The 56,748-nt window shown below is 65.8% G+C and carries 51 protein-coding genes and 1 pseudogene (1 of these 52 only partly in view); 17 read left to right on the top strand and 35 right to left on the bottom strand.

The window, feature by feature from the left end; all coding sequences use genetic code 11:
• Positions 1-395: 395 nt before the first annotated feature.
• Positions 396-3,326 (bottom strand): autotransporter domain-containing protein, encoded by a 2,931-nt coding sequence (locus tag QX135_RS06085; RefSeq protein ID WP_316176869.1) that lies wholly within the window; start codon positions 3,324-3,326, stop codon positions 396-398.
• A 1-nt stretch (position 3,327) separates the two neighbouring features.
• On the opposite strand from QX135_RS06085, the gene QX135_RS06080 reads away from it, so the two are divergent.
• Positions 3,328-3,480 carry a hypothetical protein gene (locus tag QX135_RS06080; RefSeq protein WP_315738385.1) on the top strand — a complete coding sequence of 51 codons (153 nt, stop codon included), beginning with the start codon at positions 3,328-3,330 and terminating at the stop codon, positions 3,478-3,480.
• 393 nt (positions 3,481-3,873) lie between these two features.
• On the opposite strand, the gene QX135_RS06075 is transcribed toward QX135_RS06080, so the two are convergent.
• Positions 3,874-6,267, bottom strand: coding sequence for a TonB-dependent receptor (locus QX135_RS06075; protein WP_316176870.1), 2,394 nt, complete (start codon positions 6,265-6,267; stop codon positions 3,874-3,876).
• A gap of 360 nt (positions 6,268-6,627) precedes the next feature.
• Between QX135_RS06075 and QX135_RS06070 the strand changes: the two genes are divergently transcribed.
• The gene (locus QX135_RS06070; protein ID WP_316176871.1) at positions 6,628-7,263 is read left to right on the top strand and encodes a response regulator transcription factor; all 636 of its coding nucleotides are present in this window, start codon (positions 6,628-6,630) and stop codon (positions 7,261-7,263) included.
• Between the two features lie 193 nt (positions 7,264-7,456).
• Here the strand turns inward: QX135_RS06070 and QX135_RS06065 are convergent, their stop codons facing one another.
• A complete protein-coding gene (locus tag QX135_RS06065) occupies positions 7,457-7,813 on the bottom strand; it encodes an EF-hand domain-containing protein (protein ID WP_316177278.1) in 357 nt (118 codons plus the stop codon).
• A gap of 700 nt (positions 7,814-8,513) precedes the next feature.
• Between QX135_RS06065 and QX135_RS06060 the strand changes: the two genes are divergently transcribed.
• The 3 genes from QX135_RS06060 (at position 8,514) to QX135_RS06050 (ending at position 10,101) form a co-directional block, all read left to right on the top strand.
• Positions 8,514-8,708: a hypothetical protein gene (locus QX135_RS06060; RefSeq protein ID WP_316176872.1), complete on the top strand. Its 195-nt coding sequence runs from the start codon at positions 8,514-8,516 to the stop codon at positions 8,706-8,708.
• Between the two features lie 94 nt (positions 8,709-8,802).
• Positions 8,803-9,702, top strand: a complete 900-nt coding sequence (locus tag QX135_RS06055; protein WP_316176874.1) for a hypothetical protein — start codon at positions 8,803-8,805, stop codon at positions 9,700-9,702.
• A 57-nt stretch (positions 9,703-9,759) separates the two neighbouring features.
• Entirely contained in the window at positions 9,760-10,101 is a 342-nt protein-coding gene (locus tag QX135_RS06050) for a hypothetical protein (protein WP_316176876.1), read from the top strand.
• Positions 10,102-10,121: 20 nt separating this feature from the next.
• On the opposite strand, the gene QX135_RS06045 is transcribed toward QX135_RS06050, so the two are convergent.
• From QX135_RS06045 to QX135_RS05935, 23 genes are all read right to left on the bottom strand, one after another.
• Positions 10,122-11,036 carry a TonB family protein gene (locus tag QX135_RS06045; protein WP_316176877.1) on the bottom strand — a complete coding sequence of 305 codons (915 nt, stop codon included), beginning with the start codon at positions 11,034-11,036 and terminating at the stop codon, positions 10,122-10,124.
• Positions 11,033-11,458 carry a TonB system transport protein ExbD gene (gene exbD / locus QX135_RS06040; RefSeq protein WP_316176879.1) on the bottom strand — a complete coding sequence of 142 codons (426 nt, stop codon included), beginning with the start codon at positions 11,456-11,458 and terminating at the stop codon, positions 11,033-11,035. Before exbD ends, QX135_RS06045 begins: the two co-directional genes overlap by 4 nt.
• Positions 11,459-11,461: 3 nt before the next feature.
• Positions 11,462-12,238 carry a tonB-system energizer ExbB gene (gene exbB, locus QX135_RS06035; protein ID WP_316176880.1) on the bottom strand — a complete coding sequence of 259 codons (777 nt, stop codon included), beginning with the start codon at positions 12,236-12,238 and terminating at the stop codon, positions 11,462-11,464.
• A gap of 468 nt (positions 12,239-12,706) precedes the next feature.
• Positions 12,707-14,449, bottom strand: coding sequence for an ABC transporter substrate-binding protein (locus QX135_RS06030; protein ID WP_316177280.1), 1,743 nt, complete (start codon positions 14,447-14,449; stop codon positions 12,707-12,709).
• 119 nt (positions 14,450-14,568) lie between these two features.
• Positions 14,569-14,898, bottom strand: coding sequence for a DUF2160 domain-containing protein (locus QX135_RS06025; RefSeq protein ID WP_315738392.1), 330 nt, complete (start codon positions 14,896-14,898; stop codon positions 14,569-14,571).
• 187 nt (positions 14,899-15,085) lie between these two features.
• Complete coding sequence (locus tag QX135_RS06020) at positions 15,086-15,892, bottom strand: carbohydrate ABC transporter permease (RefSeq protein ID WP_315773415.1); 807 nt, start codon at positions 15,890-15,892, stop codon at positions 15,086-15,088.
• Entirely contained in the window at positions 15,892-16,794 is a 903-nt protein-coding gene (locus tag QX135_RS06015; protein WP_316176883.1) for a sugar ABC transporter permease, read from the bottom strand. Before QX135_RS06015 ends, QX135_RS06020 begins: the two co-directional genes overlap by 1 nt.
• Before the next feature lie 3 nt (positions 16,795-16,797).
• Positions 16,798-17,880, bottom strand: a complete 1,083-nt coding sequence (locus QX135_RS06010) for an ABC transporter ATP-binding protein (RefSeq protein ID WP_316176885.1) — start codon at positions 17,878-17,880, stop codon at positions 16,798-16,800.
• 12 nt (positions 17,881-17,892) lie between these two features.
• Positions 17,893-18,975 carry an ABC transporter ATP-binding protein gene (locus tag QX135_RS06005; protein ID WP_316176887.1) on the bottom strand — a complete coding sequence of 361 codons (1,083 nt, stop codon included), beginning with the start codon at positions 18,973-18,975 and terminating at the stop codon, positions 17,893-17,895.
• A complete protein-coding gene (glpD, locus tag QX135_RS06000; RefSeq protein ID WP_316176889.1) occupies positions 18,972-20,525 on the bottom strand; it encodes a glycerol-3-phosphate dehydrogenase in 1,554 nt (517 codons plus the stop codon). The genes QX135_RS06005 and glpD overlap by 4 nt, the downstream gene beginning before the upstream one ends.
• A gap of 153 nt (positions 20,526-20,678) precedes the next feature.
• Positions 20,679-21,512, bottom strand: a complete 834-nt coding sequence (locus tag QX135_RS05995) for a DeoR/GlpR family DNA-binding transcription regulator (RefSeq protein WP_315773407.1) — start codon at positions 21,510-21,512, stop codon at positions 20,679-20,681.
• A 158-nt stretch (positions 21,513-21,670) separates the two neighbouring features.
• Positions 21,671-21,862, bottom strand: a complete 192-nt coding sequence (locus QX135_RS05990) for a hypothetical protein (protein WP_315738399.1) — start codon at positions 21,860-21,862, stop codon at positions 21,671-21,673.
• 160 nt (positions 21,863-22,022) lie between these two features.
• Entirely contained in the window at positions 22,023-22,265 is a 243-nt protein-coding gene (locus tag QX135_RS05985) for a hypothetical protein (protein WP_315738400.1), read from the bottom strand.
• Between the two features lie 369 nt (positions 22,266-22,634).
• A complete protein-coding gene (locus tag QX135_RS05980) occupies positions 22,635-23,063 on the bottom strand; it encodes an acyl-CoA thioesterase (RefSeq protein ID WP_315773405.1) in 429 nt (142 codons plus the stop codon).
• A gap of 51 nt (positions 23,064-23,114) precedes the next feature.
• Complete coding sequence (locus QX135_RS05975) at positions 23,115-23,738, bottom strand: flavin reductase family protein (protein WP_315776111.1); 624 nt, start codon at positions 23,736-23,738, stop codon at positions 23,115-23,117.
• Between the two features lie 65 nt (positions 23,739-23,803).
• Positions 23,804-24,412 carry a TetR/AcrR family transcriptional regulator gene (locus QX135_RS05970; RefSeq protein ID WP_315773451.1) on the bottom strand — a complete coding sequence of 203 codons (609 nt, stop codon included), beginning with the start codon at positions 24,410-24,412 and terminating at the stop codon, positions 23,804-23,806.
• 24 nt (positions 24,413-24,436) lie between these two features.
• Complete coding sequence (locus QX135_RS05965) at positions 24,437-27,577, bottom strand: efflux RND transporter permease subunit (RefSeq protein WP_316176892.1); 3,141 nt, start codon at positions 27,575-27,577, stop codon at positions 24,437-24,439.
• 269 nt (positions 27,578-27,846) lie between these two features.
• On the bottom strand, positions 27,847-28,953 hold the full coding sequence (locus QX135_RS05960; RefSeq protein ID WP_315738404.1) for an efflux RND transporter periplasmic adaptor subunit: 1,107 nt from the start codon (positions 28,951-28,953) through the stop codon (positions 27,847-27,849).
• Positions 28,954-29,179: 226 nt separating this feature from the next.
• The gene (locus QX135_RS05955) at positions 29,180-30,511 is read right to left on the bottom strand and encodes an MFS transporter (protein WP_315773399.1); all 1,332 of its coding nucleotides are present in this window, start codon (positions 30,509-30,511) and stop codon (positions 29,180-29,182) included.
• A 248-nt stretch (positions 30,512-30,759) separates the two neighbouring features.
• A complete protein-coding gene (locus tag QX135_RS05950; RefSeq protein WP_316176894.1) occupies positions 30,760-31,722 on the bottom strand; it encodes an alpha/beta hydrolase in 963 nt (320 codons plus the stop codon).
• A 49-nt stretch (positions 31,723-31,771) separates the two neighbouring features.
• Entirely contained in the window at positions 31,772-32,329 is a 558-nt protein-coding gene (locus QX135_RS05945; protein WP_316176896.1) for a TetR/AcrR family transcriptional regulator, read from the bottom strand.
• Positions 32,330-32,456: 127 nt separating this feature from the next.
• Positions 32,457-33,629 carry a winged helix-turn-helix domain-containing protein gene (locus QX135_RS05940; protein ID WP_316176897.1) on the bottom strand — a complete coding sequence of 391 codons (1,173 nt, stop codon included), beginning with the start codon at positions 33,627-33,629 and terminating at the stop codon, positions 32,457-32,459.
• A 74-nt stretch (positions 33,630-33,703) separates the two neighbouring features.
• Positions 33,704-33,934, bottom strand: coding sequence for a hypothetical protein (locus QX135_RS05935; RefSeq protein ID WP_316176899.1), 231 nt, complete (start codon positions 33,932-33,934; stop codon positions 33,704-33,706).
• Positions 33,935-34,319: 385 nt separating this feature from the next.
• Between QX135_RS05935 and QX135_RS05930 the strand changes: the two genes are divergently transcribed.
• Positions 34,320-34,970 (top strand): OmpA family protein, encoded by a 651-nt coding sequence (locus QX135_RS05930; RefSeq protein WP_315738410.1) that lies wholly within the window; start codon positions 34,320-34,322, stop codon positions 34,968-34,970.
• A gap of 66 nt (positions 34,971-35,036) precedes the next feature.
• Here QX135_RS05930 and QX135_RS05925 read toward each other — a convergent pair whose 3' ends face one another.
• Positions 35,037-36,365 (bottom strand): phospholipid carrier-dependent glycosyltransferase, encoded by a 1,329-nt coding sequence (locus tag QX135_RS05925; RefSeq protein WP_316176901.1) that lies wholly within the window; start codon positions 36,363-36,365, stop codon positions 35,037-35,039.
• Positions 36,366-36,504: 139 nt separating this feature from the next.
• On the opposite strand from QX135_RS05925, the gene QX135_RS05920 reads away from it, so the two are divergent.
• The 5 genes and pseudogenes from QX135_RS05920 to QX135_RS05900 form a co-directional block, all read left to right on the top strand.
• Positions 36,505-37,206 (top strand): FecR domain-containing protein, encoded by a 702-nt coding sequence (locus tag QX135_RS05920; RefSeq protein WP_316233997.1) that lies wholly within the window; start codon positions 36,505-36,507, stop codon positions 37,204-37,206.
• A 2-nt stretch (positions 37,207-37,208) separates the two neighbouring features.
• The gene (locus QX135_RS05915) at positions 37,209-38,369 is read left to right on the top strand and encodes a hypothetical protein (protein WP_316233996.1); all 1,161 of its coding nucleotides are present in this window, start codon (positions 37,209-37,211) and stop codon (positions 38,367-38,369) included.
• Between the two features lie 152 nt (positions 38,370-38,521).
• On the top strand, positions 38,522-39,955 hold the full coding sequence (locus QX135_RS05910) for an MATE family efflux transporter (protein WP_316233995.1): 1,434 nt from the start codon (positions 38,522-38,524) through the stop codon (positions 39,953-39,955).
• A gap of 283 nt (positions 39,956-40,238) precedes the next feature.
• Entirely contained in the window at positions 40,239-41,468 is a 1,230-nt protein-coding gene (locus QX135_RS05905; RefSeq protein WP_315776100.1) for a Tad domain-containing protein, read from the top strand.
• Positions 41,469-41,900: 432 nt separating this feature from the next.
• Positions 41,901-42,002 (top strand): annotated as a pseudogene (locus QX135_RS05900) (GTP-binding protein); the annotation flags it as partial.
• A gap of 176 nt (positions 42,003-42,178) precedes the next feature.
• On the opposite strand, the gene QX135_RS05895 reads toward QX135_RS05900, so the two are convergent.
• On the bottom strand, positions 42,179-42,697 hold the full coding sequence (locus tag QX135_RS05895; protein ID WP_315717363.1) for a cupin domain-containing protein: 519 nt from the start codon (positions 42,695-42,697) through the stop codon (positions 42,179-42,181).
• A 149-nt stretch (positions 42,698-42,846) separates the two neighbouring features.
• On the opposite strand from QX135_RS05895, the gene QX135_RS05890 reads away from it, so the two are divergent.
• A complete protein-coding gene (locus QX135_RS05890) occupies positions 42,847-43,062 on the top strand; it encodes a CsbD family protein (protein WP_315738416.1) in 216 nt (71 codons plus the stop codon).
• A 360-nt stretch (positions 43,063-43,422) separates the two neighbouring features.
• On the opposite strand, the gene QX135_RS05885 is transcribed toward QX135_RS05890, so the two are convergent.
• Together QX135_RS05885 and ggt are read right to left on the bottom strand one after the other, a co-directional pair.
• On the bottom strand, positions 43,423-43,881 hold the full coding sequence (locus tag QX135_RS05885) for an FKBP-type peptidyl-prolyl cis-trans isomerase (RefSeq protein ID WP_409998083.1): 459 nt from the start codon (positions 43,879-43,881) through the stop codon (positions 43,423-43,425).
• An 870-nt stretch (positions 43,882-44,751) separates the two neighbouring features.
• Positions 44,752-46,338 (bottom strand): gamma-glutamyltransferase, encoded by a 1,587-nt coding sequence (gene ggt, locus QX135_RS05880; protein ID WP_315738417.1) that lies wholly within the window; start codon positions 46,336-46,338, stop codon positions 44,752-44,754.
• A gap of 132 nt (positions 46,339-46,470) precedes the next feature.
• Between ggt and QX135_RS05875 the strand changes: the two genes are divergently transcribed.
• Together QX135_RS05875 and QX135_RS05870 are read left to right on the top strand one after the other, a co-directional pair.
• Positions 46,471-47,250, top strand: coding sequence for a rhodanese-related sulfurtransferase (locus QX135_RS05875; RefSeq protein ID WP_316232553.1), 780 nt, complete (start codon positions 46,471-46,473; stop codon positions 47,248-47,250).
• Positions 47,237-47,464, top strand: a complete 228-nt coding sequence (locus QX135_RS05870) for a SlyX family protein (RefSeq protein WP_315738419.1) — start codon at positions 47,237-47,239, stop codon at positions 47,462-47,464. The genes QX135_RS05875 and QX135_RS05870 overlap by 14 nt, the downstream gene beginning before the upstream one ends.
• Before the next feature lie 13 nt (positions 47,465-47,477).
• Here QX135_RS05870 and QX135_RS05865 read toward each other — a convergent pair whose 3' ends face one another.
• Together QX135_RS05865 and QX135_RS05860 are read right to left on the bottom strand one after the other, a co-directional pair.
• Positions 47,478-49,388, bottom strand: a complete 1,911-nt coding sequence (locus tag QX135_RS05865) for a diguanylate cyclase (protein ID WP_316233994.1) — start codon at positions 49,386-49,388, stop codon at positions 47,478-47,480.
• A 170-nt stretch (positions 49,389-49,558) separates the two neighbouring features.
• A complete protein-coding gene (locus tag QX135_RS05860; protein ID WP_315738420.1) occupies positions 49,559-49,798 on the bottom strand; it encodes a hypothetical protein in 240 nt (79 codons plus the stop codon).
• A gap of 183 nt (positions 49,799-49,981) precedes the next feature.
• Here QX135_RS05860 and hemE point away from each other — a divergent pair, with 183 nt between their 5' ends.
• Complete coding sequence (hemE, locus tag QX135_RS05855; RefSeq protein WP_410053218.1) at positions 49,982-51,028, top strand: uroporphyrinogen decarboxylase; 1,047 nt, start codon at positions 49,982-49,984, stop codon at positions 51,026-51,028.
• Between the two features lie 4 nt (positions 51,029-51,032).
• On the opposite strand, the gene hemC is transcribed toward hemE, so the two are convergent.
• From hemC to QX135_RS05840, 3 genes are all read right to left on the bottom strand, one after another.
• Positions 51,033-52,010, bottom strand: a complete 978-nt coding sequence (hemC, locus tag QX135_RS05850) for a hydroxymethylbilane synthase (protein WP_315756959.1) — start codon at positions 52,008-52,010, stop codon at positions 51,033-51,035.
• Between the two features lie 15 nt (positions 52,011-52,025).
• Entirely contained in the window at positions 52,026-53,651 is a 1,626-nt protein-coding gene (locus tag QX135_RS05845) for a choline dehydrogenase (protein WP_316176916.1), read from the bottom strand.
• A gap of 95 nt (positions 53,652-53,746) precedes the next feature.
• Positions 53,747-54,925 (bottom strand): acetate/propionate family kinase, encoded by a 1,179-nt coding sequence (locus tag QX135_RS05840; protein WP_315786821.1) that lies wholly within the window; start codon positions 54,923-54,925, stop codon positions 53,747-53,749.
• Positions 54,926-55,095: 170 nt separating this feature from the next.
• On the opposite strand from QX135_RS05840, the gene QX135_RS05835 reads away from it, so the two are divergent.
• Both QX135_RS05835 and QX135_RS05830 read left to right on the top strand, forming a co-directional pair.
• The gene (locus QX135_RS05835) at positions 55,096-56,130 is read left to right on the top strand and encodes a uroporphyrinogen decarboxylase family protein (RefSeq protein WP_316177283.1); all 1,035 of its coding nucleotides are present in this window, start codon (positions 55,096-55,098) and stop codon (positions 56,128-56,130) included.
• Between the two features lie 138 nt (positions 56,131-56,268).
• A protein-coding gene (locus QX135_RS05830) for a hypothetical protein (RefSeq protein WP_316176919.1) crosses the window boundary here: on the top strand, positions 56,269-56,748 show its 5' portion. 168 nt of this gene lie beyond the right edge of the window; only the first 480 of its 648 coding nucleotides appear in the window; it begins with the start codon at positions 56,269-56,271; its stop codon lies beyond the right edge, outside the window.

The following is a 56,748-nucleotide window of genomic DNA, read 5'->3' as shown; positions in this document are numbered from 1 at the left end:
GGCGGAAGTTCGTAGTTGGCGGAGGCCGGCAGCAACTAATCGCGATGCTTCGCAAATTCCAGAAGCACGCAGCGATCTCGTTCACGAGGTCAGCGGGACAATTGCCCAAAATCCATCGTGAGCAGACTCATCGACGATTCATACCGGCTGCGTAAAGTGGGCAAAGCAGCCGCCCGCAGGGCGGTCGCGTGCCCACCGTGCATCCGCGCAAGCGGAAGGAATGGTGGGCACGGCGCGCGGTGGAGTTGAGCTCGTGGCATGCAGTGCCGCACGCGCGCCTTTGCCCACCCTACGGCAGCGGAGACACGTCACGCCTTTGGTCAAGCAACAACAAGGCCGGGATTGCTCCCGGCCTTCTACGTCGTGCTTCGCAGGTCCTGCCCGAGGCAGCCGCTTCAGAACTCCGCGCGCACCTTCAGCAGCGCCGACTGCTCGAGATACTGGCTGCCCACCACGGCGTTGTAGCCCAGCGAGATCGACTGACGCTCGCCGAACGCCACCAGCTTGAGCGCGGCGCCCAGCTCGGCCAGGTTGCGCTCGGGCGACGGTCCGGCGGCGAGGAAGGTCGCGCTGCCGCCGGCAAAGCTTGCGGTCACGTTCTGCGCGGTGTTGCCGAACTCGTGCCGCCACGCCGCCAGCGTCTCCAGGCCGAAGCCGTAGGTCGATGTCACCAGCAGCGGAACGGTCGAACGGAAGCCGAGGTTCGAACGCACCGAGTTGGTGGTCTGCCTGGCGATCGCGAGCGCGGCACCTGCGGTGCTGGTCTCGATATAGGCCTGCTGATCGAGACGGCCGTAGGTCACGCCGGCGAACGGCGTCAGCACGGCCTCGCCGAGCTTCACCGGGACACCGAACTCGCCACGCACCAGCGTAAGCCAGCCCTTGTGGCTGCCCGAGACGGGGTCGGTAAAGCCCGCGAAGTTGACGCGGCGTGTGGTGGTGTAGTCGACCAGCGCGATGCCTGCGGAGCCGTTGACGTACCAGGACGGCTGAACATAGGCGGCGTACGCCGTGCCCTGATAGTGCTGCATGCCGACCGCATCGCCGGCGGCGGTCCGATCGTCGATGCTGCTGGTGGCGTAGCCAAACGCAGCACCGACGCGGAACGCATTGTCGATCCGCTGATCGATGCCGGCGACGAGGCCCCCGGTGTTGCCGCTGTAGCCGGCAACACCCGCCACGTCACGCTGCGAGGCATTGGTGCCGATCAGGCTGCCCCAGACGGTGCGCTCCGGCTCGGGCGCGATGGCCGACACCAGCGGCGCCTTCACCGTCGGACGAGCCTTGGTCGGATGGAAGGCCATCAGCATCGAGGCGAGCGGATCGGCGTCGTCGGCGAACGCCGAGGCGACACGCGAATTGGGCGAGGCGGCCGCCGCCGTCAGCCGGTTGTCGATCTGGTTCTGGAACAGCGATGCGGTGCTGAGCGGCACCTGGACCTGGGCGCCGTTGACGAGCGGACGCAACTGATCGCCGGCGCCGCGCACCTCCCGGTCGGTGCTGAGGCTCTGCACCGCGCCGCCGAGCGCCTGCAGCTGCGCATTGCTGCCGTTGTAGCCAAGCAGGCCGTTGAGCGCGGCAAGGCTGCTGGGCGAGATGCCGGCAATGGTCGCGGGCGACCGCACGGACGCGTTCAGCAGCAGAGCCCCCGTCGAGGTATCGGCAGTGAAGCCGACCAGCGCGCTGGAGAAATCGACGTCGAGCGGCGTCGCCGACACCGCCGTCGCGACACGGTAGAAGTCGCCATTGCGCACGATGCCCTGAAGCGTCGGCGCAACCGTCCCCGCGCCGGCGAAGGTCACCGCGCCGGTGATGTTGCCGATCTTCGTCGACGGCGCTGCCGCGGTGCCGCCCGACCCGAAGATCGTCGTGCGCAACACCGCGCCATCGACGAGCTGCACGCCGGCCCCGCCGCTCATGGTGACCTGCGACTTCATCAGGTCGAGCATGCCGAAATTGACGATGCTGGCGAGGCTGGTCACGCCGTCGAGCGTCAGCGAATTGCTGCCGAGGCCGCTCTGCGCGACGACGTTGCCGCTGAAGCCGGTGCCCTTCAGCAGGATGGTATTGGTCGCACCATCCTGGTCGTTGATAATGATGTCGCCGCCGAGCGCGCCGGTGTTAGCCAGATTGAAGGTGCGCGCGCCGAAAAACGTCGCCGCCTGGGTGGTGCTGGCGGCGCAGAGCGGATCGGTCGTGTTCGCGCCCGCCGTCGGACAGGCATTGCCGTTGACGTCCGTGCCCGAGCCGGAGCTGCTATAGGTGCCCGCGACGGTGCCTGCGGTCGCCTTCGCAAACGAGCCGCGCGAGGCGCTCTGGTCGACCGAAATCGATCCCAAGATCGTGCCGCTGTTGGCGATGTCGTGCTCGCCCGAGCCCAGATAGAGGTTGCCCTGGATCAGGCCGGCATTGCTGATGACGCTGTCGCGCGGGCCCGAGTTCGAGCCGCTGCCGGTCAGCGGGAGGGTCGATCCCGCCGCAAGCCCCGCGGCCGTGGTCAGCGGATTGGTGTCGAGCGCCAGGATATCGCCCTTGATCACGCCGCCGGCAGTGTTGGTCAGCGTCAGCGCCTTGGTTTCGGTCACCGTCACGTTGCCGCCGGCGTCGAACTTGTAGAGCGGCGAATCCGGATTGCTGCCGGGGATCGTATCGAACTCGGCGCCGGCGAAGGCGCCGATGGCCCAGTGCCCATCATAGAAGCGGCTCGCCGCCGTCCAGCTGGTGTTGGCGATGGTGCCGGAGTTGGTGATCGTGGTGTCGGCCCGGCCGTAATAGGCGGCGGCATAGTTGCCGGTCGCCGAGATCGTGCCGCCGGCGCGGTTGTTCACCACGAAGCTGTTGGTGTTGTCGTCGGAATACAGCGCCGAGATGATGGCGAGGTTGGTGCCGTTGTAGCGGCCCGTCGCGGTCGCACCGACCGAAACGCTCAGCTTGGTGGGATCGAACGCGCCGAAGAAATTCTGGGTGGCGGCGAGCGTCCCGGTGTTGTTGACGGTGAACCTGTTGACCTGGCTGTCGGCGACGATGACGTGAAGCCGGCCAGCGCTGAGCTGGCTGGTGGTGAGGCTGAGCCAGCCGGCGTTGTTGATGACGACGTTGTTGACGGCCGGATCCTCGGCATTGGAAAAATTGGCCGCGATCATGCCGCGATCGGCCAGACCGGCCTGGGTGTTGGTGGTGAGATTGCGAACGGCCGTCGAATCCAGCGTGACAATCGTCGTCGGCGGATTGGGATTGTAGCCGGTCACCGGAAAGGCCGGGTTCGCCGGCGTATAGGAATTGCTGCCGCTCGAGGGCGTCGCCGTCGCCGCAGCGGCGTCGTACACGGTGATTGCCGTGCTGATGGTCCCGCTGCAGGCGACGGTGACGCCTGGCGTCGTACATTCGGCCCTTGCCTCGCCGGCAACCATCCACGTCGACAACAACACAAAACTTGCGGCAGCCGCCTCGCTGCGCTTTCTGTTCTTTGACTTCACCTGACGCCCCACGGTACGCAATACACGGCTTCTTGTTGATGACCGATTGCATCGAAACGTGGGCAGGAGCCAGCAAGGCGAAAGTTTCTAGGAGCGCCCAGGACATTTTCAAACTAACAACTGAATTAGTCCCATAACTCCCGGACTAATTATCATCATCCGCTTCATTTGAAACACCACTCTTCCGCCAGATCTGAAATTTTAACGACAAGGACGGCGGACCGCTCCACCGTGGAGGACAGCACAGAGATGAACTCGCGCTCCCGGTTCCGACACCTACTGGCTCCGATCAACAAATGAAAAGGCCGGGATTTCTCCCGGCCTTCTTGCCACGGTGGGGGGCTGCCGTGGCGCGGCGCGGATGCGCCTATGGTGGCTGGTCGTCCGCTCCTGAGGCTCAGAACTTCGCCCGGATGCCGGCATAGGCCGCGAGCGGCATCCCCGGAACCATGCTGCGCGGATCGTTCAGCGCGAACGCCGTTCCGCCGCCGGCGGTGTTGAAGCCGGCCGGGTCGAACACGGTACCTGCCGAGTAATAGCGCTGATTGAACAGGTTCTGGATCAGGCCGAACACCTCGACGTTCTTGGTCACCTGATAAGATGTGTTGACGTTCACGACCCAGTAGGCCGGGACCTTCGGGTAGACGTTGGTCTCGTCGTGCAGCAGGTACTGGCTGCCGACATAGTTGATGCTCGCCCCGACCTTCCAGGCATCGGTCACGGCATATTCCGCGCCGAGCTTCAGGCGATGCGCCGGAATGCCGGGAATGTGGTTGCCTGAGACGACACCGACCGGGGCCCCGAGGAACGGATCGTTGACGTCGAAGGCACTGCGGAAAGTGGCGTCGATAAAAGTATAGTTGGCGTATGCGGTCCAGCGATTCCAAGCGAGATCGAGCTTGGCCTCGACACCCTGGCGCAGGGTGGTGCCGGCGTTCTTGAAGTAGCCGCGCACCGGGTTGGCCGGGTCGACGACCTGGATGATGTCGTCGGAATTCTCGGTGCGGAACAGGCTGAGGCCCCAGCGCAGCCGCCAGCCGTCATCGACCGCCACCGACTTGATCGGCGCCTTGCGATAGGCCGGCAGATCGGCGGCGTAGGCCGAGCGGCCGCCGGAGATCTCGCCGCGCAGGCCGCCTTCGACGGTGCGCGACACCACCTGCTTGAGCGGCGGATCGGCGATCAGGAAGTTGTCGATCAGGCAGGGATTGGCCGGATCGGAGCAGCCGAGCTCGAGCGGCGTCGGCGCGCGGTTGGCCTCGGAGTAGCCGGCGTAAGCGGTCATATCAGGCGTGATCTTGTAGGTCAGGCCGACCACCGGGTTGAAGCGCTGGAAGTTGTTGTTGCTGTTCAAGAGCGGCGCGAAGCCGGTCTGGTCGCGCAGATTGATCTGCGCCCAGTTGAAGCGGCCGCCGGCCGTCAAGGCGAGCTGCGAGGTGATGTCGAAGGTGTTGGTCGCGTAGACGCCGAGATAGGTGTTCTTGGCGTTCAGGTTGACCGGCGCGAGGCCGGCATTGGGCTGATCGACGTAGACGCCGAGGCCGGTGACGAACAGATTGTTGTCGATGGTGCCGAGCTCGGAGGTGGCCTGGAAGTTGGTATTGCCGTGATCGACGCTGGCGCCGACGACGAAATGGTTGTCATGGCCGAAGAGCTGCGTCGTCGAGGTCGCCTGCAGCGAGCCGCCATAGCTGCCGGTCTTGACCGTGTTGCGGTCGATCTGGCCGAGCGCCGCATCGCCCGCCAGCGTGTTGACGGTCGGACCGTTGCGGTTCATCTGGAACTCGGTGCCGGCGGCATCGCTGAGACAGAATTCGCCGGGGAACGCGCCCGCAGGGTCGCAGGCCGCAACCTCGGTGCCGTTGCCGTCGATACGCGCGGACTTGTAATTGCGGTAATAGCCGTTGGCCTGGATCGAGAGCGTGTCGGTCGGCGCCCACTTCATGCTGGCCTGCACCATCTGCATCTGCAGGCGCAGCGACTGCGGCCAGGTGTAGACGCTGGACCAGCGCTGGTTCAGCATCTCGATCGGCGTCGCCGCGACCGAGCCGAGCTTGTTGTCGGCGCCGGTGAAGGAGAGATGGAATTCGGTGTTGTCGCCGCGCGCGCCGAAATCGGCATACATGCGCCGGATCTGCGAGGCCGACGAATAGTCGCGCCAGCCGCGGTCATAGGCGCCTTCCGCGGCAATGTATGTCGAATAGGTGCCATTGTTCCAGCCGTATTGCGCGCCCGACTGGATCCGGCCGAACGAGCCGCCGAACAACTGCGCTTCCCCGCCCTGGTAGTTGAAGCCGTTCTTCATCTCGATCGACAGCGCACCGCCGGTGGCGTTGAGGCCGAACAGCGGATTGTTCGGCATCAGGGTCATGCGTGCGATCGCCATTTCCGGGATCAGGTCCCAGTTCACGACGTCGCCGAAGGCCTCATTGATGCGAGTGCCGTTCTGGTAGACGGCGATGCCCTGCGGCGTCCCGAGCACGGGCGAGGCAGTCTGACCGCGATAATCGAGGTCACGCTGGAACGGGTTGCCGGTCTGGTCGCTAAGGGAGACACCGGGCATCGACTGCAGGATGCCGTCGAGCAGCGACGGCGTCCGGGTACGATCGAGATCCCTCGCCGTGATCGTCTGCACGTTGGATGGTATCTTGTCCTTGGCGATCTCGCTGCCCTGGACAGGCGAGACGCCGACCACCTCGATGGTCTGCAGTGTCTGCTGCGCGAGCGCAGCCGTAGGCAGTAACGCACACGTCGCGAGAAGCGCGCTCTTCAGCGCCGAGAGTCTGGTCAAGACGTCCCCCAGTTTCTTGTCGACCACTCCTGCGCAAGCCCACGCCCCTGAGCCGCAAACACGCCGAAGCCAGTCGATTTACCCGATTACGAACGTTAACATTCGTAAATAGCGACCCTCGTCGCCGCAACGGGTAATATTCTTTGCCCCTTAGGGACAATCTTCCCGAATCCGGAAACTGGCGATCATCTGGTCAACTTCTCTCCCTGGCTCGGCCGCACTGTTGCACCCGGTTCTGGTTTGCAAGGGAACTCGCATGGGAGAGGACCCCTGAGCGTCGATCGCACTCGTGGTCCGGCACCAAGGTTGATCGGTGTTTGCGCGTGCAGCATCGGCCGGAGAGAGCGAGACCTGAAGCGGATGTATCGCGTGCTGCTCGTCGATGACCACCCGGTCGTGATCACGGCCTGCCGCTGGCTTCTCAACGAGGCCGGTATCGCCTCGCTGTTCGAGGCCCATGACGCCGAGAGCGGCTACGCGGCCTATATCCGTGACCGGCCCGATGTCGCCGTCATCGACCTGCGCCTGCAGAGCCATGAGCTCGGCGGCATCGCCCTGATCGAGCGCATTCGCGCCCATGATGCCCGCGCCAAGATCCTGGTGTTCAGCATGCTTGGTGATGCGCGGACCGTCCGTTCCGCCATCGACGCCGGCGCCAGCGGCTATCTGCTGAAGGATGCCCCGCCTCACGAGTTGCCACGGGCGCTCGAGCAGGTTCGGGCTGGCGGCACCTATCTGGACCCGCAGCTCGCGACGCGGATTGCCATGTTGCGCTCGGACGCCGACGGATCTGCATCGGCCTCGCTCACCCCGCGCGAGCGGCAGGCGCTGGCGCTGCTGGCGCAAGCCAAATCCTATCAGGCGATCGCCGATCATCTCGGGATCAGCTACAAGACCGTTATCAACCTGACCTACCGGCTGCGGCAGAAGCTCGGGGCGCGCAGCCTGCCCGACCTCGTGCGCCTCGCCGTAGAGATGGCGCGCCCGCACGCCTGATCGGAGCAATCCCTGCCACGGCGGCCGCCATCGGCGACATGAAGCCCCCATCGGCCCGTGATCGTGCAGCCGATCAACGACAGCGGCCCGCAAAAGACAGAGGCCTGCAACGGTGTCCCGTCGCAGGCCTCGTGGTTCTTGCACCTCAGGGCCGACATGACCGAGCGCGGATGCGGCCCGGTCCGTCCGGGCCTCACTTCAGCAGCTTGGCGACCGTCTTCAGCTCCTTGGAATCGAGCGTGCCGTCGTTGTCCGGATCGGCCGCCTTGAAGCGACCGGCCACCAGGTCGAGATACTCGTCCTTCGTCAGCGTGCCGTCATTGTCCGGATCCGCCGCCTTGAGGTCCTTGGCCGAGACCCGGCCGCGCAGCTCCTTGGCGTCGAGCGTGCCGTCGTGATCGCGATCGAGACGATCGAACAGGGCACCGGCTGCAGCGCGGACCTCGTTCATGTCGGCCGTGCCGTCCTTGTCGGGGTCGATCGACTTCAAGAGGCTCGAGGCAGCCGGCGCGCTCGCAGCCATCGTCGAGGTGCCGACGATCGCGGCCATGCCGACAGCGGCCGCCGTCATCATCATCTTCCAATTCATCGAATTGATCCTTCGTCTCCGCCGTCCGACCCGGGGCGGCGATCAATGGTGCGGTAACAACGCGCGCGTGCGTCGCCGGTTTCGCGGTCGATCCGACGCGCTACGGTTTCACCTAGGTGAGACGCCGCGACTTCGCAAGTGCAATAACAACAACGTCGGGGATTTTACCGACAGAGTTATCGGGATCAGAACCGCGGTCCATGCAGGAAATACTTCCCGGGTCGGTCGCGGCGAGGCGCCGTGTCCGGGTCGGCACTGGCAGCTCGGCGCGCCTCGGCGTGGGCGTTGTCGGTGGCGTCACGCCGTTTCGCGACACGCCGCCTGGCCGGCTCGCCGACGACGCTCGCCTCCGCGGCTCCCTTCCGCGACCGCACGACCTTGTGCCCACTGCAGCTGGCTCCGGGCGCGGCACACGTCGACTTGGCGGCGCTCTTCCTCGTCGTTCCGCTGCCGGCCTGTGTTTGCTGCCACCAGGCATCCAAATCTTCCCGGAGCGACCGTTCCCGCGCAAACGCGCCACCATTCAGCAGCAACAGGACGGCCAGCGCGCATGTGACGATCACGCCAAGCCTCATCGGCTGGACGAACAAGCGGCAACGAGGGTCGATCGATTGAAGCACGGGCGCGCCCACTCTCTGGCTGATCCGGCGATCAGCAATGCATGTTGCAGCGCATGTTTTCCTCGCTCTGTGACGCCAATGTGTTTGCATCGCGCCACATTCATCGCGGCGCTGAGATTCATTCGCGAATTGGCCGCCACAATGTCTCGGTCAAAACTTCCCGCTCGGCTTGCCAAAACATCCCTATTGCCGCCGACGCAAGCCAGGAGCTGACAAATGGGGCGATGCGTGACTGATCGTTTCCCGATTGCGTCACCTTTCAGCCGAGACCGCCGCATGTTTTCGCCGTGCCGACTCGTTAGCTCATTCGACGAGGGGAGTGTGGGGACAATGCTGTCGACGGACCAGACACGGACGCGCCAGGCGAGACGATGGAGCTGCAGCGCAATTGCCGGCGCCGCCTTGCTATCTCCGCTCGCCGCGGCAGCCGAGGAGATCCAGGGCAACGATCCCGCCTCGCCCGGACACTTCCAGGTCGAGCAGCGCTTCGGCTATCTCACCACCTTCAATCCGCAGCAGCAGAACGGCGGCCGGCGCGTGCCGCAGCGCGCGGTGACCGGCGAGACCGAGATCGGCTACTCTCCGACCGAGTGGTACGAGATCGCGCTGACCTCGCCTTACGCCTTCGCGCGCGCCAACGTGCCGATGGCGATGGGCAACGTGATGGACAATGGCGTGCCCGGCTACTCATTCCAGTCCGGCGGCGTCACCATCCGCCAGACCTTCATCCAGGGCGACCGGCTCGAGCGCACCGTGTTCGTCGGCCTGGTCTCGCGCACGATCCTGGCGCCGCAGGGCGGGCTCACGCCGGATCTGTGGGTCGCCAACAAGGCCGGCGCCGGCCAGCCGGGTGCGCCGCGCTTCGTGCAGGAGGCCACGCCGCGCGTCGCGCAGATGTTCACGCCGATCATCGGCGTCAACCTGCCCAACGACTATCAGCTGATCTTCAACGCCAACATGACGTTCGGCATCGACGGCGCCGGCTCGGCCTTCGAGCCATCCGTGCGCTTCGTCAAGCGCCTCAGCGACCGCTGGACCGTCGGCATCGAGCATTTCTCCAATCTCGGGCCGTTCGGCTACGTCCTGCCCTGGCACCAGCAGATGCAGACGCTGTACGCGGTTGCCGATACGCGCTTCAAGGGCTTCGAGTTCAGCTTCGGCGTCGGCTACGGCCTGACCAACGCCTCGCGCGGCCTCGCGATCAAGACCAGCATCGGCAAGGATTTTTGATCCCGCGCACGCCGCCCTCTTCATCCCATGCTCAATAATAAGAAAAGGACACTCGTCATGCGTCGCCTCGTCACCGCCTGCGCCTTTCTCATGCTGGCCGGCTCTGCTGCATCGGCCGAGGACGGTCCGCGCTTCCTCAATCGCACCGGGCAGACGATCGTGAAGATGTATCTGGCGGCGGCCGGCACCAAGACCTGGGGCGCCGATCAGTGCAAGAACGACGACGAGGGCATGGTCGACCACAACGAGCGCATGACGCTGGTCGGCGTGAAATCGGGCCGCTACGACATCAAGCTGTCCGAACAAGGCGGCCGCACCTGCATCGCCAAGAACATCGAGTTGAAGGAAGGCGCGCAATTCGTCGTGCGCGACACCGACCTCACCGAATGCTCGAAATGAGCCTCACACGATGAGGTCGCTCAGCGCGGCCGCAGACTCAGCGGTACGTTGAGCGCCTCCTGCGCCTGCTTCATGACCGGCGGAAACCGCGGAAACGGCGCGGCGCGCTCGATCATCGACAGAGCCGCGCGATCCAACGCCGGCGAGCCCGAGCTGCGCGTGAGCCGGCGCGATACCAGCCGGCCGTTGCGGTCGATGACGACGCTCACTGTCGCCGTACCGCTCGCACCGTTGCCGTCGGACGGATAGGCCGCGGCGCGACTGATGTTGGCCCTGACCTGGCTACTCCAGTTTGCCTGTCCCTCGCGCGCACCCGCGCTGTCCTCGCCGGGATTGGGCGCAGAGGCGATGCGGGCCGGCCTGCTCGCCGGGGCCGCAGCCGGCTTCGGCGGCACAGGCTTCTTCTCGGCCTTTTCCTTCTCGACCGGCTTGCGCTCGACGCGCTCGGGCACAGCGACTGGCTTCGTCTCCGGCGGCTTGGCCTCGATTGGTTTCGGCGGCGGCGGAGGTGGCAGCACCAAGTCGTCCGCACGCGGCGGCTCGGGCGCGAGTGCGACCTGCGGGACAGGCGCGGGCTGCGGAATCACCTCCGGCGGCGCGGTGACCTGAGGCTCGGGATCGGGCGGCGGCGCTGGCTGCGGCAGCGGCTCGGCGACGGCCTCGCGGACGACGGGCTCGTCCTTCGGCGGCTCGGCCTGCGGGGACGGCTCGGCTGGCGCGTCTTGCGCGGCCGGTGCCGGCTCGCTCACGACAGCCGGCGTGAACACGACATCGAACGCGCTCGCCTCGGCCCGCCCCTGCGGCACCGGGCGCAACAACAGATAGCCCACGGCGAGCCCGACATGCAGCCCGGCCACCGCCAGCGCGGCGATGGTCCACAGCGTCCGCTCGCGGCGCTCCTCGTGGTCGAACGGATCGAGCGTCAGGACGCTCACGGCGCGCCCCGGTCTTCCAACGCGACCAGCGCGACCTTGACATAGCCGGCGCGGCGCAGCGTGTTCATCAGCGCCATCACCTCGCCATAGGGCAGGCTCTGGTCGGCGCGCAGCAGCACGCGCTGGCCATGATCGGACTTGGTCGCGGCATCCAGCGAGGCGGCGATGTCAGCCTGCGCGACGCTCTCGTCGCCGACGGCGAGCGAGCGGTCGGCCTTGAAGGTCACGAACACCGGCGTCTCCGCGCGCGGCTGCGGCTCCGCCGAGATCGCCGGCAGGTTGACCGGAATGTCGACGGTGGCGAGTGGAGCTGCGACCATGAAGATGATCAGCAGCACCAGCATGACGTCGATGAACGGCGTCACGTTGATGTCGTGCGTCTCCTCGAATTCGTCGGGGCGCCGGGCGAGCTTGACGGCCATGGCTCACTCCGCCGGATTGGCGATCGACAGCATCGGCGCCTCGACGGCGCGGATGGCGCTGCGCCGCGTTTCGGCGGGCCCGGCGTGCTGACGATCGAGATCGCGGCTGAGCAGGCGCATGACCGCCACCGACGCATCGGCGATGACGGCGCGATAGCCGCCGGTGGCGCGCGCGAACAGGTTGTAGATCACGACCGCGGGAATCGCGGCGGCGAGGCCGAAGGCGGTGGCGAGCAGCGCTTCCGCAATGCCCGGCGCCACCACCGCGAGGTTGGTCGTATGGGCATGCGAGATGCCGATGAAGCTGTTCATGATGCCCCAGACGGTGCCGAACAGGCCGACGAACGGGCCGACGGCGCCGACGGTGGCGAGAATGCCGATGCCGCGGCCGATCCGCGCCACAGCCGCCGCCTCGATCCGCTCGAACTGCCAGGAGACGCGCTCCTTGATGCCGTCGGCCGGCAGGCCGCGCGACTTGTCGATCTCGTCCTCGGCGACGGCCAGCAGGCGCCCCACCACACCGTCCTCGGCGGAGACGCGTCCCGTCGCATCGGACAATGACCGCGCAGCGACCGCGCCGCCCAGCGCGCTGCGGGCGGTGCGCAGCGCCGAGCGGAGCTGGATCGTCTTCACCACCAGCACGGTCCAGGTGGCGACCGAGGCCAGCGCGAGCCCGATCATGACCGCCTTCACCACGATGTCGGCCTGCATGAACATGGTCCAGGGCGACAACGCTTCCGGCAGCGTGCTCGCGAGACTGGCGATGTGTGCCTGGTCCATTGTCTACTCCCTCGATAGCCCCTGAGATTGGTGATCGCGATCCCGGCACCGCCTCGCGTGCCGCGCGTCAGGAAGGCTGAACGCGCGCGGCCGGATTGGATGACGCCGAGAGATCGTGTCGAGGCCTTGTTGTTTCGCGTCCTTGGGGCAAAGTCGCGGCGAAGATCGCGACGTTGCCGATCAATAAAGAGTGCCGCCTGTCGTCACCGGCTTCAAGGCACTTCGCTCATGGAATATGTCCCAGGCGCACCGGGAATAATTCCCGTATGGAACGGGTCCGTCACTCACCAGGCCGCCAAAAGAAAAAGGCCGGGATCGCTCCCGGCCTTTCGCACCACTCTGTCATCCCGCACCGCCGTCCTGCCCCGCACAGGCGGGGCATCCAGTCCATGCCGGCGGCCGTGCGAGAGCCGAGACGCCGCGGAGGACTGCATCGCCCGGTCAAGCCGGGCGATGCCGCATGTGGACTTACTTCGCCTCGGCGCGCTTCGGCGGGGTAGCCGGCCACGACTTGATCAGCGTGTCGTAGTCGACGGTCTCGCCCTTGGGCTTCTCGTTCGCGAGCTTGCGCTGCGGAGCGATGTTGCCGTCCTTCGCCGACTTGTTGAACCAGAACTCGGCCGATTCCTTCTTGTTCAGCTTCGGACCGCATTCGCCCTGAACCTTGGACTTCTCGAGACGCTCAAGGACGGAGTCCTGGGCGGCTGCGAGCGCATCCATCGCGGCCTGCGGCGTCTTCGCACCGGACGACGCATCGCCGATGTTCTGCCACCACAGTTGCGCCAGCTTCGGATAGTCGGGCACGTTGTTGCCGGTCGGGGTCCACTGCACGCGCGCTGGCGAGCGGTAGAACTCGACGAGGCCGCCGAGCTTCGGCGCACGCTCGGTGAACGACTTGTCCCAGATGTCGGATTCACGGATGAAGGTGAGACCGACATGGCTCTTCTTCAAGCTGACCGTCTTGGAGACGATGAACTGCAGGTACAGCCAGGCGGCCTTGCGGCGATCCGGCGGGGTCGACTTCAGCAGCGTGAGCGAGCCCGCGTCCTGATAGCCGAGCTTCATGCCTTCCTTCCAGTAGGCACCGTGCGGCGACGGAGCCATGCGCCACTTCGGCGTGCCGTCAGCGTTCACGACCGGCAGACCCGGCTTCACCATGTCGGCGGTGAAGGCGGTGTACCAGAAGATCTGCTGGGCGACGTTGCCCTGCGCGGGCACCGGGCCAGCCTCGGAGAAGGTCATGCCCTGCGCCTGCGGCGGCGCGTACTTCTTCATCCAGTCGAGATATTTGGTGATCGAGTAGACCGCCGCCGGACCGTTGGTGTCGCCACCGCGCTCGACCGAGGAGCCGACCGGACGGCAGCCTTCCATGCGGATGCCCCATTCGTCGACCGGCAGGCCGTTCGGGATGCCCTTGTCGCCGTTGCCGGCCATCGACAGCCAGGCGTCGGTGAAGCGCCAGCCGAGCGAGGGATCCTTCTTGCCATAGTCCATGTGGCCATAGACCTTGACGCCGTTGATCTCCTTGATGTCGTTGGTGAAGAACTCGGCGATGTCCTCATAGGCCGACCAGTTCACGGGCACGCCGAGGTCGTAGCCATACTTGGCCTTGAACTTGGCCTTGTAGTCCGGATTGGTGAACCAGTCGTAGCGGAACCAATACAGGTTGGCGAACTGCTGGTCGGGCAGCTGATAGAGCTTGCCGTCCGGAGCGGTCGTGAACGACTTGCCGATGAAGTCGTTGACGTCGAGATAGGGGTCGGTGACGTCCTTGCCCTCGCCCTTCATGTAGTCCGACAGCGCGATGGTCTGGCCGTAGCGGAAGTGGGTGCCGATCAGGTCGGAGTCGTTGATCCAGCCGTCATAGACGTTCTTGCCAGACTGCATCTGGGTCTGCAGCTTCTCGACGACGTCACCTTCCTGGATGATGTCGTGCTTGAGCTTGATGCCGGTGATCTCGCTAAACGCCTTGGCGAGCGTCTTGGCTTCGTACTCATGCGTGGTGATGGTCTCGGAGACGACGTTGATCTCCATGCCCTTGAAGGGCTCGGCGGCCTTGGCCAGCCACTGCAGCTCCTTCAGCTGCTCCTCTTTCGAGAGCGTCGAAGGCTGGAATTCGCTGTCGATCCACTTCTGGATCGTGGCGTCGTCGGCAAGCGCCGGCACGGACAGCGTCATGGTCGCGGCGAACAGCGCGGCAGCGCTGGTCATCGCGAGATAGCTTGCCTTGGTCAGGTGATGCTTCCTAGGTTTCAAGTGTCGCATGCTTTCCTCCTTGAGCGACGTATCCAGGTCCGGGTTGCCCCCGGATCTGCCCTTCCTCGCCTGCCTCAGACGGTGCGAAAGATCGCAACGGCGGATGCAAGCGAAATTGCGGTCGCGAGCCACAGGCTCGAAACCTCAAAACTGTCCTCGCCGACCGGCAGGGTCGCGATCGTGTCGGTGCCGACAAGCCCGATCCAGACGAGGTGAATGACGGCGGCCGAGATCAGCGAGATGAACAGGCGGTCGCCGCGCGTGGTCGGAATGCGCAGCACGCCGACGCGCTCGGCCTCGGGATAGCGCGCGGCGAGTAGCGTCATGACGCCAAGGGTGCAGGCCAGCGCGGCGAAGAAGATCGCCGTCGGCGCAGTCCAGGCCATCCATGCGATGCTGTCCATGGCTATCAGCTCCAGGCGACAATGGACCCCCTCCCCCGCTTGCGGGGGAGGGTTGGGGTGGGGGCGCCGCGAGTCGGACTGCCCAAGAGGAGAGATGCCCCCACCCGTATCGCATCTGGCGATGCGATACGGCCTCCCCCGCAAGCGGGGGACGCGGAACGGAGGCCGTCGCGGATCGTCTGCATCATCACACCCGCCCCAGCGCGAAGCCGCGCGCGATGTAGTTTCGGACGAACCAGATGACGAGTGCGCCCGGGATGATGGTCAGCACGCCGGCAGCCGCGAGCAGGCCCCAATCCATGCCGGACGCCGACACGGTCCGGGTCATCACCGCCGAGATCGGCTTGGCATAGACCGAGGTCAGCGTGCGCGCGAGCAGCAGCTCGACCCAGGAGAACATGAAGCAGAAGAAGGCGGCGACGCCGATGCCGCTGGCGATCAGCGGCACCAGGATCTTCACGAAGAAGCGCGGGAACGAATAGCCGTCGAGGAACGCGGTCTCGTCGATCTCACGCGGGACCGAGGACACGAAGCCCTCGAGGATCCAGACCGCGAGCGGGATGTTGAAGATGCAATGCGCGAGCGCGACCGCCCAGGGCGTATCGAACAGGCCGATCGCGGAATAGAGGTTGAAGAACGGCAGCGCGTAGACCGCGGCCGGCGCCATGCGGTTCGACAGCAGCCAAAAGAACAGGTGCTTGTCGCCGAGGAAGCGGTAGCGCGAGAACGCATAGGCCGCCGGCAGCGCCACGAGGATCGAGATCACCGTGTTGAGGATCACGTATTTCAGCGAGTTGATGTAGCCGGAATACCAGCTCTCGTCGGTGAAGATGCGCATGTAGTTGGCCAGCGTCGGCTGATGCGGCCAGAGCGTCATCGTTGTGACGATCTCGTTGTTGGTCTTGAAGCTCATGTTGACGAGCCAGTAGATCGGCAACAGCAGGAAGACCAGGAACAGCGAGATGATGATGCGACGGCCCGGAATGGTGTTCATCACGCGCCCCCCTTCACCGGCCGGCGCTCGGCGCCGGCATTGGTCATGATGGTGTAGAACACCCAGCACACGACGAGGATGATCAGATTGTAGACCAGCGATAGCGCCGCCGCCTTGCCGAGGTCGAACTGGCCGAGCGCGATCTTGACGAGCTCGATCGAGATGAAGGTCGTCGAATTGCCCGGTCCGCCGCCGGTGACGACGAACGGCTCGGTGTAGATCATGAAGCTGTCCATGAAGCGCAGCAGCACGGCGATCAGCAGCACGCGATGCATCTTTGGCAGCTGGATTGCGGTAAACACCGCCCAGCGCGAGGCGCCGTCGATCTGCGCAGCCTGATAATAGGCGTCGGGGATCGACTTCAGGCCGGCATAGCACAGCAGCGCCACCAGGCTGGTCCAGTGCCACACGTCCATCACGATGACGGTGGCCCAGGCATCGAGATCGTTGGACACGTAATTGTAGTCGATGCCTACGCTCGTCAACGCATAGCCAAGCAGGCCGATGTCGGGCCGGCCGAAAATCTGCCAGATGGTGCCGACCACGTTCCACGGAATCAAGAGCGGCAGCGCCAGCACGACGAGGCAGAAGGCCACGGTCCATCCGCCCCGCGGCATCGACAGCGCCACGACGATGCCGAGCGGCACCTCGATGGCTAGAATTGCGAGCGAGAAGATCAGGTTGCGCCCGAGCGAGGCGAGGAAGCGGCCGCCGAGATCGGTCGAGGGATCGAGCAGCTCCTTGAACCAGCCGACACCGTTCCAGAAGAACTGGTTGTTGCCGAACGTGTCCTGCATCGAATAGTTCACCACCGTCATCAGCGGCAGCACGGCGGAGAACGCGACCAGCAGGAACACCGGCAGCACCAGGAACCAGGCCTTGTTGTTGATGGTCTTGTCCATCACTCAGGCTCCCTCGACGAGACGGCTGTCGGCATAGACGTGGACATAGGCGGGATTGAACTTCAGCCCGATCGCCGAGCCCTGCGGCGAGAAGCCGGCCGGCAGTCGCGCGGCGAACTTGACGTCGCCGACACGGACGCGCGCGAAGCGGATGCGGCCGAGATCGTCGACGCGCTCGATATTGGCATCGAGCAGGCCGGGTCCGGGCTGAGCGACATCGACGAATTCCGGACGGACGCCGATCTCGATCTTGGCTCCGGCCGGCAACGCGTCGTAGCTGCGCGCCAGCGTCAGGGTGTGACCGTCGATGCGGGCTTCACGTCCCTTCACCTCGGCCGAGAGGATGTTCATGCCGGGCGAGCCGATGAAATAGCCCACGAACGTATGCGCGGGCTTGTCGAACAGCTCGGCCGGCGTGCCGCTCTGCACGACGCGGCCGTCATGCATCACGACGACGGTGTCGGCGAAGGTCAGCGCCTCGGTCTGATCGTGGGTGACGTAGATCATCGTCAGGTCGAGCTCGCGATGCAGCGCCTTCAGCTTCGAGCGCAACTGCCATTTCAGCTCGGGATCGATCACCGTCAGCGGCTCGTCGAACAACACCGCGGCGACGTCGGAGCGCACCAGGCCGCGGCCGAGCGAGATCTTCTGCTTGGCGTCGGCGGTCAAGCGCGTGGCCTTGCGGTTGAGGTCCGGCGTGAGATCGAGCAGACGTGCGATCTCTGCAACGCGCTTGTCGATCTCGGCCCTTGGCACGCCGCGGTTCTTCAGAGGAAACGCAAGATTTTCGCCCACCGTCATCGTGTCGTAGATGACCGGAAACTGGAACACCTGCGCGATGTTGCGTTCGCGGGTCGAGGCTTTGGTGATGTCGGTGCCGTCGAACAGGATCTTGCCGTGCGAGGGCGTCAGGATGCCGGAGATCAGGTTGAGCAGCGTGGTCTTTCCGCAGCCGGACGGGCCGAGCAGCGCATAGGCGCCGCCCTGGCGCCAGGTCATCGTGACCGGCTTCAGCGCGTAGCTTTCGATATCGCCGCTGTTACCGTTATAGGCGTGGGCGAGATCGACGAGGTCAATGCGGGCCATGCGGCATCTCCCTCAGATCGCCGGCGCCGCGACCAGACGGCCGCCGGCGTCGAACACGAACACATTGGCAGGATCGAGTACGGCGTCGAGGACCTCGCCGGGCTCGTATTCATGGACGCCGTGCAGCACCGCGACCCAGTTCATGCCGTCGCGCGTCAGATGCACGAAGCTCTCCGATCCCGTGATCTCGGTGACCGAGACGGTCGCGGGAAAGGCATGGCGGCCGTGGCTGCCGTCGCCTTTGCCAAGCCCGAGCTGATGCGGGCGAAAGCCGACGCGATAGGCGCCGTCCGGCAGAGCGGCATAGAGGCCGACCGCCGGCGCCTTGACCCCGCCGGCATACTCCACGCTCTCGCCGCGCTTCTGGATCTCGACCGTATTCATCGGCGGGTCCGAGAACACCTGGCCGACACGCAAGGTGTCGGGTCGGCGATACACGGCCGCGGTATCGCCGGCCTGCAGCGCCTGCCCTTCCCACATGCAGATGGTGCGGCCGCCGAGCAGCAGCGCCTCCGAGGGCTCGGTGGTGGCATAGACGAAGATTGCGCCGGATGCCTCGAAGATGCGCGGCAGCTCGGTCCGCAGCTCCTCGCGCAGCTTGTAGTCGAGATTGGCGAGCGGCTCGTCCAGCAGCACGAGGTCCGCCCCCTTCACCAGTGCGCGCGCAATCGCCGTGCGCTGCTGCTGGCCGCCGGAGAGCTGCAGCGGCGTGCGCTTCAGATAGGGCTCGAGCCGCAGCAGCCGGGCCGCTTCCGCCACGCGCTTCTCGATCTCCTGGCGCGACTTGCCTTGCACGCGCAGCGGCGAGGCGATGTTCTCATAGACCGAGAGCGAGGGATAGTTGATGAACTGCTGATAGACCATCGCGACCGAGCGCTGCCGCACGTCGGCGCCGGTGACGTCCTTGCCGTCGACCAGCACCCGCCCCGTGGTCGGCCGGTCGAGGCCGGCGAGCAGTCGCATGATCGAGGTCTTGCCGGACAGCGTCGGCCCGAGCAGCACGCTCAGCGTGCCGCGCTGCAACGTCAGCGAGACGTCGCGAATGGTGGTCACGCCGTCGACGATTCGGGAGACGTGATCGAGCGTGACGCTCATGCGCGCCCTCCCGCCTCACGCGCCGGCACGGCGGAGCGCTCGCGATTGGCTGTGATCCACGCATCGAGCGCGGCGATCTCAGCCGCCGACATCCGCAACCCCAGCTTCGATCGACGCCACACGATGTCCTCGGCCGTCAACGCCCACTCGTTCGTCATCAGGTACCTGACTTCACGCTCCGTCAAGGTGCCACCGAAATCCTGGCCGAGATCGGCCGAAGATGTCGCACCGGCGAGCATGGCCGCAGCCCGCGTGCCATAGGCATGGGCGATCCGCTTCGCATGTGCATCCGACAGGAACGGATAGGTCTTGCGGAGATCCGCAATCAACGGCGCAACGGCCGAAACCTTCATGTCGCCGCCGGGCAGCGGCGCCTTGCCGGTCCACCCCTCCTCCGCCTTGCCACCTTTCACATAGGGCGCGAGACGCTCCAGCGCCTCTTCCGACAGGCGCCGGTAGGTGGTGATCTTGCCGCCATAGATCGACAGCAGCGGCAAGCCGCCGGGCGTATCGAGCTCGAACACGTAGTCGCGGGTCGCCGCCTTGGCCTCGCTGGCGCCATCGTCATAGAGCGGACGCACGCCGGAATAGCTCCACACCACGTCGGCCGGCGTCACCGGCTTGGCGAGATATTCGCCGAGCGCGGCGCAGAGATAGGCGATCTCCTCGTCGGTCGCCTTCACCTTGGCCGGATCGCCCTGATAGTCGCGATCGGTGGTGCCGATCAGCGTGAAATCCTGCTGATAGGGAATGGCGAAGATGATGCGGCCGTCGGCGTTCTGGAAGATGTAGGCGCGGTCGTGGTCATAGAGCTTGCGCACCACGATGTGCGACCCCTGCACCAGCCGCACTTTCGCTTTCGCATTGACGCCGGCGCCGGTCGCCAGCACCTGCTCGACCCAGGGACCGGCGGCATTGACCAGCGCGCGCGCCTTGATGGTCTCGCGCTCGCCGGTCTGCGTGTTCTCGGTGGTGACCAGCCAATGGCTGCCATCCTGCCGGATTTCGATCGCGCGCGTGCGGGTGCGGATGACGGCGCCGCGATCGACGGCATCGCGCGCGGTCAGCACGACCAGACGCGCATCGTCGACGAAGCAGTCGGAATATTCGAAGCCCTTGCTGTAGCGCCCGGGGATCAAGGGGCGGCCGACCTCGTCGCTGCGCAGGTTCACCGACCGCGTCGGCGGCAGCAGCTTGCGGCCGCCGAGATGATCATAGAGGAACAGGCCGAGGCGCAGCAGCCAGGCCGGGCGCAGGCCCGAATGATGCGGCAGCACGAAACGCAACGGGCGGATGATGTGGGGCGCGATCTGCCACAGGATTTCGCGCTCGATCAGCGCCTCGCGGACCAGCCGGAACTCGTAATATTCGAGATAGCGCAGGCCGCCATGCACGAGCTTGGTGGACCAGGACGAGGTTCCGCTCGCCAGATCATTCATTTCACAAAGGAAAACGGAATTTCCGCGTCCGGCCGCATCGCGCGCGATGCCGCAACCGTTCACGCCGCCTCCGATAATGGCGAGGTCGTAGATCCGCTCCAACAGACGCATCCCCCGGCAATCGCCTTGACTGTGGCGATTTCACTTTCGGTTTCGAGTTAAACACAAACGAAAGTGAAAGCAAATCGAAATTCGCATGTTGGGCCCCGATTGGGCAAAACCTGCCCAAACCGGGATCAAGGAGCCTGCGAGAGTGGCGGAAAGTCAGGCGCGGCGGAGCACGGCGGACCCCGCCGTTTCGGTTGCCTCCGCGGCGTCGTCGGCGTCGGCGGCGGGCATCGCCGAGACCACCTCGATGCCACGGCTATGGCAGAGGCTGGCCAGTCCGTCCGGCAGTGGCCGGTCGGTGACGAAGGTCTGGATCTGGCTGAGATGGGCGATGCGCACCGGCGCGCTGCGATGAAGCTTGGTGGAATCGGCGACCAGCATCACGCTGCGGGCATTGGCGATGATGGCCTGGGCGACCTGCACCTCGCGATAGTCGAAGTCGAGCAGCGCGCCCTCCTCGTCGATCGCGGATGCGCCGATGATCGCGTAGTCGACCTTGAACTGGCCGATCAGCTGCGTCGCCGTCGATCCGATCACGCCGCCATCCGAGCGCCGCACCGTGCCGCCGGCCACGATCACCTCGATGCGCGGATGCGGATAGAGCAGCATCGCGACGTTGAGATTGTTGGTGATGACGAGCAGGTCCTGGTGCGACGACAGCGCGCTCGCCACCTCCTCCGTCGTGGTGCCAATGTTGATGAAGAGCGAGGAGCCGTTCGGAATCCGCGCGGCGGCGACCGCGCCGATCGCCTTCTTCTCGTCGGCAGCGACGAAGCGCCGCGCCTCGTAGGCGAGATTCTCGACGCCGGAGGCGATGATGGCGCCGCCATGGATGCGCGTCAGCGCGCGCTGCTCGCACAGATCATTGAGATCCTTGCGGATGGTCTGGGCCGAGACTTCGAAGCGGCGCGCGAGATCCTCCACCATGACGCGGCCGGAGGCGCGGGCGATGTTGAGGATGTCGGTCTGGCGTTGGGAAAGGACGGCCATGGCAAGCTTTCAGGACAAGCTGCACCATGGTGATGCTGATCGAGTCAAGCGTCAATCGGCGATGCATTGGGCGCATCGCAGCAATCGCCGGCTCGGAGCACGTCCGGCGCGGCACGGTCCGGCTGACGTGCGCCGGCGGCCGCGTGCGCCAAGCTCGCTCAGGCGGCTGCGCTCAGCTCGCCGGTCACGAGCCGAAGCGCGGCGCGTTCGGCTTCGCGGGCATTGCGAAACACCTGGCCCTCGAGGGCATTGAAGCGGTGGGACGCCGCGAAGAAGCGGAAGCCGCCACGATCGCGGACGACGATCCCCGCCGCCTGGGAGCTGACCTCGATGATATAGGTGTCGGACATTGCGAAATCCCGTCGTTCATTCCGGGGCGTATAACAGGGCTCTATGACGAACGTTCCGGTCCTGGAGCCCCCGGCTATCCGATCTGCATGCCAACAGGAAATTGTGTGGATGTTATGTTGGCTGCGCTGCACGCGCCTTCGCCGTCACGACACGGCCGAATCAGCGTGGATCATTCGGGACGAGCGTCGGCCTGCGCAGCGACGCATCGGCCCCGCCGATGCGATCGTGATGCTGACCGAGCAACTGATAGATGGTGCGCAGATCCTTCAACACCTCGACTTGATCTTCACGAAACGCACTGAGCTGATTCTCGTAGACACAAATCCTGCGCTCGGCGTGGAGAAGCCGCTGCTGCAGCTTCTTCAGGACCTGCAAGATCAGTTTCTCGTCGACGTCCGACATGGACTTCCTCCCACCCTGTTCGCGCACCGCGCCCCGCCATTTCCCTGTGCCGGCAATTTTTTCCGGCTGGCCCTTTTGGCCTTGTTGATCGGAAGCGGACTACCAACCTCGATGCCCGTCCGATGCGCCACTCGAAGCGCGCAATGAGGCAGAGACGCGGCATCGCACCTCCAAGCAACCAGAACTTGCAAATATCGTAAACACGCCTGCCCTGTGGACAAGACCTACATCGCGCGAGATTGATCGACACAGACGCCGCAAACGCGTGCTCGAATGAACGCGCACCGCCGGATCACGGTTCCTATGCCGAGCAAGTGGCATATGCCGGGCATTAACTGATGTTATTTTGGCGGGAGACCAAGATTGCGATCAGGCCGGGGTCGCCCCGTCGCGCCGGATCGGCTGCGGCCGGCCGTCGTCGTCGATCGAGACGTAGGTGAAGTTGCCGTCGGTGACGAGGATCGGCTGCTCCTCCTTTCGGCGCAGCACCCAGGCTTCGAGACGCACCGTCATCGAGGTGCGGCCGACGCGGACGAGATGCGCATAGACCGAAACGAGATCGCCGACATAGACCGCCTTGCGAAAGTTCATCGCCTCGATCGCGACCGTCACCGTGCGCGACTTCGCGACCTTGGCGGCGTACACGCCGCCGCCGACGTCCATCTGGCTGAGCAGCCAGCCGCCGAAGATGTCGCCATTGGCATTGGTGTCGGCCGGCATCGCCAGAGTGCGGATGCAGAGATCGCCGCGGGGCTCGGTCGGCGCGGACAGCGCGGCATGGACGGTCGCTTCGGTCACGTCGGATGGTCTCCAATTGCGGGAGCGTTCAAGAGGCGTCGAGCAAGGCTGTCAGTCTGGCCTCGCCATTTCGAACATCGCCTCCTGCATGATCTCGAAATAGTCGCCGCGACGGCCGGCGCGGACGATCGGATGCGCCAGCGCAGTCTGATAGACCCCGTCCTTGATCAGCGTCTTGTCGATATGCACGCCGACCACCTCGCCGAGCGTCAGCCAGGCCTGCGCCTTGGCACCATCGGCGCCCTGCAGCTGAATGATCTGCGTCACTTTGCACTCGAACGCCACGGGGCTTTCGCCGACCCGCGGCACGTTGACGAATTTGCACGGCACCGGCGTCACGCCCGCGAGCTTGAACTCGTCGACCTCGCGCGCGACATGCGCGGCGGTCGCATTCATCTGCGTGGCCAGGCCGCGCGTCACCAGGTTCCAGACGAACTCGCCGGTGTCCTGGATGTTGGCGACCGAGTCCTTCCACTGCGTCGAGGAGAAGCCGATGATCGGCGGGGTGTAGTTGAAGGCGTTGAAAAAGCTGTAGGGGGCGAGATTGACGTGACCGTCCGGATCGCGCGACGAGATCCAGCCGATCGGACGGGGGGCGACGATGGCATTGAAGGGATCGTGGCGGAGGCCGTGGCCGTTCTTCGGTTCGTAGAAATGCAGATCCCGTTCGGTCACGCCGTCGTCCCTTCCGTCATTGCGGGGAGCGCAAGCGACGAAGCTTCGCTCGAATGACGGCGAACTTAGCTTGCAGCGCCCCTGGAACCAAGCCCTGCCAGCACGAAATCGATCATCTCGTCGACCGTCGGGCCCGGCTTGGTCGCGCATTGCGCGATCATCTGCGGATGGAAGAAGCGCATCATCGCGGTCGTCGCACATTTTGCCGCCAGCGGCAGGTCGGTGACGGCGAATTCGCCGGAGGCCGCGCCCTGCCCGATCACGCGGCCGATGATCTCGGTGATCAGCAGCATGTGCGCCTCGCAGACGTCCCAGCTCTCCTCCATCGCCACCGCGACCATCTCGTGCAGCTTGTTGTCGCCGACATAGCGCTCGGTGTTCATGCGATGAATGGTGCCGAGCAGCTCGCGCAGCCGTGGCGCCGCAGGCCCCGCCCGCTCCGCGATCGCGATGGCAGCCGCCTCGACCTGCGCCATGAGCGTGCGGGCGACACCCCGGTGGATCGCCTTCTTGGAATCGAAGAACCGGTAGACATTCGCCGGGCTCATGCGGAGCTCCTTGGCGATGTCGGCGACGGTCGTCTTCTGGTAGCCGATCTGTCGAAACAGACGCTCAGCAACGACGAGAATGCGTTCGTGCGTATCGGATTCGATATGGTCGGAAACCAGGGTCATCATGCCTGCGATCTTGTTGGTCCTTCATTCGGCGGCCTCGGCCAAAGGAAGCGCGGGCTTCGGCACGTCAACGTGCTGCGTTGCGGAATGATCCGCGTCCTTCGCTCCGCGCTCGTCCAGGCTCTTGCGGAACCATAGGGCATACAATCCTGGCAAGTACAGCAGCGTGAGAAAGGTTGCAACGAACAACCCGCCCATGATGGTGATCGCCATTGGGCCCCAGAACGCCGAGCGCGACAGCGGGATCATGGCGAGGATCGCGGCCAGCGCGGTGAGCACCACGGGCCGGGCGCGGCGCACCGTGGCCTCGATGATCGCGTCCTTGCGGGTCAGACCATGGGCGACGTCGGTCTCGATCTGATCGACCAGGATCACCGCGTTGCGCATGATCATGCCGGCAAGCGCAATCAGGCCAAGCAGCGCCACGAAGCCGAACGGCGCGTTGGCGACATTGAGCCCGAGTGAGGCACCGACAATGCCGAGCGGCGCGGTCAGGAACACCAGGATCAGCCGCGAGAAGCTCTGCAGCTGGATCATCAGCAGGGTCAGCATCACGATGACCATCAGCGGAAACAGCACGAAGATCGAGGCATTGCCCTTGGCGGATTCCTCGAACGCGCCGCCGGCCTCGATCCGGTAGGCGGGCTCGAGGTGGTTGCGGATATCCTGTAGCTTCGGCGAGATCTGGTTGGTGACATCGGGCGCCTGGACCCCGTCCGCCACGTCGGCGCGCACCGTGATCGCCATGTCGCGGTTGCGCCGCCACAGGATCGGCTCCTCGTGGGAATACTCGATCCTGGCGATCTGCTGCAGCGGCACCGCGACGCCGTTCTTCGAGGTGATGGTGAGGTCGCCGACATGGGCGAGATCCAGCCGCTCGGACGGCGCCGCACGCGCGACGACGCCGACCTTCTCGATGCCGTCGCGGATGGTCGTGACCTGCACGCCGGAGATCAGCATCGCCAGCGACTGCGACACGTCCTGCGGGGTCAGGCCAAGTGCGCGGGCACGATCCTGGTCGACGACCAGCTTGAGGTAGGGCGACTGCTCGTTCCAGTCGAGCTGCGGATCCCTGACGTTCGGGTTCTGGCGCATGACGTCGCGCACCTGGTAGGCGATCTCGCGCACCTTGGCCGCATCGGGGCCGATGATGCGGAACTGGACGGGGAAGCCGACCGGCGGACCGAAATTGAAGCGATCGACCCGGACGCGCGCTTCGTTCAGCTCGCCATTCGCAGCCGCGGTCTCGATCTTGGCCTTGATGCGCTCGCGCGCGGCGACGTCCTTGGCGACGATCACGATCTCGGCGAAGGCTTCGTTCGGCAGTTGCGGGTTGAGACCGAGCCAGAAGCGCGGCGAGCCCTGCCCGACATAGGCGGTATAGGTCTCGATGTCCTTGTCGTCCTTCAAGAGCGCTTCGGCCTTGCGTGCCGCCTTCTCGGTGACGTTGAAGGCGGTGCCCTCCGGCAGCCGCAGCTGCAAGAACAGCTCGGGCCGCTCCGACAGCGGAAAGAACTGCTGCTGGACATGGCCGAAGGCCACGATCGATGCCGCGAAGACGCCGACCGTCGCGGCGACGGTGGTGATGCGATGCGTGACGCACCAGCGCACGATGGCGCGTAGGCCGCGATACATGCGCGTGTCGTAGACCGCGTGCTCGTCATGGCCGTGATGGGCCTTCATGTCGGGCAGCAGCTTGACACCGATATAGGGCGTGAAGATCACGGCGACGAACCAGGACGCGACCAGCGCGATGGCGACGATCCAGAAGATGCTGCCGGCATATTCGCCGACGGCCGAATTGGCGAAGCCGATCGGCAGGAAGCCGGCGGCCGTGACCAGGGTTCCGGTCAGCATCGGGAACGCGGTGGATTCCCAGGCAAAGGACGCGGCGCGCATCCGGTCCCAACCCTGCTCCATCTTCACCACCATCATCTCGACCGCGATGATGGCATCGTCCACCAGGAGGCCGAGCGCAATGATGAGGGCTCCGAGCGAGATGCGATGCAGGTTGAGCCCCATGATGTTCATGACGATGAAGACGAGCCCGAGCACCAGCGGCACCGACAATGCCACGACGATGCCGGTGCGCCAGCCGAGCGCCAGGAACGACACGAACAGCACGATCACCAGCGCTTCGACGAACGAGTGCACGAACTCGCTGACGGCGTGCTCGACCACCTTGGGCTGGTCGGCGATCTGCTCGATCTCGATGCCCTGCGGCACCGCCTTCATGAAATCCGCGGCGGCGGCGTGCACCTCCTTGCCGAGCTCCAGGATGTTGGCCTCCTTGGCCGTGACGACGCCGATGCCGAGCGCGGGCTTGCCCTCCTGCCGCACCTTGAAGCTCGGCGGATCGACGAAGCCGTGGCTGACGGTGGCGATATCGCCGAGCCGGAACACGCGTCCGTTGCTTTCGACCGGCGTCTCCGCGACCGCCTTGGCGCCGTCGAGCGCGCCGGTGACGCGCAGCGGCACGCGCTGCGACGAAGTTTCGACCGTGCCGGCCGGGGTCACATTGTTCTGCTTGGCAAGCGAATCGAACAGCGCCTGCGGCGTGATGCCGAGGGTGGCGAGCTTGGCATGGCTGAACTCGACATAGATGCGCTCGTCCTGGGTGCCGTAGAGATTGACCTTGGTAACGCCGGCGACCTTCAGCAGGCGCTGGCGCAGGCCTTCGGCGGTCTTCTTCAGCTGCGCATAGTCGGCGCCGTCGCCGGTCATCATGAACAGGATGGAATCGACGTCGGAGAACTCGTCATTGACGAACGGACCGATGATGCCCGACGGCAGCGACGACTGCACGTCGTCGAGCTTCTTGCGGATCAGATAGAACAGGTGCGGCACCTGGGCCGGCGGGGTCGAATCGCGGAAGGTCACCTGCATCGCGGTGAAGGCCGGCTTCGAATAGGTCTGCACCTTCTCGAAGTAAGGCAGCTCCTGCAGCTTCTTCTCGATGGGGTCGGCGACCTGGCTCTGCATCTCAGTCGCCGTGGCGCCGGGCCACATCACCGAGACGTTGACGACCTTGACGGTGAAGAACGGATCTTCGGCGCGGCCGAGCTTCTGATAGGAGAAGAAGCCGGCGACGCCGAGCGCGACGATCAGGAACAGCACCAGCGGCGGATGATTGACCGCCCAGGCCGACAGGTTGAACCGCTTCATGGGTGCTCTCCGAGATTCGATATCACTGGTCCGAGCCGTTGCTGTTAGTCACCGTCACCGCGAGCGAAGCGACCTGTCCGCCGTAGCCCAAAGGGCGACGGCGGAAGCAATCCAGAATCCGCCTGCAGAAAACAGTCTGGATTGCGCCGTCGCTTCACTCCTCGCGATGACGACCGTTACGTTCGTCATTCCGGGGCGATGCGAAGCATCGAACCCGGAATCTCGAGGTTCCGGGTTCGCACTACGTGCGCCCCGGAACGACGGCAGAGCTAGAACGTCAGCGCCGACACGACGCGCACCCTCTGGCTGGGATCGATCTTCTGCACGCCGAGCGCCACGACCTTGTCGCCTTCGTCAACGCCTGACGTGACGAGCACGTCCTTGCTGTCATAGGCCTTCACCTTCACCGGCTTCAGCGTCACCTCGCCCTTGTCGTTGACGACGTAGAGCGACGGATCGCGGCCATCGCTGAACAGCGCCGACAGCGGCAGCCGCGCGACGCGCGTGGTGGCGGGATCGGCGAGCGTCAACGTCGCGGTCATGCCGAGCGAGACGGCGTCGCCAGCGTCCGGCAGCGAGAACTTGGCGAGATAGGTGCGCGTCGCGGAATCGGCGGTGGGCGCGATCTCGCGCAGCTTCGCCGCATATTGCTTGTTTGCCTCCGACCACAATGTGACGTAGGCGCTGCCGGTCTTGGCGCGTTCGAGCAGGGTCTCCGGGATCGCGACCACGGCCTCCTTCTCGGCAAAGCGCGCGACACGGATCGCGGCCTGGCCGGCGGCAACGACCACGCCTGGTTCGATCATGCTCGCGGTGACGACGCCGCGCGCGTCGGCAACCAGCGTCGCATAGGACAGCGAGTTGCGTGTCAGTTCGACCGAGCGCTCGGCGCGATTGAGCCGCGCCCTCGCCTCGTCGGCGGACGCCCTGGCCTGGTCCATCTGGGCATCCGTGGTCCAGCCCTTGGCGCGCAGCTCCTTGGCGCGTGTCTCGGCGGCGGAGGCCTGCGCCAGCACGCCGGTGGCGGCGCGGAATTCGGCTTCGGCCTGCTCGGCCTGCAGCTTCAGGTCGACCTCGTCGAGCGTGGCGAGCGGCTGGCCGACCTCCACGGTCTGGCCGACCTCGACCAGGCGCTTGGCGACCTTGCCGGCGACGCGGAAGCCGATATCGGCCTCGATGCGCGGCCGGATGGTGCCGACGAAGCTGCGCTCGGGCGTCTCGGCCTCGTAGTGGACGGGCGCGACCAGAACCGGCCGGACCGGCTCGGCCTTCTGGGCGACGGTTTCATTGCACCCGGCCAGGGCGACGGCCATCGTGGCCAGCGCAAGGCCAGTCAACAGCTTGGAATAGCTCGCGAAAATCAGGCGGATCAACATGGGGCACCCTCGCTGCTCTTACGAGGAAGTGTCGAATGTCGAATGACGATTGTCAATATTCGTCAGCAATCATGACTTCGTGATCATCTGGACATGTTGCCGCAGGTGCTCAGTGGAGCGGCAGGCCGGTTCGGAACTCCGCCGTGCGCTCAACCGCCACCGATTCCGGGGCCGTCCGCCGCCGCGGTCGAGCCCGGCCCCGCAATCAGGGCATGCACCGTGCGCTTCACTCCGCGGGCGCCTGCCCGGCGAATTCGACCTTGCTCTCATGGCCGCCGAAGAACGCGAGCAGCCCGGCGATCAGCGGCAGCACCGACAGCGCGAGCAGGCCGTGGGTGGTGGAGCCGGTCGTGTCCTTGATCCAGCCGACCAGATAGGGGCCGCCGAAGCCGGCGAGATTGCCGATCGAGTTGATCAGCGCGATGGCGCCGGCCGCGGCCGTACCCGACAGCCATGCCGTCGGCAGCGTCCAGAACACGCCGAAGACACAGAACACGCCGATCGCCGCGACCGTGAGCGCAACCATGGTGAGCGTGGGATCGCCGATCATGCTCGATGCGGCCAGCGCCACCGCGATCAGGATCAGCGGCGCGCCGACATGCATCACGCGCTCGCGTGTCGCATCGGAATGCCGCGCCCACAGGATCATCGCGACGGTGCCGAACGCATAGGGGATCGCGGTGACGAAGCCTGTCTGCACATTGGTCAGTCCGAATGCCTTGACGATCTGCGGCAGCCAGAACTGCATGCCGTAGAGCGCGCCGACGAAGCCGAAATAGATCAGGCTGAGCACGATCACCTTCGGCGACGACAGCGCCTCGCCGAGCGTCATGTGGCCGGCGGCCTGCTTCGCCGCAGTCTCGGCCTCGAGCTTCGCCGCGAGCCAGGCCTTCTGCTCCGCGGACAGCCAGGTCGCATGCTCCGGCCGGTCGGTCAGGTAGAACCAGGTGACGACGCCGAGGATGACCGAGGGGATGCCCTCGATGATGAACAGCCACTGCCAGCCCTGCAGTCCCATCAGGCCGTGCATGCCGAGCAGCAGGCCGGAGACCGGCGCGCCGATCACGGTCGAAATCGGCACGGCAACCGCGAAGGCGGCGAGGAAGCGCGCGCGATACTGGGCGGGGTACCAATAAGTGAGATAGAGGATGATGCCGGGAAAGAATCCGGCCTCGGCGACGCCGAGCAGGAAGCGCAGCGTGTAAAAGCTCCACGGGCCCGAGACCACGGCCATCAGCGCCGAGATGATGCCCCAAGTCACCATGATGCGCGCGATCCAGCGGCTGGCGCCGAACTTCTCCAGCGCCAGATTGCTCGGCACCTCGAAGATGAAATAGCCGATGAAGAAGATGCCCGCACCCCAGGCGAACACCAGCGGCGAGAATTTCAGCTCCGCGTTCATGGTCAGCGCGGCGAAGCCGAGATTGACCCGGTCGAGATAGGAGAAGAAATAGGCCAGCACCAGGAACGGAATCAGGCGCCAGGAGATGGCGCGGATGGTCGCGGACTCGATATCGGAGCGGCCAAGCGCGGCCGGACTGGTGGCGGACGGACTCATCGATCTCCTCCCCGGAGCTTTCTGGACATTGATAGTTGAAGGCGGTGTTGAGCATCGGTCGTGGCAAGTCAATCGGAAAACCTGAAATCCCACAGCCCGTCGGCGCATCGCGGGGGCGCGGCCCGCGCATGACGCCCTCCTCGCCCGAGATGCTCATCCGCGTCGTCGGCATCTGGATCGACCGGATCGCGACGCGGCCTGCTTGGGCATAGGCCTGCCAACGGCAAGCCGCGATATCAACCGAAAGCTCAGATCGGCCCCGCGCCGGCGCGGCTGAAGAAGGCGTTGAGCTCCTCGGCCAGAACGGCAGGCTGCTCTTCCGGAATGTAGTGGCCGCACGAGGAGATGGTGATGCCCTCGACGTGATCGGCGACCTCCCTGAGCGGCGCGGCCATGTCCACGATCGATCCCTGGTCGGCACCGACGGCGAGCACCGGCGGCTTCAGCTTGCCCCTTTGTTTCAGCTCGCGGTTCTGACGCGCGGACAGTGCGGCGGCACGATAATAAGCGAGCCCGGCGCGCAAGCCGCCGGCCTTGGTCAGCACGCGGGCGTATTCGTCGAGATCGCGTTCGGAGAACGCTTCGGGATTGGCACCCTTCCGGCGCAGGAACCAAGCGAGATAGTCGCGTTCGCGGCCGTGGATCAGCATCTCCGGGAGATCCGCGACGGCGTGGAACGCGAAGTGCCAAGTGCGCCACGCGCGGTCTGGCGCGAAGGGCAGCGCCTCGGGCAGGGTGACGCCGGGAATTCCCGCATCGAGCAGCGCCAGGCTGCGCACCTCGGCTTCGAACAGCACCGCATAGGGATAAGCCACCCACGCACCGATATCGTGGGCCACCAGATGATAGCTGGTGACGCCGAGTTGCTGCAGCAGGCGATGCACCGCCGTGGCCAGGGTCTGAGTGTCGTAGCCGTCGGCTGGCCGGTCCGAGTCACCCTGCCCGGGGAGATCCGGCGCAATGACCCGATAGCGCGATGCGAGCAGCGGCATGACCTTGCGCCAGGCAAACCAGCTTTCGGGAAAGCCGGCGAGCAGCACCACGACCTCGCCAGCCGGCGGGCCACCGCTGACATAGTGCAGCCGAAGGCCATCGACGGTCTCGAAGCGGTGGGTAAAGCCCGGCAGCGACGCATCGGCGCGACCGAACGGCTCGGCCGCGACCAGCCGCGACGGACTTTCGGCAGAGATGGCACTCATCAACTTAGTCATGGATCATCCTCCTAATTATAGAACAATCGTTTCCTATTTAGACACGACATCACGCGAACAAGGCGGCAGCTTGGTCTGCCACGGCCATCATCTCGCTCCTCGTGCGCCCTGTCTTGCCGACCACCCGAAATCCCTGGATCACGCAGAACAAGGTTCGGGCCACGACTTCCGCGTCGAGATCCGGCCGGATCGATCCATCCGCCTGGCCCAGCCTGATCAGGTCGCGCAACAGGGTCTCGACCCGCCGTAACGCTCCGCGGACCTTGGCGGCGGCCTCCGCATCCAAGGTGGCGAGCTCGGCCGCGCTGGTCACGACGAGGCAGCCGCGCCGGCCTTCGCTGTCGCTGGCGGATTCCGCGTAGAACTGCAGCAAGGCCTCCAGCTTGTCGCGGCCGCTGGGCTGCGCATCGATGCGCTCGCGCACCTGCTGGTCGCGGCGCGCGATGTAATGATCCAGCGTCGCCAGGAAGATCGCGCGCTTGTCCGCGAAGGCCTTGTAGAGGCTGCCGGTGGCGAGCTTCATGGCCGCGCGCAGTTCGGCCAAGGACGCGGCGTGGTAGCCGCGCTCGCTGAAGACCACCAGGGCCTTGTTCAGGGCGGTGTCCATATCGAACTCGCGCGGCCGACCGGGCCCGCGGCGCTCGGATGAATCCTGTTGCGACCTCGTCATCCCTCCTTTTAGGAAACATTCGTTTCCAAATCAAGAGCACTGAGCGGATCTCCGACGACCAGGGTCAGTCTCCAAGCTGAAAGCGCTGGAACCGGTGCAGCTCGTCCTCGATGGTCCGCTTCAGCGCCTTGCGCTGGTCGCCACGCGCGGCCTTGCCCTGGCCGACCCAGCTCCATTTCTGCATCAGGAGCTTGCCGTTCTGGCGGTCGGTCTTGAGATCGAGCGCGGCGACGATCTCGTCGCCGACCAGCACCGGCAGCGCGAAATAGCCGAACAGGCGCTTGTCCTTCGGGACATAGGCCTCGAAGCGATGATCATAGTCGAAGATCGCCTGCGTCCGCTTGCGCTGGATGATGAGCGGATCGAACGGCGACAGGATGTGCACGCGCTCGGAGCTGATGTCGATCGGCTCCTCCAGCGCGGCCGGCGTCGCCCAGTGCTCCTGCCTGCCGGCGCCCTCCAGCGTCACCGGCACGAGCTCGCCGCGCCGGACCCTGGCATCGATGACCCGGCGCACCGCGGCCTTGCTTGGCGCATTGAGATGGCAGAGCGAATCGAGGCTCACGACGCCTTGGGCGCGCAAGCCGCGGTCGAGCAGATAGGCTGCGATCTCGCGATCGTTGGCGCCCTTCGGCAGCCGTTGCCAGCCGAAATGCCGGGCGGTGAGGTCGTAGGTCTTGAGCATGCCGTCGCGGCCCGACACCGTCAGCACGCCCTCGTAGAAGCCGAGCTGCAGCGCGCGCTTCGACGGCTTGCGGCTGGCCCAGGCGTGGTCCTTCTCGCGCAGCACGTCGTCGTCGATGTCGCGGATCGTCAGCGCGCCACCTTGGCGGATCAGCCGCATGACCTTGCGCGTATCCTCGGGCTTCACGGTCTGCAGCCAGCGATGGCCCTCGCGGCGGTAGCGGCGCATCGCCGGAACGAAGTAGCGGAAGTCCTGCAGCGGGATGTAGGACAGCGCGTGGGTCCAATATTCGAAGACGGTCTTGTCGGTGCTCTGCGCCTGCCTGAGATCGGCGCGGCGATAGGCGGGAATGCGGCTGAACAGGATGTGGTGATGGCAGCGCTCGATGACGTTGATGGTGTCGATCTGCACATAGCCGAGATGAGCAATGGCGGCGGCGACCGCCTCGGGGCCCGCGCCGAACGGCGCCTCGGCATCGAGCCGCTGCGCGCGCAGCCAGATCCGGCGCGCCTGCGGCTTGGGGAGCGGGATGGGCGTGGGGACAGCGGGCATGCCGCGCAATGGTGCGAGATTCGCCCCCGCTCCCGCAACGGCAAATCAGGCCGGCGAGATCCCCTTGCGGAACCTCACGGCTTGGCCTTGTCCGGAATGCTGCCGGTGGCGATCACGGCCTTGCAGCTGGCGCGGCCGGGATCGGGCGCACGGCACTTGTAGATGCTGCCGGTCAGGCGGTCGACCAGCCAGGCCGTATCCTCGGCCGGACTTTCCAGGCCGACATAGCGGTTGCCGACCGCGGTGATCAGCGTCGACAGCAGGATCGATGCCGCAATGATGCCAGCCCCGATCAGCGTCGACATGGAACCGGCTGATCCCGTCTGATCCTGACTGCTCGCCCGATGGGGCTGATAGTCGCGCCTGTGCGATGGGTTGAACACGGCTCTGCTTTTCTGTTTGCGTTTCTTAGACTACGAATCCAGTCGCCGTTCGCGTCCTTCAGGTTTGCGATTTTTTCCCGGCGAACGCTATCCGGTAGAGCCGCATCTGGCCGATTTGTTGTTCGCGGACCGGCCACCTGCCGATCGCTTTGCGGCAGCGCGCGGCGCGTCCCGCGGACCACTCGCTTCGCCCCGCAAGGGCCGCCCAGTCCGGCAACGTGACGTCGATCACATTTGATGCTTTGAACCCGTTCTATCGTTCACGCATCCAATGACCATAGGGCATGACGACCCGAGGATAACGACAATGACCCCATATTTTGGACGCTTTGCAGTTCAGGCGGCGGCGTTCTCCGCCATGCTGGCGATCGGCGCAGGCACCGCCCTCGCCGGCGAGGCCGTGTCGGCCGACAAGATCCTCAACGCGCTGAAGCCGAAGGCCGTGACGCGCGGCATTTCGGTCGGACCGCAGGCAACCCCGCAGGCCGACGCGGCAGCGCAGGCGAAGCAGGCGGCCTTCATCGACAGCATGCGCAACCGCAAGACCCGCTCGCTGTCGCTCGGCGAGCGCGAGCAGATCGCCGAGATCGCGGCGACCAAGCCCAAGATCGATCTCGAGATCCAGTTCGACTACAACTCGGCCGAAATCAGCAAGGCCTCGATGCCGGCCGTGCAGGAGCTCGGCAAGGCGCTGTCCGATCCGAACCTGAAGGGCTCGACCTTCGTGGTTGCCGGCCACACCGATGGCATCGGCAGCGACGGCTTCAACCAGGATCTCTCCGAGCGCCGTGCCGACACCATCAAGCGCTATCTGGTCGAGAAGTTCGCCCTCGCCGGCCAGGACCTCGTCACGGTCGGCTATGGCAAGACCAAGCTCAAGGACGCGGCCAACCCGGCCGATCCGCTCAACCGGCGGGTCCAGGTCGTCAACATGGACACCAAGACCGCGGCGAAGTGAGCGCTCCGCCGCGCATCGCCCCGCCTGCCCACGGTCCCTGGCAGGCGGGGCGCTTTTTGTCCGGATTCAGATCCAGCTCTGGAACAGCATCAGCCGGGTGAAGGTCTGCATCGTCGTGCCGATGAAGGCGGCGCTGACCGGCAGCATCGCGACGAAGCCCAGGATCGCGACGGCGACATAACTCAACAGCACCCAGCGCGGCCAGCGGGTCAGCGCATGGACGAGCGCGAGGCTCGCCAGCGTCGCCGACGGCAGGTAGTAGTAGATGAAGCTCAGCGCGCGCGGCAGCAGCGCCCAGGGCAGATAGCAGCCGAGATAGAACGCCAGGATCAGGAACGCCGTCGCGCTGCGCGTCGCGATGAAATCCCGGATGCAGATCGCGAGCGCCGCAAGCGCCGGCCACAGCACCAGCGGATTGCCGAGCAGCGCCACCGCGGCGATGTCGGTGTCCCTGGTCTTGTCGAACAGGAACCAGACCGGACGGACCAGCAACGGCCAGGTCGGCCACGCGCTCATGTAGGTATGGCCGGCGATCGCCGTGGTGACGCTGTCGGCGAAGATGCGCCGCTGCGCTTCGAAGATGCCGATGACGGACAGGCCATGCAGCGGGACGAAGGTCGCGAGATAGCAAACAGCCGGCATTGCGACGAGGCACAGCACGATCTGCAGCCAGCTCAGTTGCGGCCATTGCTCGGGCCGATACCAGTCGGTCGGCTCGCCATCGCCGAACGAGGTCTGCCAATGCTGCAACAGCTTGATGAGACCGACGATGAGAAGCGCCGTCAAGAGCGGAAACAGCCCGCTCCATTTGCAGGCGATCGCAAGGCCAAACAGCGCTCCCGCCAGCGCGAACACGACCTGCGGCCGGCGCTGCCTGAACGCAAACAGAAAGGCCGCGATCGCGAGCAGGCTGAAGGCGAGCGCGCCGATGTCGAGCATCGCGATGCGCGCCTGCACGAACAGCATCTGGTTGAAGGCCGCGAGCAGCGCCGCCGCGATGGCGGGCCATTGCGCCGCGAACAGCGCCAGGCCGCACAGATAGATGGCGGCAACGGCGAGCCCGCCGAGCACGGTACCGGGATAGCGCCATGCGAAGGCGTTGTCGCCGAACGTCCTGATCGACAGTGCAATCAGCTCCTTGGCGAGCGGCGGATGCATCGGGTTGAGCTGCGGCGTCGCCGGCGCCAGTCCCAGCATCTGCCGCGCCGCCGGCACGTAATGCACCTCGTCGAAGACGAATTTCGGCGGCGAGGCGAGCCCGATCATCAGCACGACGTGCGCGATCGCGAAGATCAGCAATGCCGTCATCACACAGCGGCGGACCGACAGAGCGCCATCCTGCGCAACCTCGCCGTCCTCGTCGTCGTCATCCCGGCGAGCAGCAGATACCTTCATGGGCCTCCGCGTTGAACTGATCTCACGGTGGCGGCAACTAACCACCGAACGGTCATCGAGGCAAACTTGTGCCCATTTTACAACAACCCCGCGCGCCGTCTTCGGCTAGATTGAGCAGGAAACAATCTTCGGTGTGGATATGAGTCTGCGTCGCCGAACCTGTGTCGCTGCGATCTCGGCGGCCGCCCTGCTGGGCGTCGCGGGCGGCGCAAGCGCCGACGGCCGCATCGGCGAAGCCGTGCTGGTGCAGAAGGACGTGCTGCGCGTTGCAGGTGCCTCGAGCAGCCCGATCAGCGTCGGCGACGGCGTCGTGCGCAACGAGACCGTGCGCACCGGCAATGACAGTGCCGCGCGGCTCGTCATGATCGACAGCACCAATCTCTCGCTCGGCGCCAACGCCACCCTGACGCTCGACCGCACCGTCTTCAACGACGAGACCAGCTATCGCGACATCGCGATCCGGCTCGGCACCGGCGCGTTCCGCTTCGTCACCGGCCATTCCGAGAAAACCGCCTACAAGATCAACACGCCGCTGGCGACCATCGGCGTGCGCGGCACCATCCTCGACATCAGGTCGCAGCGCGGCCAGACCATGGTCGTGCTGCAGGAAGGTGCTTCGCGGGTCTGCACCCTCACCTTCCAATGCCTCGAGCTGACGCAGCCGGGCGACACCGCGATCATCACCGCGACCGGCAACAGCAGAAGTGCGATCAAAAAGACCGGCAATCCGTCCTGGAGCTTTGCCGCCACCTGCGCGTCGACATCGGGCCTTTGCACGGTCACCGATCTCGCCAGCAATGCGCCGCCGCAGGACTTCACCGGCATCCTGTGCGGGCGGTGACGATGAGAACGCGTCGCGGTCAGCTTGCTCTCCTGATGACCGCCATCGCCGGCGGGCTGCTCTCGCTCGCCCTGCAGGCCGCGCCGGCCGCCGCGCAGAGCAGTTGCGGGGCGAACAATTTCGCGGCGGCGCTGTGCCCGACCCCGTCGCCGTCGCCGACCTCCTCGCCCACCGCAACGCCCACGCCGTCGGCCACGCCGACATCGACCTCCAGCCCGACGCCGACGCCCTCGCCCTCGATCTCGTCGACCCCGTCGCCGACGCCGACCGGCGCGGGAAACAGCGCGAGCGCGATCAACGGCCTCGCCGACCAGCGCTTCAACCAGATGATCACCAACCGCGTGCTCGGGCTGGTGCTGCTCGGCGTCAACGAGCAGATCAATTGCAACGACTGCGTCAGCGCGTTCGGCTCGGCCGGCTCGTTCTCCGCCGGCATCCATGGCCGCAAGCAGCTCACCAACAATCTGGCGCTGCTCGCCGGCCTCGCCTACACGCATTACACCGAGAACGGCTACCACGTGACCTCGGCGCCGATCGGCGCCTTCGCGCTGCGCTACGACTTCACCGATTGGGGCTCGTCGCGGCCGTTCTTCGACATCGGGACGATCCTGACGCCGTATGAGCGCGTGCGCTACGGCCGGAGCTATGCGACGAGCCTCGGTAACGTCACGGTGGACGGCACCACCACGGCGTCGAACTACGCGGTCTATGGCCGCGCCGGCTGGATCAGCCGGTTGTCGCCGCGCGACGAGCTCGCGGCGTCGGTCGAGCTATGGCAATTGTGGCAGCACGTCGCCGGCTATCGCGATCCCGCGCTCGCCTTCAACCCGTTCGATGCGACGATCGCCGGCGGCACCGACCGCACCAGCCTGGTCAAGGTCGGCGGCCAATGGACCCACCTGTTCGGCTCCAGCATCGAAGCCAACATCAATGGCGGCTACGTCCAGTCGTTCGCGACCAGCTCCGGCATCGTCACCACCATCACCGGCAACGGCACGGTGACGCCGACCATGGGCAACCAGGGCTGGTTCGAATATGGCGGCCGGCTCGGCTTCCGCCTGCCGCAAGGCTGGATCGCCGATCTGTTCGTCAACGGCACGCTCGGCCCGCAGCCGGTCGGCAACACCATCCACGGCGGCATCGGCCTGCGCGTCCATTATTAGCGGCTGGCCCGGCGCCGAGCGGATCACCCTCGCTCCGTCAAAATTTCATGATCGGCCTGCGCTCGGGTCGCCTTGACCCGCGCCCGCCGGCGGACCTATTGAATGATAATTATCATTTAAACGCGATGGTTCGCCAGGCGCGCGGAGATCCGATGGACGTTTCCACCCAGGCGACCACCGAAGCCCTGCCCGGTGTTGCGGCGGCGCCGTTCGAGCCGGCCCCGGAGCCGCCGCGCGCCAAGGCCGCGTCGGTCCGCACGGCATTGCTCTCCGGCCCGGTGCTGCCGGCGCTGTTCCGGTTGGCGCTGCCGACCATGACCGTGCTGGTGGCGCAAACCGCGGTCAACGTCGCCGAAGCGTATTACGTCGGCTTCCTCGGCACCGATGCGCTGGCCGGCGTCGCACTGGTGTTCCCGATCTTCATGCTGATGACGATGATGTCCAATGGCGGCATCGGCAGCGGCGTCTCCTCGGCGGTGGCGCGCGCGGTCGGCGCCGGGCACAACGCCGATGCCGATGCCATCGCCTTCCATGCCATCGTGCTGGCGGTGATCGCCGGCGGCCTGTTCACGCTTGCGACCGCCCTGTTCGGCCCGGCGCTGTACCATGCGCTCGGCGGGCGAGCCAGCGCTCTGGAGGCGGCGCTGCGCTACTCCAACTATCTGTTCGCCGGCGCCGTCCCGGTGTGGATCGTCAATCTGCAGGCGGCGGCGCTGCGCGGCGCCGGCAATGTGCGGGTGCCGGCGCTGGTCACCCTGGTCGGCGCGCTGGTCATGATTCCCGCCTCGCCGCTGCTGATCTTCGGCATCGGCCCGCTGCCGGGGCTCGGCATCGCCGGCGCGGGCATCGCCTTCGGCCTGTATTACTGCGGCGCCATGCTGGTGCTGGTACGTTACATGGCCTCTGGCCGCTCCAGCCTGCATGTGCGCGTTGCGCGGCTACAGGGCCGGCTGTTCGCCGACATCCTGAAAGTCGGGCTGCCGACCGCGCTCAACGCGGTCATGGTCAATCTCACCGTCATCCTGGTGACCGCGCTCGCCGGGCGCTTCGGGACCTCCGAGCTCGCCGCCTACGGCATCGCCTCGCGGCTCGACTACATCATGATCCCGATCCTGTTCGGGCTGTGCACGGCCACCCTGACCATGGTCGGCATCAATGTCGGCGCCGGCCAGCGCGGCCGTGCGCGCCGCATCGCCTGGATCAGTGCCCTGGCGGGCGCAGCGCTGGTCGGGATCATCGGCCTGATCGTGGCGCTGCACCCGCCGCTCTGGCTCGGCCTGTTCAGCCGCGACGCCGGGGTTCTGCGCGAGGGCGCGACCTATCTGCGCACCGTGGCGCCGGCCTACGCCGCGCTCGGCTTCGGGTTCGTGCTGGCTTTTGCCGGCCAAGGCGCGGGGCACGTGCTGTGGCCGTTCGTCGGCTCCGCCCTGCGCGTGCTGATCGCGGCGGGCGGCGGCTACATCGCAATCATCATGCTCGGCGGCGGCATGGCCTCGCTCGCCGCGATGGTCACGCTGTCGCTCGTCGCCTACGCATTGGTGTGCAGCCTCGTTCTCTCGCCCCGGATCTGGCGCTCACCTCGTTAGCGCGACGTCCACCGACGGGCGCAATCCAACCGCCTGCAACTCACGACAGTCACCGCCAAATACAAGCAATTCACGCGGCTACTACCAGTGAGTGGTGCGAACGGGCACCTCTCGCTGATCCGGCAAACAGACTGATAACCTTCGGTTCCCACGACCCCGTCCACGGGTTCCTTTATGGAACCGGATTCAGCATGCGGTAATCTCTGACCGCCACTTCCTTGCAGCAGGGGCTCGCATCCGCCGGCGTCGAGCCTCGGACAGCCATCAGCAGGAAGCGTTGCACATGACCGCATCGATTTCGTCGAAGACTCTTCGCGATCTGGCATGGAGATTTGGCCGCGCGAAGGATGGCCAGATCAGCATGATCTTCGCCATCACCATCATCCCCATCCTGGTGTCGGTCGGCGCCGCCGTCGATTTCGCCAAGTCCAGCGACACCAAGGCGCAGTTGCAGAAGTCGGTCGACGCCGCGGTCCTCGCCGGCGTGACCCAGGCCAGCGCGCAGCAGGTCTCGACCGCGAGCGCGGTGTTCTCGGGCAGCTTCAAAGGCCGGTTCGGCACCGGCACAACGGCGACCTTCACGCCCAACAGCGACGGCTCGCTGTCGGGCACCGCGACGACCTCGGTGAAGACCTCGTTCCTCAACGTGATGGGCACGACATCGCTCGGCGTGACGGCGTCCGCAACGGCCAAGGCCGGCGCGCAGACTACGTCGCCCGTGTGCATCCTGCTGGTCAGCACCATCAACGCGCAATCATTGCTGGTGAATTCCGGGGCCCAGCTCAATGCGCCGAGCTGCGAGATCCACGTGCTGTCGACGCAGAGCCCGGCCGCGATGTTCAACGCCACGCTCAACGTCAAGCGCATCTGCATCAAGGGCACCAATATCACCAAGAACGGCGGCGCCACTCCGCCGGCCGAGACCGGCTGCGCGGCGATCTCCGACCCATTTGCCGGCAAGCTGCCCGCCGTCACGGTGGGCGCGTGCACCACCAACAACAAAGTCTATGATCCCGGCTCGGTCACGCTCAGCCCCGGCGTCTATTGCGGCGCGACCAACTTCAACGGCTCCGGCACGCTGACGCTCAATCCGGGCCTCTACATCATCAAGGGCGGCGCGATGACCTTCAACTCGGGATGGACGGTGACCGGCAGCGGCGTCACCTTCTACCTCGTCGACCAGAACGCGACGCTCACCTTCAACGGCAACGTCAATGCGACGCTGTCGGCGCCGACCAGCGGCACCTACGCCAATATCCTGATGTACGAGCCGAGCGGCCTGTCGACGACGAACCTTCCGATCAACGGCACCAGCAGCTCGTCCTACACCGGCCTGATGTATCTGCCGAGCCGCAACGTCACCATCAACTCGGTCTCGACCATGAGCAGCAACAGCGTCACGATGGTGTTCAACACGCTGATCCTGAACCAGACCAACTGGGCGATCGCGCCCGGCGCGTTGTCGATGTCGGCGGCCAGTGGTCCGGCCGGCACGGCGTTCCTGTCGAGGTAGTTGCCATAGCTGAGCCAATTCTCGTGAGTGCTGTTTCAGCGGCTGGTCGCCGGGACTGACGACCCGGCTTCACGAGAAGATATCAGCTCCTCTCTTCCGAGATGAAACGGAGCTGCATCCCGCCACCGTTACTGCTTCCCTCTCCCCGTTCTTCACGGCAGAGGGAACGCGGTGTCGCTGGCGGCTGCGGCGTCGTTTCAGCACTGCAAGGACTTCATCAGCTCACCAGAGCCGCTCGCGCCCTGCGTCTCGGCCGCCGCCTCTGCCGACTCCACAAGCCGCCGCCGGCCCGCCCACTCACCTTCGTCGCCACTCCCTCCCCTTGACACCCTCTCCCGTTTCAGGTGATGTTACGTTATAACATTGCATAAAGAGGCCGCATGCCCGCTCGCCGGCACCGACCCCTCCCCCTGAAGAGGCTATTCGACCTCGATGCGCAAACTCCCCGTCACGGTCTTGTCCGGCTTCCTCGGGGCTGGGAAGACCACCTTGCTCAACCACATCCTGAACAACCGCCAGCGACTGAAGGTGGCGCCGCGCCAACGAGGCGGCCTGACCAGCCCGCATCCGAACCGAAAGTCCTCGGGTGCAACGAACCGCGAGACACACGCGCGACAGTCGCCCCTGCTTCGCGTGTGAGAGGGAAGGCGGTATAGCCGCTCCCTGCCCGGCGGAGCCGTCGCGAGACGGCTCCGCCATTTCCTTGATGGCTACGACTTCGACTCGGCGGGATCGCGGTGCACCGGGTCGATCCACAGCACCGTCTCGGGCTTCTCGACCGGCTCGATGTCGATGTTGATCGCGACCGCCTCGCCGTCGCTGCGCACCAGCACGCATTCGAGCACTTCGTCCGGGCTCGCATTGATCTCCTGGTGCGGCACGTAGGGCGGCACGAAGATGAAATCGCCGGGACCGGCCTCCGCGGTGAACTGCAGCCGATCGCCCCAGCGCATCCGCGCCTTGCCCTTCACGACGTAGATCACGCTCTCGAGATGACCGTGATGATGCGCCCCGGTCTTGGCGTCAGGCCTGATCGTGACCGTGCCCGCCCACAATTTCTGCGCTCCGACGCGCGCGAAGTTGATCGCCGCCTTGCGGTCCATGCCCGGCGTCGACGGCACGTTGGAATCGAGCTGATTGCCCGGAATGACGCGGACGCCGTCGTGCTTCCAGCGCTCGTCGCCGTGATCGTGGGAATGGCCGTGCGCGTGATCGTGAGAGCCTGACATGATTTCTTCTCGGGACTTCATCTGTTCGAGGGAACCAAGCCATTGTTAGCCGAAATGCCGCAGCGAAGCTATTCGCGGTTCCCCACGAACCTTTCTGCATCGCGTGCGTTGGATCGGTGGAGTTCACACAAACAGCGGAGGACGAAGTCATGGGTGCCACCACCGACAAGATCAAGGGCGTCGCCAACGAGACCATCGGCAAGGCCAAGCAGGGCATCGGCGAAGCCACCGGCTCCGAGCGCCTGCAGGGCGAGGGTGCCGTGCAGGAAATCAAGGGCAAGGGCCAGCAGGCGCTGGGCGATGCCAAGAAGGCGACCAAGGACGCGGTGAACACCGCCGCCGGCGCCGCCAACAAGAATCTCTGAGCAGGATCGGCGCGGTCGCGGAGATCGCGCGAAGACGCTATCAACTACAAGACCGGCCCCTCACGGGGCCGGTCTTTGCATCGTCGTTAGTTGACGAGAGATGGCAACTATCAGCCAGATCATTACAGCGCTCCAGCCGGCGCCCATGAATGCGCCCTCTCCCCTTGTGGGAGAGGGCATGCAGGACAGCGCCACAAGCTCGGTCGGGTGAGGGGTCTCTCTCCATGAGCGTCGCTCGCCGAGAGAAACCCCTCACCCCATTGTGTTCGCGGTTGGGCCCGTGATGCCCTCTCCCACAAGGGGAGAGGGCGCTGTATCGCGCAGCACGCTTGGTTGCCCTCCCGGCATCATTCGCGCGCCTTACTTCACGCCGAGCAGTTCGACGTCGAACATCAGCGTCGCGTTCGGCGGAATCACGCCGCCGGCGCCGCGGGCGCCGTAGCCCAGCTCGGGCGGAATGATCAGGGTACGCTTGCCGCCGACCTTCATGGTGGCAACGCCCTCGTCCCAGCCGGCGATCACGCGCTTCATGCCGATCGGGAATTCGAACGGCTCGTTGCGATCCACCGACGAGTCGAATTTCTTGCCCTTCTGGCCGTTCTCATACAGCCAGCCCGTATAGTGCATCACGCAGGTCTGACCGCGCGTCGGCGTGGCGCCGGTGCCTTCCTTGGTGTCGATGATCTGCAGTCCGGAGGGAGTGGTCATGGTCTTTCCTGTGGGTTTGGCGGAACTGGTCTGTGCCGAGACCGCGCGGGAGCCCAGCAAGACGCCGGCCGCGGCCGATGCCGCCGCCATCAGCGCAACTCTTCTGTTCATCGGACGCCGCATGCTCCAGACCGCCTCTGCTCGTTCACGGGAGCCGCGGTTTAGCCCATGCGGGAGCGGCTGACCAGCCCGGCATCGACTTCCGAAAAAAATAATTCACTTGCGTATAATCGGAAATCATGATTTTCTCCGCGCATCCCGCCTCACCGCAGAGGGGCGTAGCGCGCGATCGTCACGACACGCGAGGTGGGATGCGATGGCCGCGTTGTTGCCGCAGCGTGTCTTCGGACGCGCCGACGAACGGCAGCTTGCGGACGTGAAGTCGCAGCGTCCTGATACCCCGATGCTGGTATCACGCGCAGTGCGCGCAAGCGCATTGTCGCAATGGTGGCCAACAAGCCCGGCGCACCAGGGAGACTGCGTATAAGCGTGAAGACCGTCGCGCAGGGAATGCCGGTTGAATCGGCTTTGCCTGTGGTACCTGCCGCCTGCATTCTTTTCGCAGGCGGGCCATGGGTGAGGCCTTCACCCGGCATTCCCTGCGCCCTCTGCATTTTTGCAAGGGCCATGATGATCGCAGACCTCGGGCGTCCGTGCCGCGAGAACGAGACCGTGTGTCGATCGTTGTTTGAGCCGTGTATCCGCCCCATCCACCGCCGTCGTCCCGGCGCCGATCCGGGGCCCATACGCCGCGGCGGACGTGACGTGCGAGGAACTAACGGCTGGCCTGCCTCAAACCACTGCCTGGGATTATGGGTCCCGGCGCAAGGCCGGGACGACAGCGGTGTGTGTGGATACGGCTTGCGTAGCCACCATCGTCATTGCGTGGAGCGAAGCGACGAAGCAATCCGGGGTCACGATCGCCACTCTGATCGTTTCGCTGCGCTCGCGATGACGAACGCACGGAGGAATTCCGGCACCTCAATAGCCCAGCGCACAGCCGTCCTTGCGCGGGTCGGAGCCGCCGGTGAGCGTGCCCTTGTCCCAGTCGATCCAGATCGCCTGACCGCCGCCGAGCGGCGACACCACCTTGGCGGTCTTGTGGCCGATCTTCTGCAGGCCCTCGACCACCTCGGCCGGCACGCCGTCCTCGAGCTGATAGACACCCTCGTAGTGCAGACCGCGCGCCATATCGATCGCTTCCTGCACGTCGCAGCCATAGTCGAGGATGTTGGTCAGCACGTGGGTCTGGCCGACCGGCTGATACTGGCCGCCCATGACGCCGTACGACATCTGGGCGCGGCCGGCCTTGGTGGCGAGCGCCGGGATGATCGTGTGCAGCGGACGCTTGCCCGGGCCGATGCAGTTCGGATGGCCCGGCTGGATGCGGAAGCCACCGGCGCGGTTCTGCAGCAGCACGCCGGTCTCGTTGGAGACGATGGCCGAGCCGAACGAATGCGCGATCGAATTGATAAAGGAGCAGACGTTGCGGTCGCGGTCAACGACCGTGATGTAGACCGTCTCCGGATTCATAGGCGGCGCGACGTTCGGCAGGTCGAGCAGCTTGTCGAGGCTGATCTGCGAGATGTACTCGTCGGCGAACTCCTTGGCGAGGATGCTGGCGACCTCCGTCGTCATGTGCGCGGGATCGCCGATGTGCTGCTCGCGCATCATGTAGGCGATGCGCGCGGCCTCGGCCTCGAGGTGGAAGCGCTCGACGCTGAGCGGATCGATGCGCGTGAGGTCGAAGCGCGAGAGGATGTTGAGCATCACCAGCATGGTGATGCCCGGGCCGTTCGGCGGGCACTGCCAGACGTCGTAGTCCTTGTAGGTGGTGCCGATCGGCGAGGTCACCTCGGTCTGGTGGTTGGCGAAATCCTCCAAGGTGTGCAGGCCGCCGATGCCACGCAGCGTCTGCACCATGTCCTCGGCGACCGCGCCGGTGTAGAAGCCCTTCGGCCCGTCCTTGGCGATGACGCGCAGGGTCTGCGCCAGCTCCGGCTGGCGGATCACGTCACCCACGGCAGCGGCCTTGCCATGCGGCAGAAAGTAGCGCGCGGTGTTGGTGCCGTTCTTGAGCTTCTCGAACTGGTTGTTCCAGTCGAACGCGACACGCGGCGCCACCACATAGCCGTCCTCCGCGGCGCGGATCGCGGGCTGCAGCAGCCGGTCGAGCCCGAGCCGGCCGTGGTCGCGCAGGATGCGGTCCCAGGCATCGATCGCGCCGGGCACGGAGACGGCATGAGCCGAGGTCAGAGGGACCGAATGGATCTTGCGCTCGAGAAACCAGTCCACGGTCGCGGCGGCGGGCGCCCGGCCCGAGCCGTTATAGGCCATGATCCGGCCTTCACCCCTGGGCTGGACCAAGGCGAAGCAGTCGCCGCCGATGCCGGTCGATTGCGGCTCGATCACCCCGAGCAGAGCGCAGGCCGCCACCGCCGCGTCGGCTGCGGTGCCGCCGGCCCGCAGCACCTCGATCCCGGCCAGCGCCGCCTGCGGGTGCGAGGTGGCGATCATTCCGTTCTGGGCGTGGACCGTCGACCTGCCGGGGAAATGGAAGCTTCTCATCGTTGCTCGCTGCGTGATCGTTTGGTGGCTGGAATGCCAGTGCTGACCGGCTACATCGCACATTCCTTCCAGGCTCGGCAATGCCCGGGGATACCAGCTTTTCTATGGTCAGCTCTGCTGGTAAACGGCCGCATGCCCCTCGCCGTCGCCGCCTTCTATCAGTTCGTCGCCCTGCCGGATTTTCGCGACCTGCGCGCGCCGCTCCACGCCTTTTGCGCCGAGCGCGGCATCAAGGGCAGCGTCCTGCTGGCCGAGGAGGGCATCAACGGCACCGTGGCCGGGACCGAACCGGCAATTGCCGCTCTGGTAGGCGAATTTCGCGACGGAACGCTGTTCGCCGGCCGGCTGGACAGTCTGGAGCTGAAATACTCGCGCGCCACGGCCATGCCGTTCCGGCGCCTCAAGGTGCGGCTGAAGCGGGAGATCGTGACGCTCGGCGATCCCGCCGCCGATCCGACCCGGCAGGTCGGGACCTATGTCAGTCCCGCCGATTGGAACGCGCTGATCGCCGCGCCGGATACCGTCGTGCTCGACACAAGGAATGCGTTCGAGGTGGCGATGGGGACGTTCGAAGGCGCGGTCGATCCGGGCCTGCAGAGCTTCGGGCAGTTCAAGGATTTTGCGGAACGCGCACTCGATCCTGCGAGGCACAAGCGGATCGCGATGTTCTGCACCGGCGGCATCCGCTGCGAGAAGGCGAGCGCGCTGCTGCTGGCGCGCGGCTTTTCCGAGGTCTACCACCTCAAGGGCGGCATCCTGAAGTATCTCGAGGAGATCCCGGAAGCCGAGAGCCGCTGGCGCGGCGGCTGCTTCGTGTTCGACGAACGCGTCGCGCTCGGCCACGGTCTGCGGGAGCACAGCGCGGCCACGATCAAGGCAGTTCCGGAGGGCGCACGCGATGAGCAGCTCTGATCCATCCAACGCGGAGCTCGGCGAGCGGATCGACACGCTGGAGATGCGCCTCACCTTTCAGGACGACACGATCGAGACGCTGAACCAGACCATCACCGCGCAGTGGCGCGAGATCGATGCGCTGAAGCGCAAGATCGCCCTGCTGGTCGAGCGGCTCGAGGATGCGCAAAGCAATGCCGAGGGGCCGCGCAATGAGCAGCCGCCGCACTACTGAGTGCGCGGCGATCTCAGGCCGGGACGGTCGCCGGCGCCTTGCCGGCGGGCAGATCGATCACCTCTCCGGCCATGATCAGGCGGTCGCGGCCGGCGTCCTTCGCGGCATAGAGCGCGCGGTCGGCCGCCTCGATCAACGAGGCCGGGCCGGCCGATCGCTCGAAGCCCGGCCGGCACACCGCGCCGCCGATGCTCGCGGTGACGATGCCCGCCGGGTTGTGATCGTGGACGATGCGGGCCTCGTGCAGTGCCCGCCTGATCCGCTCGCCGAGCCTGGCGCAGCCCCCGGCATCGGTGTTCGGCAGCAGGATGGCGAACTCCTCGCCGCCGTAGCGGGCCGCCAGATCCGAGCTGCGCTGCGCCTCGTCGGCGAGAATGCCGGCCACGGTGTGCAGGCATTCGTCGCCGGCCGGGTGGCCATAGGCGTCGTTAAAGGCCTTGAAGTGGTCGATGTCGATCATCAGCAGCGCCAGCGAAGTCTTGTCGCGGTAGGCCCTGCCCCACTCCTCCAGCAGCCGCTCGTCGAACCGGCGGCGGTTGGCGAGCCCGGTGAGGCCGTCCTCGATGGCCAGTGTCTCGAGCCGGCCCTGCAGCGTCTTCTGCTGCGTCACGTCGCGGGTGACGGCGACGAATCCGTCGAGCGTACCGTCCGGCTGACGGGTGGCGCGGATCGTGGCCTCGACCCAGATCTCGGATTTGTCGCGGCGACGCATGCGATAGGTGGCGCGCGCCTCGTCGACGGCGCCCCTCCTGAGCTGATCGAGGATCTCCTGTAACTGCGGGCGATCGAGCGGATGCACACCGGACAGCGCGCGCTTGCCCAGGAGCTGCGACGGGTGCCAGCCCAGCACGCGCATGGTCGACGGCGACACATAGCCGATGCAGTCGTCCAGCTCGATCCGCGTCACGATGTCGCTGGAGCCTTCGGCGAGCAGCCGGAAGTTCTCCTCCTTTGCCGCCAGCGCCGCGGCAAGCTGCTGCCGCTGCAGCAACTGCTTCGCGAGGAAGATGCCAATCGCAATGACGAGCGCGACCAGACAGACCAGCACCGTGAGCCGAATCAGCGCATCACGCTTCCATTCGGCCAGGACCTTCGCCTCCGTGCGCGTCACCAGAATGAGGAACGGATAGCGCTGCGCATGCTGATAGAACCCGATGCGTTCCGATGTTTCGCCGTGCCTTCGGAACTGCAACGGCCCCGACGCCGGATGATAGGGGATCGCTTCAAGTACGGGGCGCCCGACCGTCTGCGGGTCCGGTTCCGCATTGTCGGCGAGGACGGCTCCGTCACGGCTCATCAGGCTGATCGTCCCCTCACGACCGACGGCAAACTGACGGTAGAACCGAGCAAAATAGGCAACGTCGACGGTTGCCAGCACGACGCCGCCGAACCGGCCATCCGCGTGATTCCAGCGCCGCGACAGGGTGATGACCCATTGACCGCCGGCCCTGCTCTGCACCGGACGACCGATCAGCAGCGAGCGATCGGCCGAACTCCTGTGGCGTGCGAAGTAGTCGCGATCGGCATTGTTGTAGTTGGTGAGCGTGACATCCTCGGTGGTGGCAAGCCAGTCGCCGTTTTCGCCATAGGCGAAGATGCCCCGGATGCGGCCGAGATTGGCCTTCCTCGTCTTCAGGATCATCTGCAGTCGGGCGATCGCACCGGGCTTGCCGTCATCAGTCTCGAGCGCGGCGACGACGCCGCGCAACAGCGAATCCGCAAGCTCGAAGGTATCCTCGACGTGCTGGGTGAGCGAGTGAGCGAGGTTGCCGAGATCGGTTTCGGCATTGCGCACCTCCGCCTGTCGGGACGTCCATTCGCCCCAGACGCTGTAAGCGAGAATCGCGACCGACACGAGCGCAAGCACGCCAGCCGCCCACATCGGCAGGCGGCTTCGATCAACTCTGGTCGCACCAACGTCCATTCCGCGGGACTCTCCGGACGCCGGGAGAGTCCCATGGACATTTTATCTAACCTTGAAATGCGGCGGGTCCAAAGGCGTCCGCAGCGCCCCGTAAGATTACGGCATCTCCCGTACGACTACGGACAAACAGCGGCGGCGCCGCGGTCAAGGCGGGCGTTCCGCCTGTTAGTTCAGCGAACGAACACCGATCGCACCTTGTCCCAAAGCGATGGCGAATGGTCTCGGTCAACGTCAGCGTCGTCCTTCACACGGGTCGTCGAGGGCTGCTGCAGGCTCACCGGGTCCGATGCCGGAAACGTGTCCATCAGTCCCTTGTCGAGCTGCGTTGCAGTCTTGCGGTCGAGACGCGCGGCTTCGCGGGGATCGACGGCGTGCTTGTCGTGCGGCGCGGGATTGAATTTCTCAGCCATGACCAATCTCCCTGTGGGACGACAACGCAGGGGCGAAGGACGTGTTCCCCTCGATGTGACGCCCGGCGACTGCGGGGACGCTCGCATCTCCCGCGACGCCCGAGCGGATATGACCTTGGCCGGAACCGCTTGGGCATGTATCACGGACGGTAAACTGTTCCCGAAGGTTGCGGAGCCCCGAGCGTGAGTGAGACTGCCGTGAACAAGCCTTTCATCGACGTGCTGTTCGGTCAGCGCCAGAGCGGACCGCCGATCTGGATGATGCGGCAGGCCGGCCGCTATTTGCCGGAGTACCGCGAGGTCCGCGCCAAGGCCGGGGGCTTTCTCGATCTCTGCTTCAATCCTGAGCTCGCGGCCGAAGTCACGCTGCAGCCGATCCGGCGCTTCGGCTTCGATGCGGCGATCATCTTTTCGGACATTCTGGTGATCCCGCATGCGCTCGGCCGCAGCGTCCGCTTCGAGGTCGGTGAAGGCCCGCGGCTCGATCCGCTCGATACGCCGGAGAAGATCGCGACGCTGTCGGCGAAGGCAGACCTGTCGAAGCTGGAGGCGGTGTTCGAGGCGCTGCGCCGTGTGCGGGCCGAGCTGCCACCGAGCACCGCCCTGATCGGCTTTTGCGGCGCCCCGTGGACGGTTGCGACCTACATGGTCGCGGGCCAAGGCACACCTGATCAGGCGCCGGCGCGGCTGCTCGCCTATCGGCATCCCGATGCGTTCGGCAGAATCATCGATGCGCTGGTCGACAGCTCGATCGCCTATCTCTTGAAGCAGCTGGAGGCCGGTGCCGACGCGCTGCAGATCTTCGACACCTGGGCCGGGGTGCTGTCACCGCGCGAGTTCGCGCGCTGGTCGGTCGCGCCGACGCGACGCATCGTCGAGGGCGTGCGCAAGGCGCGGCCCGACGCCAGGATCATCGGCTTTCCGCGCGGCGCCGGCGCGCTGTTGCCGGGCTACGTCGCCGAAACCGGAATCGATGCGGTCAGCATCGACTGGACGGCGGAGCCCGCCTTTATCCGCGAACGGGTGCAGAGCAAGGTGGCCGTTCAGGGCAATCTCGATCCGCTGGCGCTGATCACCGGTGGCGCGGCGCTCGACCAGGCGGTCGACGACGTGCTGGCGAGCTATGCCGGGGGACGTCACATCTTCAATCTCGGCCACGGCATCCTGCCGGAGACGCCGATCGCCCATGTCGAGCAGATGCTGGCGCGCGTCCGCGCCTACAGGGGATGACCGATCAACGCGGCCGGCTGCGCTCGATCAGCTCGGCCGCGCCGTTGGCAAGCAGCTCGAGCCCGACCGCACGGCCGAGCTCGCGCGGACGATCCGCCGGCGCGGAGCGTTGCGCCTCGATGAAGCGGCCGCCGTCCTCGTCGAGCACCGAGGCGGTCAGCGTCAACTGTCCGCCGTCGATGGTCGAAAAGCCTGCGATCGGCGAGTTGCAATGGCCGTTGAGCACCCAAAGCACCTCGCGCTCGGCGTCGGCGCAGGTCCGCGCCGCCGCATCGTCGATGGTCGCCAGGATGCGCCGGGTTTCCCAATCCGACGCGGGGCACTCGACGGCGACGATGCCCTGCCCGACCGCCGGCAGCATGTCGGCGACCGGAAACTCGTAGGAGGCGCGGTCGGACAAGCCGACCCGCTCCAGCCCGGAGCGCGCCATGATCAGGGCGTCGGCCGGCCCCACGGCGCCGCCGTCCGGCAGCCGCTGCAGCTCGCCATTGTCGAGCTTGCGGATGCGGGTGTCGGCCGCGCCGCGGAAATGGATCAGCTCGGCCTGCGGAAACAGCCGCCGCGCATAGGCGGCCCGGCGCACGGCATTGGTGCCGATCTTGAAGCCCCGGCCGCCATCCTTGCGAAATTCGTCGAGCGACAGCCCGCGCCGCAGCACCAGTACGTCGCCCGGCGGATCGCGCGACAGCAGCGCTGCGATGACGAGACCGGGCGTCTCCTCGTTGCCCGGCATGTCCTTCAGCGAGTGCATCGCTGCATGCAGCCGGCCGTCCAGCATGGCACGGCGGATCTCGGCCACGAACGCCCCACCCTTGCCGCCATGCGAGAGCAGCTTGCTGGTCTGGTCGGAATCGCCTGTCGTCTCGAATTTGACGATCTCGATGTCGAGCGACGGAATCGCAGCCTGCAGCCGGCGGGCGATCTCCTCCGTCTGCGCCAAGGCCATCGTGCTCTTGCGGGTGCCGATCCGGAAACGTGTCACGAACTCATTCCTGCGTCAGCGCGCGTCCTGCAAGATCATGTCGGAGGCCTTCTCCGCGATCATGATGACCGGCGCGTTGGTGTTGCCCGAAACCAGATCCGGCATGATCGAGGCATCGACCACGCGCAGGCCGTCGACGCCGCGCACCCGCAGGCGTTGATCGACCACGGCGGCAGCATCAGTCCCCATCCGGCAGGTCGAGGTCGGATGGTAGATCGTGCTGCCGGTCTGCCGGCAATAGGCCAGGATGTCGTCATCGCTCGCGATCTTGGATCCCGGATAGGCTTCATCCGAGACATACGGCTTCAGCGCCGGTGCCGCCAGGATTTTTCGCAGGATCCGGAGACCCTCGATGTTGGCCCGCCGGTCGGTTTCACTGGCGAGATAATTGATGCGGATTTCCGGCGGCACCGTCGGATCCGCGCTCCTGATCCGCAGCGAACCGCGGCTTTCGGGCCTGAGCTGGCAGACCGAGGCGGTGAAGCCGGAGAAGGTGTGCAGCTTCTCGCCCATCTTGTCGGTCGAGAACGGGATGAAGTGGATCTGGATGTCCGGGCTCGCAAGCCGCGGATCGGTCTTGAAGAACGCGCCGGCCGTACCCGCCGCGATCGTCAGCGGACCGTTGCGGAAGGCCGCATAGCGTGCGCCGGCCAGCACCTTGCGCACGGGGTTGTTGACGATGTCGTTGAGCGTGATGCGCTGGCTGCAGCGCATCACGATGCGGACCTGCAGATGGTCCTGCAGGTCACTCCCGACACCGGGCGCATCAAGAACCACGTCGAGGCCGTGCTGCTTCAGCAGCTCGCCCGGACCGACCCCGGACAACTGCAGCAGTTGCGGCGAGTTATAGGCACCGCTCGACACCAGGATCTCTTTGCGAGCGCGGGCCGTCCGCATCCGGCCGCGCTGGCTGAACGTCACGCCGCACGCCCGGCGTCCCTCGAACAGGATGCGCTGGGCCAGCGCGTCGGTCTCGACGTGGAGGTTGCTGCGGCCGAGCGCCGGCCGCAGGTAGGAGACTGCGCTGCTGGCGCGCCGGCCATGGCGTGTGGTGGTCTGGAAGAAGCCCGCGCCCTCCTGGCTCTGGCCGTTGAAGTCGCCATTGAAGGGCAAACCGGCTTCGACCGCCGCCTTCACGAACGCTTCGGACAACGGGTCCTCGTGTCGCCAGTCGGACACCGGCAGCGGGCCGTCGACGCCATGATAGTCGTCGCCGCCGCGGGACTGATTTTCCGCCCGCTTGAAATAGGGCAGCACGTCGTCATAGCCCCAGCCGACATTGCCGCGCTGGCGCCAGCGGTCGTAATCCTCGTGCTGGCCGCGCACATAGAGCAGGCCGTTGATCGAGCTGGAGCCGCCGAGCACCTTGCCGCGCGGCTGGAACACGGAGCGGCCGTCGAGCCCGGGCTCCGGCTCGGTCTGGTACATCCAGTTGACGGATTTTTCCTTGAACAGCTTGCCGTAGCCGAGCGGAATGTGGATCCAGATGTTGCTGTCCTTCGGACCGGCCTCGAGCAGCAGCACCGTGTGCTTGCCGTCGCTGCTGAGCCTGTTGGCGAGAACGCAGCCGGCCGAGCCGGCACCGACCACGACGTAGTCGAACTCCATGTCCGCCTCACGCAACGCCACGCTGCCTTCCATCGCTTCCCCACCGGCCTTGTTATTCTTTCATCCTCGATGATACCAAAACGCAAGGACATGCAAGCGGCAAATCAGCAGGTCTGGTCGGCCATCAGTCATTGCTGCCTAAGCAGGCGCGCGGCGTGCCGCGCGATCATCATTTCCTCATTGGTATTGACCACGCGCACGCGCACCCGCGACCGGTCCGAAGAGATCAAGGAATGGCTCGCACGATTGCGGCCGTCGTCCAACGCGATCCCGAGCCATTCGAAGCCTTCGCAGACGCGCTGGCGAATGCGCCATGCGTGCTCGCCGATGCCGCCGCAGAACACCACCGCATCAATGCCCGAGAGGATCGCGGCCATGGCGCCGAGCTCGCGCCTGATGCGGTCGACAAAGTAGTCGATCGCCTGCCGGGCTTCCGGCGTGCCGGCTGCCTCCAATTCGCGCATGTCCTGCGACAGTCCCGACAATCCCTTGAGGCCCGAATGATTGTAGAGGAGATCGGTGACCGCCTCGGCGGTCATCCGCTTCTCCTGAAGCAGATAGAGGACGACGCCAGGGTCCAGCTGACCGCAGCGCGTGCCCATCGGCAGACCGTCGAGCGCCGTGAATCCCATCGACGAACCGATGCTCTGCCCATCCCGGATCGCACACATCGAGGCGCCGTTGCCGAGATGCATCACGACCACCCGGCCCTTCTCGTCGAGCGGAGCGATCTCCTTCAGTCGCGAAACGACGTATTCGTAGGACAGGCCGTGAAAGCCGTAGCGGCGGACGCCTTGATCATAGAGCTCACGCGGCAAGGCGTAGGTGTCATTGACCCAGGGGTGCGAGCGATGGAACGCGGTGTCGAAACATGCGACCTGCACGGCATCGGGAAAGGCGCGATGCGCGGCGCGGACGCCGGAGAGATTGTGAGGCTGGTGCAATGGTGCCAGCGGAATGAGCTTTTGCAGATCATTCAGAACATCGTCATTGACGACGATCGGCTGCGTGAAAGCGAGCCCGCCATGGACGACGCGATGACCGACGGCGTCGACTTCGGTGCGGCCGATGGCGCGCTGCAGTACCTCGAGCACGACGCCGAGAGCCGCCTCGTGATCGGTGGCGCTCGCGGCATCGAGCCGTTCGTCAGCCAGCGCACCGTCCCTCAGCTTTGCTTCGAGATGCGGCGCCGCACCGCCGAGCCCTTCGATCTGGCCATGCACGGCCTCGACAAGCGCGGCATCTTCCTCGAACAAGGCGAACTTGATCGAGGATGAGCCGGAGTTGAGGGTCAGGATGTGTTGCATCGATGATGCCGCCTCGTGGAGAATGATGAACTGATAAACTGCAGAAAATACGAACTATTTCCGTGACGATCCGAAGACGAACAAAACGCTAGGTTGCATTCTGCCCTGAGCTTACTGCCTGCTATCATATCAAAGGTTGAGTCGGCCCCGCGGGAGAGCATTGCGTGAATATGCCTCGACATCTCCTGCCGACCACCGTGGTCGGAAGCTACCCGCAGCCGGATTGGCTGGTCGATCGCGCAATGCTGTCGAAGTCCGTTCCCCGCATTCGCATGCAGGGCATGTGGCGCATCCCCCGGCCGCTGCTCGACGACGCCCAGGACGATGCGACCATTGTCGCGATCCACGACATGGAACAGGCCGGGATCGACATCGTGTCGGATGGCGAGATCCGGCGCGAAAGCTACTCCAACCGGTTCGCGACTGCGCTCGACGGCGTCGATGCCGACAATCCCGCCATCATCATCTCGCCGTCCGGGATCAAGACGCCGGTGCCGCGCGTCGTCGGCCCGATCCGGCGGACACAGCCGGTCGAGCTGCGTGACATGGAGTTCCTCCGCCGTAACACCAAGCATGCCGCCAAGATCACCCTGCCCGGGCCGTTCACATTGAGCCAGCAAGCCCAGGACGACTTCTACGGTGACGACGAGGCGCTCGCGATGGCCTTCGCCGAGGTCGTCAATGCCGAGGCCCGCGACCTGCAACGCGCCGGCGCCGACGTCATCCAGCTCGACGAGCCCTGGGTCCGCAACAATCCGCAGGCGGCGCGGCGCTATGCCGTCAAGGCGATCAACCGGGCGCTCGATCATATTACGGTGCCCACCATCGTTCACGTCTGCTTCGGTTATGCCGCCATCGTGCCGGGCTCCAGCAAGCCGAGCGGATATGCGTTCCTGGCCGAGCTTGCCGATTGCCACGCCGCGCAGATCGCGATCGAGGCGGCGCAGCCGCGACTCGACCTCGGCGTTCTCAAAGATCTCTCGACCAAGACCATCGTGCTCGGCGTCCTCGATCTCGGCGATGCCGAGGTCGAGCCGGTCGCGGTCGTCGCCGAGCGCATCCGCAACGGCCTCAAAGTGGTGGCGCCGGAGCGGCTGGTGGTGGCGCCGGACTGTGGCATGAAATATCTGCCGCGTGCGACCGCCTTCGGGAAATTGAAGGCGATGTGTGGGGCGGCGGCGCGGGTGCGCGAAGAGCTCGCCTGAAAGCCCAATGTGGCAGATGCGGCGCATGTCGGGCGCGACGCTCCACGATGGCGCCACCCTGCAAACCCATTTCCGGAATAAGGCAGCCGGCGAGCGCGAGGGGTCGGCTGGCCCGATCTCGTCGCAAGGGAGGCTCCGATGGCCGTCTGCATCACGTCGAGACATGTCGCCGGTGCGATCGGCATGCTTGCCGGCGCAGCGTTGAGCGGGACCGCGATGGCCGATCCGCTCGACGACATCATGGGCGGCCTGATGCGCGACGCGCGCAGCTCGTTTGCGCGGATGGTGCCGATCGGGCTCGTACCGACCATGCCATCGCTCCAGCCACCTCCCATCCAGCAGCCAACGGCACTCCCACCATCCTCTCCGCCCGCGCTGCCGCCACAGGCTCAGACCGTCAAGCCGCAGGCCACGGCGAAACCACTGCGCCCCCGGCCGCCGCTCAGTCCCGCCGCGACGACGCTGGCGGCTGCCCATGCAGCCGAGACGGTCGCCGACGCCAATCTCGATGCGGCGCTGGCGGCCAACGAGAAGGCCATTTCCGACCGCGACGCGGCGGAGGCGCTGGCGAAGGCCAATCCCACCGCTACCAACATCGCGGCGGCCAAGGCCGCGGCC

The organism is Bradyrhizobium sp. SZCCHNR1098 (assembly GCF_032489375.1).
Classification (GTDB): Bacteria; Pseudomonadota; Alphaproteobacteria; order Rhizobiales; family Xanthobacteraceae; genus Bradyrhizobium.
The sequence above is the reverse complement of the archived record's forward strand: the minus strand, read 5'-3'. Positions and strand labels throughout refer to the sequence as shown.

What these genes read in the sequence shown, in the direction of transcription:
- QX135_RS05930 (WP_315738410.1), top strand. Translation starts at nt 34,320, where the DNA reads ATGACCCCATATTTTGGACGCTTTGCAGTTCAGGCGGCGGCGTTCTCC.
- QX135_RS05835 (WP_316177283.1), top strand. Translation starts at nt 55,096, where the DNA reads ATGCCTCGACATCTCCTGCCGACCACCGTGGTCGGAAGCTACCCGCAG.
- QX135_RS05910 (WP_316233995.1), top strand. Translation starts at nt 38,522, where the DNA reads ATGGACGTTTCCACCCAGGCGACCACCGAAGCCCTGCCCGGTGTTGCG.
- QX135_RS05995 (WP_315773407.1), bottom strand. Translation starts at nt 21,512, where the DNA reads ATGGCCGTCCTTTCCCAACGCCAGACCGACATCCTCAACATCGCCCGC.
- QX135_RS05940 (WP_316176897.1), bottom strand. Translation starts at nt 33,629, where the DNA reads ATGCCCGCTGTCCCCACGCCCATCCCGCTCCCCAAGCCGCAGGCGCGC.
- QX135_RS05925 (WP_316176901.1), bottom strand. Translation starts at nt 36,365, where the DNA reads ATGAAGGTATCTGCTGCTCGCCGGGATGACGACGACGAGGACGGCGAG.
- QX135_RS06030 (WP_316177280.1), bottom strand. Translation starts at nt 14,449, where the DNA reads ATGACCAGCGCTGCCGCGCTGTTCGCCGCGACCATGACGCTGTCCGTG.
- glpD (WP_316176889.1), bottom strand. Translation starts at nt 20,525, where the DNA reads ATGCGTCTGTTGGAGCGGATCTACGACCTCGCCATTATCGGAGGCGGC.
- QX135_RS05915 (WP_316233996.1), top strand. Translation starts at nt 37,209, where the DNA reads ATGAGAACGCGTCGCGGTCAGCTTGCTCTCCTGATGACCGCCATCGCC.
- QX135_RS05905 (WP_315776100.1), top strand. Translation starts at nt 40,239, where the DNA reads ATGACCGCATCGATTTCGTCGAAGACTCTTCGCGATCTGGCATGGAGA.
- QX135_RS05960 (WP_315738404.1), bottom strand. Translation starts at nt 28,953, where the DNA reads ATGTTGATCCGCCTGATTTTCGCGAGCTATTCCAAGCTGTTGACTGGC.
- QX135_RS05920 (WP_316233997.1), top strand. Translation starts at nt 36,505, where the DNA reads ATGAGTCTGCGTCGCCGAACCTGTGTCGCTGCGATCTCGGCGGCCGCC.
- QX135_RS05890 (WP_315738416.1), top strand. Translation starts at nt 42,847, where the DNA reads ATGGGTGCCACCACCGACAAGATCAAGGGCGTCGCCAACGAGACCATC.
- QX135_RS06010 (WP_316176885.1), bottom strand. Translation starts at nt 17,880, where the DNA reads ATGGCCCGCATTGACCTCGTCGATCTCGCCCACGCCTATAACGGTAAC.
- QX135_RS05985 (WP_315738400.1), bottom strand. Translation starts at nt 22,265, where the DNA reads ATGTCGGACGTCGACGAGAAACTGATCTTGCAGGTCCTGAAGAAGCTG.
- exbB (WP_316176880.1), bottom strand. Translation starts at nt 12,238, where the DNA reads ATGGACCAGGCACACATCGCCAGTCTCGCGAGCACGCTGCCGGAAGCG.
- QX135_RS05970 (WP_315773451.1), bottom strand. Translation starts at nt 24,412, where the DNA reads ATGACCCTGGTTTCCGACCATATCGAATCCGATACGCACGAACGCATT.
- QX135_RS05955 (WP_315773399.1), bottom strand. Translation starts at nt 30,511, where the DNA reads ATGAGTCCGTCCGCCACCAGTCCGGCCGCGCTTGGCCGCTCCGATATC.
- QX135_RS05935 (WP_316176899.1), bottom strand. Translation starts at nt 33,934, where the DNA reads ATGTCGACGCTGATCGGGGCTGGCATCATTGCGGCATCGATCCTGCTG.
- exbD (WP_316176879.1), bottom strand. Translation starts at nt 11,458, where the DNA reads ATGGCCGTCAAGCTCGCCCGGCGCCCCGACGAATTCGAGGAGACGCAC.
- QX135_RS05860 (WP_315738420.1), bottom strand. Translation starts at nt 49,798, where the DNA reads ATGGCTGAGAAATTCAATCCCGCGCCGCACGACAAGCACGCCGTCGAT.
- QX135_RS05895 (WP_315717363.1), bottom strand. Translation starts at nt 42,697, where the DNA reads ATGTCAGGCTCTCACGATCACGCGCACGGCCATTCCCACGATCACGGC.
- QX135_RS06065 (WP_316177278.1), bottom strand. Translation starts at nt 7,813, where the DNA reads ATGGCCGCGATCGTCGGCACCTCGACGATGGCTGCGAGCGCGCCGGCT.
- QX135_RS06025 (WP_315738392.1), bottom strand. Translation starts at nt 14,898, where the DNA reads ATGGACAGCATCGCATGGATGGCCTGGACTGCGCCGACGGCGATCTTC.
- QX135_RS06070 (WP_316176871.1), top strand. Translation starts at nt 6,628, where the DNA reads ATGTATCGCGTGCTGCTCGTCGATGACCACCCGGTCGTGATCACGGCC.
- QX135_RS06060 (WP_316176872.1), top strand. Translation starts at nt 8,514, where the DNA reads ATGTTGCAGCGCATGTTTTCCTCGCTCTGTGACGCCAATGTGTTTGCA.
- QX135_RS05990 (WP_315738399.1), bottom strand. Translation starts at nt 21,862, where the DNA reads ATGTCCGACACCTATATCATCGAGGTCAGCTCCCAGGCGGCGGGGATC.
- QX135_RS05840 (WP_315786821.1), bottom strand. Translation starts at nt 54,925, where the DNA reads ATGCAACACATCCTGACCCTCAACTCCGGCTCATCCTCGATCAAGTTC.
- QX135_RS06005 (WP_316176887.1), bottom strand. Translation starts at nt 18,975, where the DNA reads ATGAGCGTCACGCTCGATCACGTCTCCCGAATCGTCGACGGCGTGACC.
- QX135_RS05845 (WP_316176916.1), bottom strand. Translation starts at nt 53,651, where the DNA reads ATGGAAGGCAGCGTGGCGTTGCGTGAGGCGGACATGGAGTTCGACTAC.
- QX135_RS06015 (WP_316176883.1), bottom strand. Translation starts at nt 16,794, where the DNA reads ATGGACAAGACCATCAACAACAAGGCCTGGTTCCTGGTGCTGCCGGTG.
- QX135_RS05885 (WP_409998083.1), bottom strand. Translation starts at nt 43,881, where the DNA reads ATGAACAGAAGAGTTGCGCTGATGGCGGCGGCATCGGCCGCGGCCGGC.
- QX135_RS05870 (WP_315738419.1), top strand. Translation starts at nt 47,237, where the DNA reads ATGAGCAGCTCTGATCCATCCAACGCGGAGCTCGGCGAGCGGATCGAC.
- ggt (WP_315738417.1), bottom strand. Translation starts at nt 46,338, where the DNA reads ATGAGAAGCTTCCATTTCCCCGGCAGGTCGACGGTCCACGCCCAGAAC.
- QX135_RS05875 (WP_316232553.1), top strand. Translation starts at nt 46,471, where the DNA reads ATGCCCCTCGCCGTCGCCGCCTTCTATCAGTTCGTCGCCCTGCCGGAT.
- QX135_RS06055 (WP_316176874.1), top strand. Translation starts at nt 8,803, where the DNA reads ATGCTGTCGACGGACCAGACACGGACGCGCCAGGCGAGACGATGGAGC.
- QX135_RS06050 (WP_316176876.1), top strand. Translation starts at nt 9,760, where the DNA reads ATGCGTCGCCTCGTCACCGCCTGCGCCTTTCTCATGCTGGCCGGCTCT.
- QX135_RS05945 (WP_316176896.1), bottom strand. Translation starts at nt 32,329, where the DNA reads ATGGACACCGCCCTGAACAAGGCCCTGGTGGTCTTCAGCGAGCGCGGC.
- QX135_RS05865 (WP_316233994.1), bottom strand. Translation starts at nt 49,388, where the DNA reads ATGGACGTTGGTGCGACCAGAGTTGATCGAAGCCGCCTGCCGATGTGG.
- QX135_RS06020 (WP_315773415.1), bottom strand. Translation starts at nt 15,892, where the DNA reads ATGAACACCATTCCGGGCCGTCGCATCATCATCTCGCTGTTCCTGGTC.
- QX135_RS05965 (WP_316176892.1), bottom strand. Translation starts at nt 27,577, where the DNA reads ATGAAGCGGTTCAACCTGTCGGCCTGGGCGGTCAATCATCCGCCGCTG.
- QX135_RS05950 (WP_316176894.1), bottom strand. Translation starts at nt 31,722, where the DNA reads ATGACTAAGTTGATGAGTGCCATCTCTGCCGAAAGTCCGTCGCGGCTG.